This window comes from Actinomadura darangshiensis (assembly GCF_004349235.1).
Taxonomy (GTDB): Bacteria; Actinomycetota; Actinomycetes; order Streptosporangiales; family Streptosporangiaceae; genus Spirillospora; species Spirillospora darangshiensis.
Genome location: NZ_SMKY01000010.1, coordinates 1 through 57066 on the forward strand (window position 1 = coordinate 1; position 57066 = coordinate 57066).

Genomic DNA, 57066 nt, shown 5'->3' on the forward strand with positions numbered 1-57066 from the left:
GGGCGGGGACGCGGGCGCGGACGCGGGCGCGGACGGGGCGGCGTCGCGGCTCGCCATGCTCACCGGCGTGTTCAACCTGCTGTGGGCGGTCGTCGTCGTGTTGATGATCGTCCGTCCCGGCTCGACGACGGGGGCGTGAGCGCCGTGCGCGCGCTGCGGATCGCGGCCGCCGCCGAGGCGGTCTCGCTCGCCGTCCTCCTGGTCAACCTGGCCACCGCGCACGTGGAGGCGATCTCGTCCCTCGTCGGGCCGCTGCACGGCATCGCCTACCTGGAGGTCATCGTGCTCACCCTGCTGCAACCGGCCGTGCCGGGCGCCCGGTGGCGCGCGGTCGTCCCGGGGGTCGGCGGCCTGCTCGCCGCGCACCGGCTCGGCGCGCGGGAGGGTCAGCCCTCGTAGGAGTGGACGAACCGGCCGAGGAGGCGGGCGAACTCGGCGCGCTCCTCGGCCGTCCAGTCGCCCATGGCCATGGCGAAGTGCTCCTGCCGCGTGCGGCGGGTCGCCTCGACCACGGACCGGCCCGCGTCGGTGAGCTCCAGGTGGATGCGGCGGCCGTCCTCCTGGGACGCGACGCGCCGGACGTAGCCGGACTTGACCGCCTCGGCGACGATGCGGCTGCCGCGGGAGGCGTCGACGCCGAGGCGGCCGGCGACCAGGCCGACGCTCATCTCCTCGCCGGGGCGGTCGGGGCCCTCGTCGACGACGTCCACGACGTGCAGGACCTGGACGTCCACGGGCAGGTTGTGGTCCCGGATCGCGGCCTTGCCGAGCCGCTGCCGCGACATGCCCCGGCGCAGCCGCACCATGCTCCGCTCGACCGCGTCCAGCGCCTCGTCGCTCATGCCGGCCAGTCTAGCTAGATTGCGCACCTCATGTTCCTGCGCTTAGCATTTGGATGCTCAAAGCATATGAATGTGAGGTGCACATGATTGCGTCGACCGCTCCGGCGGCGCCGATGACCCATCGGCACCGGCTGCTGGTGTTCGGCGGGCTGATGCTCGCCGGGCTCATGTCCTCGCTGGACGCGACGGTGCTCGGCACCGCGCTGCCGGCGATCGTCGGGGACCTCGGCGGGCTCGACCGGCTCGCCTGGGTGTCCACCGCGTACGTGCTGGCCACCAGCGTCACCGTCCCGCTGTCGGGACGCCTCGGCGACCTGTTCGGACGCCGCCCGATCCTGCTGACCGGGCTGCTCGGGTTCCTCGCCGGGTCGGCGGCGTGCGGGGCCGCGCCCACCATGACCTGGCTGATCGTGTTCCGGGCCGGGCAGGGCGCCGCCGCCGGATGCCTGATGAGCTCGATGTTCGCGCTCACCGGCGACCTGTTCGAGCCGCGGGAGCGCGCGAAGTACCAGGGGTACTCGGCGCTGATCTTCGCGGTGTCCAGCATCGCCGGCCCCCTCGTCGGCGGGTTCCTCACCGACCACGCCTCATGGCGGTGGGTGTTCTACGTCAACCTGCCGCTCGGCCTCGCCGCGACCGCCGCGACCCTGCTGTTCCTGCGCCTGCCGAAGCCCGGGGGCAGGCCGCGGATCGACTACGCCGGCATCGTCCTGCTCGGCGCGGCGGTCACCTGCTTCACGCTGTTCACCAGCTGGGCCGGGACGCGGTACGCGTGGGGGTCGCCCGTCGTCCTCGCGCTGGCGGCGGGATCGGCGGTCCTGTTCACTGTGTGGGTGCTCGCCGAGCGGACGGCCGCCGAACCGGTCGTCCCGCCGCGGCTGTTCCACGACCGGTCGTTCGGCGTCGCCTGCGTCGTCGCGGCCGCCGGCGGCGCCACCGGGTTCGGGCTCGCCACCTACCTGCCGATGTTCTTCCAGGTCGTCGGGGGAGTGGGGGCGACCAGGTCGGGCCTGCTGCTGCTCCCCATGATGATCGCGCTGCTGGCCGCGTCGATGGGCGCCGGACGGTACATCCACCGGACCGGCCGCTACCACCGGCTGCCCGCCGCGAGCATGGCGGTCAGCGCGGCCGGCGTCGGGCTGCTGGCGACCATGGACACCGGCACCGGCGTGTTCACCGCCGGCTGCTACATGGCGGTGCTCGGGTTCGGGGCGGGGCTGTCGCAGCAGGTCGTCCTGCTCATCGCGCAGAACGCCGCGCCGCCCCGGGACCTCGGCGCCGCCAGCTCGGGGGTGTTCGCGACCCGGATGCTCGGCACCGCCACGGGGATGGCCGTGTTCGGGTCCATCGTGTCCAGCCGGTTCGCCGAGGAGGTCGCCCGGCGGGTCCCGGACGGGCGGGTGCCCGCGTTCGGCGACGCCGTCCGTCCCGAGGTGCTGGACACGTTCCCCGCACCGGTGCGGGACGGTGTCGCCGAGGCGTTCGCGGACGCGTTCTCCACCCTGTTCGCCGCGGCCCTGCCCGTCCTGGCGGTGGGGCTGGCGGCCGCGCTGCTGCTGCGGCACGTCCCGCTGGCGCCGCGCGGGCCCCGCGAACGCGAATGAACCGGCGCTAGGCCGGTTCGTCGAGGGCGGCGTCGTGGACGAGCAACGCGACCTGGACGCGGTTGTTCAGCTCCAGCTTCGTCAGCAGCCGCGACACGTAGGCCTTCACCGTGGCGACGCTGAGCGACAGCTCCTTGCCGATCTCGCTGTTGGTCCGGCCGCGTCCGACGAGGGCGGCCACGGCCCGCTCCCCGTCGCTCAGCCGGGCGAGCAGCTCGCGGGCCCTGGCCTGGCGCGGGTCGGCGCCGCTCTCGGCCACGTACGACATCATCCTGCGCAGCACGGTCGGCGACATCATCGGCTCGCCGGCCGCGACCTGCCGGATCGCCCGGACGATCTCCGGCGGCGGGGTGTGCTTCAGCAGGAAGCCGCTCGCGCCCGCCCGCATCGCCCGCAGGATGTGGTCGTCGGTGTCGAACGTCGTCAGGATGATGATCTCGGGCGGCTCGCGGCGTCCGCGCAGCAGCTCGGTCGCCGCGAGCCCGTCCAGCCGCGGCATCCGGATGTCCATCAGGACGACGTCGGGACGGTGCTGGTTGACGGCGCCGACGACCTCCGCGCCGTCGGCGACGTCCGCGACCACGTCGAGGTCGTCGGCGCTCGACAGCATCATCGACAGGCCGGCGCGGACGAGCGCGTCGTCGTCCACGATCAGCACTCGGATGGGCGGTGGCTCCATCCGGCCACCCTACGGCGCGAGCAGGCGGGCGCGATCACGGTGGGCGCGATCACGGTGGGCGCCGGTCAGGGCCGGTGCAGGCGCCGGCCGCTGACGTCCATCGCCGTCAGCCGGAACCAGGCGTCGCGGTCGCCGCCGGGCCACGGGTCGACCGGCGTGACCCGTGCCTTCTCCTCGTCGGACAGGGGATGGGCGCCGCCCCGCACCAGCACGCTCCAGCCCGCGTGGTCGGCCTCGTCGAAACGGTCGACCTCGAAGGCCGCCCGCACCTCCCCGCCGACCACGGCCGTCATCAGGCTGCGGTTCAGCCGCCCCGTCACCGACGTGCGGAAGATCACCGTGTCGCCGTCCACGGCGTAGTTCACCGGGATGACCGTGGGCCCCTCGCCGTCGTCGAACGCGACGCGGCCCACGGATCCGCCCGCGACGAGCTTCAGGCACTCGGCGCGGTCGAGTTCTTCCAGCACGGGCTGATCGGATATGGGCTGGTCAGAGGAGTTCGCTGCCATGCGTATCACCTTTCCCGCCGGTCCCGGCCCCATGCGCGGCGCCCAGCGGCAGGCGTGCGCGCAGCCGGAAGCGGCCGTCGCCGGTGCGGCCGTGCTCCAGGTCCCCGCCGAGGAGCGCCACGCGCTCGGCGAGGCCGACGAGCCCCGCACCGGAGCCGGGCAGCGGCAGCGGGGGCGGACCGGACGGCAGGGTGTTGACGACCTCGATGTCCAGGTCGGGCCCCGCGTCCAGGGACACCCGGACGTCCGAACCCGGCGCGTGCTTGCGGGCGTTGGTGAGCCCCTCCTGGACGATCCGGTACGCGTGCCGCCCGACGCGGGCCGGGACCCGGCCGGGATCGGGGACGTTCTCCTCCAGCGTGACGCGCCCGCCGGCCCGCCGCGACTCCCGCACGAGCGCCGACACGTCCGCGAGCGTCGGCTGCGGGCGCTCTGGATCCGCGCCCGGCCTGTCGTCCCGCAGGACGCCGATCACCTCGCGCAGGTCCTCCATCGCCTCGTAGGCGCTCTGCCGGATGACGCCGGCGGCCTCGCGCTGGTCGGCGGGCATGTCGGGGCGGTACTCCAGCGCGCCCGCGTGCACGGCCAGCAGCGAGATGCGGTGCGCGAGGACGTCGTGCATCTCCCGCGCGATCCGCTCGCGCTCCAGCAGCCGGCCCTCCTCGACCCGCAGCCGCTGCTCGGTCTCGGCGGCGCGGGCCCGCTCCTTCAGCGACACGATGAGCTGCCGCCGCGACCGCACGAGCATCCCCGACGACAGCAGCGCCACGTGCAGCAGCGCGAACGCGAAGATCCCCTCCTGGAACTCGCGTTCGGACAGCGGCGCGAGCCAGAACAGCCCGAGGACGGTCAGGAACGTCGTCGCGGCGACCGGGATGCTCGTCCGCCACGGCCGGAGTATCGCGATGGAGAACACCGCCGCCATGGCGGTGCCGAGGACGGTGGACGCCGTCAGCTGGGCGGCCGTCATCACCAGGGCGATGGCGACCGGGTACCGGCGCCGCCACAGCAGCATGACGATCCAGGACACCACGCCGATCGCGATGTCCCGGGGGATCGCGGTCTTGGAGTCCTCGGGGAAGTCGTTGAGCGACGCCTGGAGCATCAGCAGCCCGAGCAGCACCGCCCCCGCGGTGACCGCCACGTCCCCGAGCCAGTCGCGCCACGGGCGCCGGAAGAGGTCCACGCGCTCAACGGTAGCCACGGCGTTCCGGCGGGGAAGCATCCCCAGGTCGGCGGCGCATCGACTTTGGTATGTACGCTCTCGTAGGCACGTGCCGTCCGAACGCATGCCGGGGGGCCGCGCGGGCGCCCGCGCGGCCCTCCGGGGCAGCGGAGCTCAGCGGCGGCCCGGCAGGTACCGGACGGCGAGCAGAGCGGTGACGAGGACGACCGCCGCGGTGACCAGGACGCCGAGGTCGGCGCCGTGCACGAACGCGGCGGCGGCGGTGTCGCGCAGGGACTCGGCGGCGGGGCCCGGCAGCTGCCGCGAGATGCCGGCGGCGGCGCCGATCGACTCGCCCGCCGGGCCCTGCGGCATGGCGCCGGAGTAGGAGGTGGCGGCGATGCTGCCGACGACCGCGACGCCGAGGACGGTGCCGAGGTTGCGGGTGGTGTTGCCGACCGCCGAGCCGACCCCGGTCTTGGCGGGCGGCAGCGACGACATGACCGACTGGGTGGCCGGGGCCATGGTCAGCCCGATCCCGGCGCACAGCACCATCGAGGCGATCATGTAGTGGAGGTAGCCGGTCCCGCCGGAGGCGGTGGCGAAGAAGCCCAGCCCGGCGGCCGCGGCCAGCAGCCCGGCCGTCATCGCGGTGCGGATCCCGGACCGGGCGGCGAGCCGGGTGCCGAGCGGGGACGCGACCGTCAGGGCCAGCGCGCCGGGCAGCGACCGGACCCCGGCCTCCAGCGGCGAGTACCCGAGGACGAACTGGTAGATCTGGGTGAGCACGAACGTGCTGCCGGCGAGCCCGAAGAACAGCACCATCACCGACACGGCGGCGGCGGTGAACCGGCCGTCCCGGAACAGGCTCAGGTCGAGCATCGGGTCGGTGCCGCGGACCTGCGTCACCCCGAAGGCCGCCAGCAGGACGAGCGCGACCGCGAAGCGCAGCAGCGTCGCGGGCGACGTCCAGCCGCTCTCCCCGGCCTGGATGACCGCGTAGGTGAGCGAGCCCAGGCCCGCGGCGGCGAGGACGGCGCCGGGCACGTCGATCCGGGGCCGGCGCGGCGCGGACGAGGCGGGCACCAGGAACGCGCCGGCGATCAGCGCGGCGGCCACGACCGGCAGGTTCACCGCGAAGATCGCGCTCCACGAGTAGTGCTGGAGCAGCCAGCCGCCCGCGGTCGGGCCGATCGCGACGCCGAGGCCGCTGACCGCGGACCAGAGCCCGATCGCCTTGGCCCGCTCGCGCGGGTCGGTGAACACGGCGGTCAGCAGCGCCAGCGTGGCGGGCATGATCAGCGCGGCGCCGGCGCCCATCACCGCGCGGGCCGCGATCAGCTGGCCGGCGGTGGCCGACAGCGCGGCGCCGAGCGAGCCGGCGCCGAAGACGAGCATCCCGGCGGCGAGGGCGCGGTGCCGTCCGAACCGGTCGCCGAGGGTCCCGGCGGGCAGCAGCAGGGCGGCGAAGACGAGCGTGTAGGAGTCGACGATCCAGGCCAGCGCGCCGGCGCCGGCGCCCAGCGAGGACGCCAGGGTGGGGATCGCGACGTTGACGATCGTCGTGTCGACGACGATCACGAGCAGGGACAGGCAGAGCACGGCGAGGGTGTACCAGCGGCGCGGGTACGGGGCCTGCGCCGGTACGGCTGCGGCTGGCGATGGGCTCTTCGGCGCTGCATGGTGAATGGTGGGGGAGGACACGTGATGCTCCTTATGATTGATAGACCTATAAATAAATGGGTCAAAAGGGTCCCGCCGGTGGCGGGCGGGGGAGTGGGGTCAGAAGACCATGTCGGTGTACTCGGGCGGGAGTCCGAGCACCGCGCCCAGGTTCAGCAGGTTGCCGGCGGCCATGAAGCGGGCCACGGTCGCGTGGTCGGCGCCCGTCCGCTTCATGAGCATGTCGGACACCTCGATGAATCCGCGCCGCATGAACTCGCGGATCTCCGGGTCGGCGGAGGCGGCGTACCCCTGGAGCTGGCAGCGCCGCGCGTCGGTGTCGCCGAGCAGCTTGCGGTAGTTGTCGCCGAGCACGGCGAGCGTCTCCTCCGGAGTGCCGCCGGGCACCCAGGACGCCGCGAACGCGTCCCGGATCTGCTGGCGGGACCGCTGCAGGCAGGCCAGGAACAGGGCCTTCTTGTCGTCGAACAGGGCGTAGATGTAGGGCTGGGAGATGCCGGCCCGCTTGGCGATGTCGGCGGTCTTGGTCGCGTGGAACCCGTACTCGGCGAACACGCTGATCCCCGCTTCGAGCACCTGCTCGCGGCGCTCCTCCGCAGTGGGCCTCCGCGTTCCCCGGTTCGTCGTCATGGCCTTATTATTGATACGCCAATCAAGACCTGTCAACCCCTCGCGAGGCGGCCTTTCCATGGGGCAAAGATGAGGCTCGCGGGACTGGCCCTGGCGGCGGTGCCGGCGGCGGCCATAATTAATACATGTAGTATTAGTAAAAACGTGGAGTGAGAGCGGGCGGGAGGGCGCCGTGACCTATGTGATCGCCGAGCCGTGCGTCGACGTCAAGGACCGGGCCTGCGTCGACGAATGCCCGGTCGACTGCATCTACGAGGGCGGGCGCGCCCTCTACATCCACCCGGACGAATGCGTCGACTGCGGCGCCTGCGAGCCGGTGTGCCCGGTCGAGGCGATCTACTACGAGGACGACCTCCCGGACCGGTGGAAGGACTACACCGTGGCCAACGCGGAGTTCTTCGACGACCTCGGCTCGCCCGGCGGCGCGAGCAAGCTCGGCGTCCTCGACCAGGACCACCCGCTGGTCGCGGCACTGCCGCCCTCGGGTGAAGGATGAGCGGCATGCCATCCGAACGCCCCCGTCGCCGCGAGGTCCTGGACGCACTCCGCGCCGCCCGCGCCCCGCTCGGCGTCGCCGAGGTCGCTGAGCGGCTCGGCGTCCACGCCAACACCGCCCGCTTCCACCTGGACGCCCTGGCCGCCGAGGGCGCGGTCGACCGCACGGTCGAGCAGCCGTCCGGCCCCGGCCGTCCCCGCACCGTCTACGCCCCGCGCCCCGGCATGGACCGCGGCGGCGCCCGCGGCTACCGCCTGCTCGCCCAGATCCTGCTCAGCCGGCTCGCCTCGGACGGCCCCGCCGCCCGCGCGAACGCCACCGACGCGGGACGCGAGTGGGGCCGCTACCTCGTCGACCGGCCGCCGCCCTTCCAGCCGCTGACCGGGGACGAGGCCGCCGGCCGCCTCACCGCCCTGCTCGACGACCTCGACTTCGCGCCCCAGCCCGACGGCGAGCTCATCCGGCTGCGGCACTGCCCCTTCCTGGAACTGGCCGAGGAGTACGGGCCGCTCGTCTGCGACGTCCACCTCGGGCTCATGCAGGGTGCGCTGGCCGAACTGGACGCGCCGGTGGAGGCCGACCGGCTGGAGCCCTTCGCCGAACCCGGCGCCTGCCTCGCCCACCTGCGCCGCGGCTGACCCCGGGCGCCCCCCGATCCCGTACGAAAGGCGACGAAAGATGAACGCGACGTCGGCGGCGACCGCCGGTGCGGTGACCTTCCTCTGGCTCGGGATGGTCCTGGCGATCTCCTTCATGGAGGCCCCGCTGAAGTTCAGGGCCCCCGGCGTGACCATCCCGATCGGGCTCGGCATCGGCCGGATCGTCTTCCGCGCCCTCAATGCGGCCGAGACCGGCCTCGCGGTCGTGGTCGTCGTCGCGGTGGCGGCGGGCGGCCCGTCCGCGCCCGTCGCGGTGCTCACCGCCGTCACGGCGCTGCTGCTGGCCGCGCAGCTCGCGGTGGTCCGCCCCCGGCTGAACCGGCGGTCGGACCGGGTGCTCGCGGGCGAGGACCTGCCCCGCTCCCGCGGCCACCTGTACTACGTGGGGCTGGAGGCCGCGAAAGTGGCGCTGCTCCTCGCGCTCGGCGTCACCGTCCTCGCCGCGTAGGGACCTCGCCGTGCAGGGGTGCGGTGGGGTCAGCCGAGTTTGGCGACGGTGAGGAGGACGGCGGCGTCCTCCACTGCCTCCAGGCTGTGCCGCGCGTCCGGGACGATGAGCAGGTCGCCGGACATCCCGGCCCAGGAGTTCTCGCCGGCCAGCAGCCGCACCCGCCCGTGCAGGACCAGGACCGTCGCCTCGCCGGGGTTCTCGTGCTCGGCCAGCGTCGTGCCCGCCGTCAGCGCGATGAGCGTCTGGCGCAGGACGTGCTCGTGCCCGCCGTACACGGTCTCGGCGCTGCGCCCGGTCGAGGCCGCGGCGGCGCGCTTGAGGTGGTCCCGTACCTGTGCGTCCAGCGAGAGCTTCTGCATGGGACCAAGTGTGCCAGTGACGCCGTCAGCGCCGTGTGAGCCGGGTCACGCGAGCCGGGATCACGTCAGGGGCGTGCCCGTGACCGGCTTGCCCGTCGCGCTGCCCGCCAGCCAGCCGTCCCAGGACTTCGCCCACGGCGTCGGCCCGTTCCCGAACTGCAGCTGCCGCGTCGTGCCGGTCACCTTCACGATGTCGCCCCGGTTCGTGAAGTTGTAGAACCATTTGGCGTCCGAGGGGGCGGCGTTCACGCAGCCGTGGCTGACGTTGTCGTTGCCCTGCGCGTCGGTCGACCACGGCGCCGAATGGACGAACGTCCCGCTGTAGGTGAGGCGGACGTTCCACTTGGTCGGGATCCGGTACTCGCCCGGGTCGCCGGTCGTGGCGGAGTCCATGACGATGTGCGCCGCCTTCTCCTGGGCGATCATCGTCCCGCTGTAGCTGTCGTGGCCCGGCTTGCCGAGGCTGACCTTCATCGTCTTCACCGTCTTGCCGCCGTCGGTCACCGTCGCGCGGTGCTTCTTGGCGTCGATGGTGGTGATGTGCCGCGGGCCGACGGTGAAGTCGAGGGTGCGGTCCTTCATCCCGTACATGCCCTCGCCCGCCTTCAGCCCGGCCAGGTGCGCGATGACCTTCACCTTCTGGCCGGACGGCCAGTAGTCGCGGGGACGGAAGTCGACCTCCTTGTCGCTGATCCAGTACCAGGCGCCCTGGACCGGCTTGGACATCTTGACCTCAAGGGCCTTCTCCACCGCCACCTTGCCGGCCTTGGTGCTCACCGGCTTGGACAGCAGCAGCTGCACGGGCATGCCGACGCCGACGGTCTCGCCGTCCAGCGGCGACATTCCGGTCTCCAGCTTCTTGGCCGGCGTCAGCGTCGTGAACGTGGACGTCGTGGTGGCGGGCTTGCCGCCGTCCCCGGTGCCCTTCGCCGTGACCGTGTACGTCGTGGAGGGACGCAGCGTCCATGCCGACGTCCACGACTTGCCGTCAGCGGCGAGCTTGCCCTCGGCCTCGGTGTTCTTCTTGCCGTAGGTGAGGGTCACGCTGGTGAGCTTGCCGTTGTCCGCCGTGACGGTGACGGGCTTGTCGGGGGCGGCCTGCTTGGTGCCGGTCGCGGGCGTGATGGCCAGCTTCACGGCGTCCTCGGCCTTGCCGCCCCCGTCCCCGTCCTTGCCGCCGCCGTCTCCACCCGACGAGCAGCCCGCGGCGGCGATCGCCACCGCCGCCATGATCGCCGCACTCGCCGTCCCGGCCCGACCCTTGAGCACCAGAGCACTCCCTCACGCTCGACACGGGGTTGTCCCTCGGTCAGGGTATGCACGGTTTCGCGTGAGGCATGCGGAAGACCGGATACTGGTCAGTCTTCTCTCAGCCGTGCGGCCGTTCCGTCAGGGGCCGGCCAAGCGGACGTGATGCGCTCCATACCCGGTCAGAGCCCGGACGCGGCCGCCCGGTCCAGCAGGAACAGGGTCCGGTGCCGGCCGCGGGCGCCGGAGACGGGGGCCTGGACGCGATCCGCGTCGGGCGCGAGGCCCAGCTGGACGGCCTTCGCCTTCGACTCGCCGGCCGCCAGCACCCACACCTCGCCGGCGGCGCGCAGCGACGGGAACGTCAGCGAGAGCCGGGTCGGCGGGGGCTTCGGTGCGCCGTGCACCGCCACCACCGGACGCTCGTCATGCAGCGCCGGCATCCCCGGGAACAGTGACGCGACGTGCGCGTCCGGGCCGACGCCCAGCATGAGCACGTCGAACGACGGCACCGGGCCCTCGCCCGCGGCGGCCCGGAGCTCGGCCGCGTAGCGTTCGGCGGCGGCCTCCGGGTCGTCGCCGTCCGGGCCGTCGAGCGCCGGCATCGCGTGCACCCGCGCAGGGTCGGCGGGGAGGTGGTCGAGCAGTGCCGCGCGCGCCCCCGTCTCGTTGCGCTCCGGGTCGCCGGCCGGCAGGAACCGCTCGTCGCCCCACCACACGTCCAGGCGGCTCCAGTCGATCGCGTCGCGGGCGCCGGTGGCGGCCAGCGCGGCGAGCACCGCCGTGCCGACGCCGCCGCCGGTCAGCACGACCGACGCCGAGCCGCGCGCCGCCTGCGCGTCCGCGATCCGCGTCACGAGCCGGGCCGCGGCCGCGTCGGCGAGCAGGCCCTGGTCGCGGTGGACCAGGACCTGCGGGGACGTCACGCGTCCTCCGACTTGCCGCGCGGCTTCCTCGCCCGGGACGTTTTCGCCGGCGCATCCGGCTTGGCCGACTCTGTCTTGGCCGACTCTGTCTTGGCCGCCTCCTTCTTGGCGGGCCCGGTCTTCGCCGCGCCGGCGGTCGCCGACACCGGTTCGCTCGCCACGCCCGGCTTCTCCGTCCCGTGCGCGAGGTCCTTGGCGAACCGGGCGGCGGCGTCGCGGTAGACCTCGTCGGGGTCGAGGCGCCGCAGCTCCTCGGCCAGCAGCTCGGCCATCGGGCGGCGCATCAGCGACACCTGCCGGTCGGGCTGGGCGGGACGGCACAGCGTCGCGACCCGCCCGTCCGGGCGGTGGATCACGATGTCGCCGCCGGTCGTGCCCAGCCGGACGCCGGTGATGCCGGGGCCCTCGGAGACCGTCCGGTCCATCGGGATGCCGAGCCGGATCGACAGCCACGCCGCCAGCAGCTCCGCGCTCGGCGAGTCCGGCTCGGCCATCACCTCGCCGGCCGTGATCTCGTCGTGGTCCTGGTCGAGCGCCGCGGCCAGCAGCGACCGCCACGAGGTGAGCCGCGTCCAGGTGAAGTCGGTGTCGCCCGGACGGTAGCCCTCGGCGAGCTGCGCGAGGGTGCCGAGCCGGTCGCGGGCCGCGTAGGAGTCGGTGACCCGGCGCTGCGCCAGCCGCCCGAGCGGGTCCTTGGCGGGCACCTTCGGCACCTTGCCGCCCGGCCACCACGTCACCACCGGCGTGTCGGGCATCAGCAGCGGGACGACGACGGAGTCGGCGTGCTCGGCGAGCGGCCCGTACATGCGCAGCAGCACCGTCTCGCCGGGGCCGGTCTCGCCCATCCGGATCTCGGCGTCCAGCCGGGACGAGTTGCCGCGCGGGTCGCGGGAGATGACCGTCAGCACCCGGCAGGGGTGCTCGCGCGCCGCCTCCGTCGCGGCCCGGACCGCGTCGTACTGCGCCGACTCGTCCGTCACGATGATCAGGGTGAGCACCATGCCGACGGCCGGTCCGCCCATCAGGTGCCGCGACTGCGTCAGCGCGTCCTGGATCTTCCGGGTCGTGGTGCCCGTGAGATCGATGTTCATTTAGAGCCGCCTCCAAGTGCGCCCGTCGCGCGCCATGAGCTCGTCGGCGCTGTCGGGCCCGTAGCCGCCGGACTTGTACTGGTCGAGGCCGCCGCGGCTCGCCCAGTACTCCTCGATCGGGTCGAGGATCTTCCAGGACAGCTCGACCTCCTCCTGCCGCGGGAACAGCGGCGGGTCGCCGATCAGCACGTCCAGCAGCAGCCGCTCGTACGCCTCCGGCGACGCCTCGGTGAACGACTCGCCGTAGGCGAAGTCCATGTTGACGTCGCGGATCTCCATCGAGGTGCCCGGCACCTTCGAGCCGAACCGGACCGTGATGCCCTCGTCCGGCTGCACCCGCATCACCAGGGCGTTCTGCCCGAGCTCCTCGGTGTCGGTCTGCGAGAACGGCAGGTGCGGCGCCTGCTGGAACACCATCGCCACCTCCGTCACCCGGCGGCTGAGCCGCTTGCCGGTGCGCAGGTAGAACGGGACGCCCGCCCACCGGCGGTTGTCGATCTCCAGCTTGATCGCGGCGTAGGTCTCGGTGCGCGAGTCGGCGGGGATGCCGTCCTCGTCCAGGTACCCCTTGACGTCCACGCCGCCCTGCCACCCGGCCGCGTACTGCCCGCGCGCCGTCGACTCGGCCAGGTCGCCGGACACCCGCACCGAGGACAGGATCTTGGCCTTCTCCGCGCGGACGGCCTCCGCGCTGAACGACGTGGGCTCCTCCATCGACGTCAGCGCGAGCAGCTGCAGCAGGTGGTTCTGGATGACGTCGCGGGCGGCGCCTATGCCGTCGTAGTACCCGGCCCGGCCGCCGATCCCGATGTCCTCGGCCATCGTGATCTGCACGTGGTCGACGAACGAGCGGTTCCAGATCGGCTCGAACATCGTGTTGGCGAACCGCAGCGCCAGGATGTTCTGCACTGTCTCCTTGCCGAGGTAGTGGTCGATCCGGAAGATCGACTCCTCGGGGAAGACGCGGTGCACGGTGTCGTTCAGCTCCAGCGCCGTCCGCAGGTCGCGGCCGAACGGCTTCTCGATGACGACCCGGCGCCAGGAGCCCTCCTCGCGGTCGGCGAGGCCGCTGCGCCGCAGCTGCTCCACCACCTGCGGGAAGAACTTCGGCGGTATCGACAGGTAGAACGCGTAGTTGCCGCCGGTGCCGCGGGTGTCGTCCAGCTCCTTGACGGCCATCGACAGCGTGTCGAACGCGCCCGCGTCGTCGAACGTGCCGGGGACGAAGTGCATCCCCTCCGACAGGTGCGTCCACACGTCCTCGCGGAACGGGGTGCGGGCGTGCGCCTTGACCGACTCGTAGGCGATCTGGCGGAAGTCCTCGTGCTCCCAGTCGCGGCGCGCGAAGCCCACCAGGGAGAAGCCCGGCGGCAGCAGCCCCCGGTTCGCCAGGTCGTAGATCGCCGGGAGCAGCTTCTTGCGCGACAGGTCCCCGGTGACCCCGAACAGCACGAGCACGCACGGCCCGGCCACCCGCGGCAGGCGCTTGTCCCGCGGGTCGCGGAGCGGATTGGCGTTGTCGGTCACGTGGCCCCCTCTGATCGCGCTGCCTCTTCTTCGACTGCGGCTTCTTCGACTACAGCGCCTTCTTCGACTACTGCTGCAAGCATCCTGCCCCAACTCGTATCGCGGGCCCCGAACTCGTGAACTTCCCCGCTCATGGGTCTCCTCTGGCACAGTCGAGCAGCCGGGTGAGCCCCGCCCAGCGGTTCTGCAGATGCAGCCGCACCACCGGGCGGCCCGCCGCGCGGGCGTCGCGGGCGTCCCCGAGCGCCCGCGCCAGCTGCAGCATGCCGAGCCGGTGGTGCCGGCCAGGGACCGGCACGTCGCGGACGACGTTCCCGGTCACCAGGAGGTATACGCCTCCGTCCGGCTGATCATTCCCGAGCGCGGGCGGCCGCGCGCCCCAGCCGACCCGCACCGGCCGGCCGCAGCGGGCGGCGAGCAGCGCGGCCAGCCGCCGCACCTGCGTGCCCTGGCCGCGGGTCTCGTCCGGATCCAGGTAGGCGGCGACCACGAGGTGCTCGGCCGGCCCGATGCCGGCGGCCAGCGCGTCCAGAAGCTCGGTGAGGCCGGACGCGCCGGTCAGCCCGGGGAGCGTGGTGTGCGCCTCGACGGCCCGGCCGTGGTCGCCGTCGGCGAACAGCGGCTCGCCGGTCCCGTCGTCCAGCGTCATCGGGACGGCGCGGTCGGCGGGCGCCAGCGGGTCGGTCTCCAGCAGGTAGGACGCGACGGCGGCGGCGTACTCCCACACGACCAGCTGCGCGGCGAGCGGCCCGGAGACAGTGGCGTCGTCCTGATGTGGACGCCCGTCGAAGGTCACGAGGAACAGGTCGTCGGCGGGCTGGAGCGGCATGCCCCCTTCCTGGACGACGGGGGTGAGCCGGCCGCGGGCCGTCTCGTCCAGCAGCGCCGCAGCCCAGCGGGCGATGCCGGGCAGCGCCGCAGGGTAGCCGCCGAGCACCGCCGTCGGCCGCCCGGCGCGGACCGCGCCGCCGAGGATCGCGCCGAGGACGAGCCCCGGGTTGTTCTCCGGCCGGGTCAGCGACGGCAGCACGGCCGTCGCCTCCTCCAGCAGCGCGGCGATGTCGGCGCCGGCGAGCGCGGCGGGCACCAGCGCGTAGGGGGACAGGGCGCCGAACGCCGTCGCGGCGGGCGCCTCCACCAGCGGATGCCCGGCCTCCAGCGCGTGCTTGGCCGCCGCCCCGCGCGGCTCGGCGACGGTGACGAACCGCCGTGCGATGCCGGCGGGGGAGAGGCCCGCTTCCTGCAGCGCCTCCGCGAACACCTGCCGGAGCGTCTCGGTGCCCGGGTCGTCGCCGGTCACCACGACCATCGTCCGGTTCAGCCGCTCCGGGTCCTCGCGGATGCGCAGCGGCGGACCGGGCTCCGGACCGTCCAGCACGGTCAGGGACGTGCCGGGTTCGGCGAGGCCGTGCACCCGGGCGATCAGCTCGGCGGCCCGGGCCGGGGCGCCGCCGCCGAGCAGCACCACGTCGGTCAGCCCGTCCGCGCGGGCCTGGTCGCGCAGCTCTTCGGCACGGTCCAACGCCGCGCGCCCGGAGCCGGGCTGCCCCGGCCAGCACAGCGGGCGGCCGTCCACCCCGGCGGTCGCGGTGGACGGCCACAGCGACGCGTCCTCCGACGCCAGCCGGACCGGCACCTGGTCGATCCACAGCCGGCCCAGCACGCGTTCGGCGGCCTCCTTGAGGGGCCCGCGGGCGGTGATGGCCGTCTCCCCCGAGACGACGGCGGTGAAGCTCACGGCCTGCGCGCCCCCGCCACCGCGCGGACCGCCTCGGTGAGCCGCCCCGCGCCCTCCACCGGGTTGCGCAGGTGCAGCCGGATCACCGGCAGCCTGCGCTCGCGCAGCGCCCGCAGCTCGCCGAGGGCCCGCGCGATCTGCAGCTGCGCCAGGCTGTAGGGACGGCCGGGGACGGGATGGGCGGCGAGCGCGTCGCCCGGCGCCGGGTCACCGGTGATGATCAGGAACGCGCCGTTGCCCGGGCCGTCCTTGTGCAGGGGGCCGGTCGCGTGCGGGTAGCCGGGGCCCGGCCCGTAGGCGACGGGGCGCCCGGAGGCGCGCGCCAGCGACGGCGCCAGGTAGCGCCCGGAGAAGTCGCCCGACAGGTACGTCAGCACCGTCAGGTAGCCCTCGGACGGCACCGACGCGACCAGCCCGCCGAGGACGGTCTGCAGCTCGGCGCCCGGCGGCCACGGGAAGTCGGCGTGCACCTCGATGTCGTCCTCGACGTACACGGGCCGCTCCGCGGTGAGCGGGCCGCCGCCGGCCGTGCGCAGCAGCGTCGCCGCGTCGTCCTCGGCCTCCTGCACGACCGTGCTGCCCGCCTCGAACGGGTTCACGCCGAGCAGCCACCCGGCGACCGCCGTCGCGTACTCCCACAGCAGGAACTGCGCGCCGAGCGGCGCCCACACCGAGGTGTCGGACTCGTCCTGCGCCGCCGACCGCGGGTTGATCGAGACGCCGTGCACGTCAGGGAAGTCGCCGCGCCCGCCGGGCGGCTCGAACGCCAGCACGCCGCGGCCCCGCTTGCCGGTGCCGACGGCGAGCAGCTGGGTGATCCACGCGCTCAGCGCGCCCGGCCCGCCCGGCTCGCGCAGCAGCACCTTGTCGCGGGCGAGGCCGCCCGGCCCCTGCTGCGCGCAGCCGCCGAGGACCGCGCCGAGCAGCAGACCCGGGTTGTCCTCGTCCTTGGACAGCGACGGCACCAGCGACGCCGCCTCCTCCAGCAGCCGGTCGGCGTCCGCGCCCGCCAGCACGGCCGGGACGAGCCCGTACGCCGACAGGGCGCCGTAGTGGCCGGGCAGGTACGGGTCGGTCAGCCCGATCCGGTAGCCGCACTGCCGGGCGAAGTCGTGCAGCGGGCTGCCGTGGTCGGTGATGACCAGGAACCGGCTCGCGATCTCCCGCTCCGACAGGCCCCGCTCGCGGAACGCGGCCGCGAAGATCCGCCGGTAGGCGTCGCCCTCCAGGGACACGCCCGCCTTGCTGGCCAGCACGACGAGCGTCCGGTCGAGCCGCTCCATCGCGAACGCGAGCGCGGCGGTGTCGCCGCCGTCCAGGACGGTCAGCTCACCGGACGGCCGCTCCGGGGCCCCGCCCGCGCCGGCGAGGGCGGGCGTGTTCGCCTCCATGACGGCCTGCGCGGCGAGGCTCTCCGCGCCGACGCCGATCAGCACGATGTGGTCGAGGCCGGAGTACCGCGCCTCGGAGACCAGGCCGTTCACCTGGCCGAGCAGCCCGCGGGAGGCGAACGGCAGGTCGAGCCAGCCCAGCCGGCTGTGGTCGACCGCCCGCCGCCCCCACAGCCGGGGGTCCTTCGCGGCCAGCGCGCCGGGGACGCCGCAGCTGACGAGGTAGTCCCTCGCCTGCAGCGCCGAGTCCAGCACGTCGCCGCGCGTCAGTACGTCGAATCCGGACACCGTTCCCTCCCGGCCCCCATCGTTTCAGGAGAGAATGGGCATTCGCGACCATCTCCATCGATCTTCTTGGTCGCGTCACGGATCCGGCCGGTCGCGCTGCGTCCGATCGAGTGGTCTCGGCGTGTCCGACCGGGCGGTCGAGCCGCCCGCCCGGCGCGAGTCCAGGCGGACGGGTGCGGCGTGCGCGTGGGGCGCTCAGCCGAGCAGCGCGGCGAGCTGCGCGACGCCCTCCTCGCGGTCGCGCAGGTGCAGCCGGTACGCGGGACGCCCGATCGAACGCAGCACCCGCAGGTCGCCGAACGCCTGCGCGAGCTGCAGCTCACCCAGGCTGTACGGCCGCCCCGGCACCGGGACGTCGTCCGCGACGGCGCCGGTGATCTGCAGGAACGCGCCGTTCTCCGGGCCGCCCTTGTGGTACTGGCCGGTGGTGTGCAGGTAGCGCGGCCCCCAGCCGAACGTGACCGGCGCGGGACTCCTGCGCACCTTGGCGCCGCGTGCGGCCAGCAGCGGCCGCAGACCGGCCACCGCCGCATCCCCGGACCGGTCCAGGCAGGCGAGGATCGCGAGGTAGCCGCCTTCCGGGACCTCCTCCAGGATCGTCTCCATCGCCTCGGCCAGTGTCTGCGCGCCGCCGAGCCCGTCCTCCGGCGCGTGCAGCTCGACCGCGCCCTCGACGAGTTCGGGCGGCCGCAGCACGACCGTCGGCGCGGTGCCCTCCTCCGACCGCAGCAGCGCCGCCGTGCTCTCCCGCGACTGGCGGACGTCCGGCTCGGCGAACGGGTCCACGCCGATCACCCGGCACGCCACCGCGACCGCGTACTCCCACAGCAGGAACTGCGCGCCGAGCGGCCCGGCGACGCTCACGCCCGCCTCACGTCCGGGACCCGGCTCGTCCGGGCGGCGGCCCAGGATGACGCGCCGCAGGTCGGGGGCCAGCTCGAAGCCCGGGGAGCCGACGTCCTCCACCACGACCGGCAGCATGCCCTTGCCGTCCTTGCCCATCGCCCCGGCGACCAGCTGCTCCGCCCACGCGGCGAAGCCGGCCAAGCCGGAGCCGTGGTCGGCGATCACCAGCTTGTCGCGGGTCCCGAGCGCGGACGAGCCGAGCGCCGCGCCCAGCGCCAGCGCCGGGTTGTCGTAGGGCTGCCGCAGCGCCGCCGCGAGCGCGGACGCCTCGTCGAGCAGCGTGCCGACGTCCACGCCAGCGAGCGCGGCCGGAACCAGCGCCCGCGCCCCGAGCGCGCCGAACCGGGCGTCGACATCGGGTTCGGCCAGGACGAGATGGTGGCCCACCTCGCGTGCCGTGCGTTCGAGGGCGGTGCCCTCCTCCGCCACGACGACGAACCGGCGCGCCGCCTCCTTGCCGCTCAGCCCGGCCTCGGAGAACGCGCGCCCGAAGACGCGCCGCAGCGACTCGGCCTCGACGCCGTCGTCCGCGACGACCACGAGCGTCCGGTCCAGGCCCCCGGCCAGGACGGCGGACACCTCGTGCGGGTCGGTCGTGTCGAGGACGGTCAGCTCGGCCCCGGCCGTCCGGCAGATCGCGTCGGCGGCCAGTGCCGTCCCCCCGGACGCGGCCAGCACGATCCGGTCGAGACCGGCGCCGCGGGCCTCGCCCACCGGCCCGGCCAGCCGGTCCGGCAGGGACCGCGAGGTCTCCGGCAGGGCCAGCCAGCCGAGCCGGCGGGCGGCGAGCGGGGCCGCGTCGGGCCCCCACAGCTTGGCGTTCCGGGACGTCAGCGAGCCCGGCACGCCGTCGGAGACGAGACGGTCCAGGACCGTCTCGCTCTCGTCGACGACGACGCCGCGGATGGTGACCGAGATCCCCCCGGCGGTCACCACCGAGGTCACGCGCCGGCCCTCTTGGAGTCCAGCTCGCCGGTGATGGAGTCGAGCATCTGCTTCCACGAGGCGGCGAACTTCTCCACGCCCTCGTCCTCCAGCACCTTCACCACGTCGTCGTAGTCGACCCCGGCCGACTTCAGCGCCGCCATGTGCGCGCGGGCCTCGTCGTAGGCGACCCGGACGGTGTCGCCCTGCACCTGGCCGTGGTCGGCCTCCGCGACCAGCGTCGCCTCCGGCATCGTGTTGACCGTGTCCGGCGCGACCAGCCCGTCCACGTAGAGGGTGTCGCTGAGGTCGGGGTCCTTCACGCCGGTCGACGCCCACAGCGGACGCTGGACCCGGGCGCCCGCGTCCTTCAGCGCCTTCCACTGGTCCGTGCCGAACTTCTCCTCGTACAGCGCGTACGCGAGCCGCGCGTTGGCGAGGCCGGCCTTGGACTCCAGCCCCTTGGCGTCGTCCGTGCCGATCTTCTTGAGCCGCTTGTCGATCTCGGTGTCCACCCGGCTGACGAAGAACGACGCCACCGACGCGATCTTCGACAGGTCGTGGCCGTTGTCCCGCGCCTGCTCCAGGCCGGCGAAGAACGCGTCGATGACCTTGCCGTAGCGCTCCAGCGAGAAGATCAGCGTCACGTTCACGCTGATGCCCTCCGCGAGCGCCGCCGTGATCGCCGGCAGGCCCTCCTCGGTCGCCGGGATCTTGATGTACAGGTTGGGCCGGTCCACCAGCCACCACAGCGCCCGCGCCTCCGCGACCGTCCGGCGGGTGTCGCGGGCCAGCCGCGGGTCGACCTCGATCGACACGCGGCCGTCCAGGCCCCCCGTCCGGTCGTACACCGGGCGCAGGACGTCGCAGCCCCAGCGGATGTCGTAGGTGGTGATCGCGCGGGACGCCTCCTCGACGTCCACGCCGCGCACCGCGAGGTCGCGGACCTGGTCGTCGTAGGCGTCGCCCTTGCTCAGCGCCTTGGCGAAGATCGTCGGGTTGGACGTGACGCCGACGACGTGCCGCTCCTTGACCAGCTGCTCCAGGTTGCCGGTCCGCAGCCGCTCCCGGCTGATGTCGTCCAGCCAGATCGAGACGCCCTCGTCCGAGAGCTCCTTCAGGATGTCGCTCATCGTTCCTCTCCTCGTCATCACTCGTGCGCGTCCTCGTGCAGGGGGGCGGGCGGCCGGGGCCCGGGATGGCGGGCCCCGGCCGCCTCACGAACGCGTTGTCAGTTGCCCGTGGTGGTGCCGCGTCCGGCCTCGTTCACCCCGGCCTTGATCAGGCTCGCCTTGGCCGCCGCCACGACCCGCTCGGCGGTGATGCCGAACTGCAGGAACAGCGTCTTGTAGTCGGCCGACGCGCCGAAGTGCTCCAGGCTCACCGACTCGCCGGCGTCGCCCACGTAGCCGCGCCAGCCGAGCGCGATCCCCGCCTCCACCGACACGCGGGCGCGCACGCCGGGGGGCAGGACCTCCTGCCGGTAGGCGTCGGTCTGCTCCTCGAACCACTCCACGCACGGCATCGACACGACGCGCGTCGGGGTGCCCTCGGACTGCAGCGTCTCGCGGGCGGCCAGGGCCGGTTCCACCTCGCTGCCGGTCGCGATGATGATCACTTCGGGCCGGCCGCCGTCGGCGTCCGCCAGCACGTAGCCGCCGTTGGCGGCGCCCTCCGCGGACGCGATCTCGCCGCCGCGCTCCAGCGTCGGCAGCTTCTGCCGGGTCAGCGCGAGGCCCGCCGGGCGGTCGGTGTGCCGCAGGACGGTCCGCCACGCGACCGCCGTCTCGTTGGCGTCGGCCGGCCGGACGACGTCCAGGCCCGGGATCGCGCGCAGCGCCCACAGGTGCTCGACGGGCTGGTGCGTCGGGCCGTCCTCGCCGAGGCCGATCGAGTCGTGCGTCCACACGAACGTGACCGGCAGCTTCATCAGCGCCGCCAGCCGGACCGCCGGCCGCATGTAGTCACTGAAGATCAGGAACGTGCCGCCGTACGGGCGGGTGCCGCCGTGCAGCGCGATCCCGTTGCAGATCGAGGCCATCGCGTGCTCGCGGACCCCGAAGTGCAGCGTCCGGCCGTAGCGGTGGCCGGGGAACTCCTTGGTCTGGAACTCCTCCGGGATGAAGGACGGCTCGCCCTTCATCGTCGTGTTGTTGCTCTCGGCCAGGTCCGCCGAGCCGCCCCACAGCTCCGGCAGCACCGGCGCCAGCGCCGCCAGCACCTCACCGGACGCGGCGCGGGTCGCGAGGGCCTTGCCCGCCTCGAACTGCGGCAGCGCGCCGTCCCAGCCGGCCGGGAGCGTGCGGGAGGAGATGCGGTCGAACTCGGCGGCCCGGTCGGGGTTCGCCGACCGCCACGCGTCGAACGCCGCGGTCCACTCGGCGTGCTCGGCGCGGCCCCGGCCGGCGACCTCCCGGGCGTGCGCGAGGACGTCCTCGGGGACCTGGAAGGTCTCGGCCGGATCCATGCCGAGGATCCGCTTGGTCGCGGCGACCTCGTCGGCGCCGAGCGCCGAACCGTGGATCTTGCCGGTGTTCTTCTTGTTCGGCGCCGGCCAGCCGATGATCGTCCGCAGCGCGATGAAGGACGGGCGGGACGTCTCCGCCTTCGCCGCGGCGAACGCCTCCGCCAGGCGGCCGACGTTCTCCTCGTAGTCGCCGTCCTCGGTCCAGTCGACGCGGTGGACGTCCCAGCCGTACGCGGCGTACCGCGCCCGCACGTCCTCCGACAGCGCGATCGCGGTGTCGTCCTCGATCGAGATGTGGTTGTCGTCGTAGAGCAGGACCAGGTTCCCGAGCCGCTGGTGGGCCGCCAGCGCGCTCGCCTCGTGGCTGATGCCCTCCTCGATGTCGCCGTCGGACGCGAACGCCCAGACGGTGTGGTCGAAGGGGGACTCGCCCTGCGCCGCGTCGGGGTCGAAGAGGCCGCGCTCGCGGCGGGCCGCCATCGCCATGCCCACGGCGTTCGCGACGCCCTGCCCGAGCGGGCCCGTGGTCGTCTCCACGCCCGCGGTGTGCCCGTGCTCCGGGTGCCCGGGGGTGAGGCTGCCCCACTTGCGCAGCGCCTTCAGGTCGTCCAGCGTCATCGGGTAGCCCGACAGGTACAGCTGGATGTAAAGGGTCAGGCTGGAGTGGCCGCAGGACAACACGAACCTGTCGCGCCCGGCCCAGGTCGGGTCGGTCGGGTCGTGCCGCAGGAACCGCTGGAAGAGAAGGTAGGCGGCGGGGGCGAGGCTCATCGCCGTGCCGGGGTGCCCCGAGCCGGCCTCCTCGACGGCGTCCATGGCGAGGGCGCGGATGACGTCCACCGCCCGCCGGTCCTGGTCGGACCATTCAAACGTGCTGTTGTCCCTGCTCACGGAACGCCAGGCTCCTCTCGAACCGGTGTAACGGACCACTCTGTAATGTTGTGCGCCGCGCCGTCGTGCACCGCGGCCGGGGGCGCCGGCGGGCCCCTACGTGACAACGCCCGGCGGCCGGGCGCCTCTTCCCCGTGCCCCGCCGCCCGTCCGTCCGCGGCCCGCGAAGATCATGCCGCGCTCTTCGCGAGCCTATCGCGCGGGAGGGCCGCCGCAGGCGGTCGCGGGGAGGGCGGGCGCCGCGCGCCGCGGCCACCGGCCGCGCCGCTTCAAGCACCCTTGCCCGAAGGGCCCGCGCGCTAACCCCCCGCACGGGTGATCCGGCGGGTGATCCGGGGCGTGCGGGACGGCCCGGCGCGGCCCGCCGCGGCGCGTCCGGCGACCCGGTGCGCGGCCTCCGGAGGGGGCGGACTACAGTGATTGCGCGGCTGACGGCAGCGGCCGCGGCAAGACGACCAAGCCGAAGTCGCACCCAGCCGAGGCCGGCCCGGAGCACGGGGGGCACCGCCGAGGTGGTACCGACTTTCTCATCCCTAGTCAGACGTGGATCCGATTGTGACGGTGCTGAGTAACAAGCGCGGGATCGACCTCGAAGAGCCGGGGGCGCCGTTGGCTCCGCTCGCGCCGGTCCCCGCCGCCGAGCGCGCCGGCCGCCGGAGGCTCGGCGCGAGCGTCCGCGCCTACGTGGCGCTGACGAAGCCGCGCGTGATCGAGCTGCTCCTGATCACCACCATCCCGGTGATGTTCCTCGCGGAGCGGGGCCTCCCGCCGCTGTCCACCGTGCTGCTGACACTGGCGTTCGGCACGATGTCCGCGGGCGCCGCCAACGCGATCAACTGCTACATCGACCGCGACATCGACGCCAAGATGCGCCGCACCCGGCGCCGCCCGCTGGCCCGCCACCAGGTCACCCCGGCCCGCGCCCTGATCTTCGGCGTGACGCTCGCGGTGCTGTCCACGGCGGGGTTCCTGCTGGCGGTGAACCCGGTCGCCGCGGCCGGCTCGCTGTTCGCGATCCTGTTCTACGTCTTCGTGTACTCGCTGCTGCTGAAGCGGCGCACCTCGCAGAACGTCGTGTGGGGCGGCATCGCCGGCTGCATGCCGGTCCTCATCGGCTGGGCCGCCATCACCGGCGGCATCGCCTGGACGCCGTTCGTCCTGTTCGGCGTCGTGTTCCTCTGGACGCCGCCGCACACGTGGACGCTCGCGATGCGCTACCGCGAGGACTACGCCGTCGCCAAGGTCCCGATGCTGCCGGTCGTCGCGACCGAGCGGCGCGTCGTCACCGAGAGCCTCGTCTACACCTACGCGACCGTCGCCTGCTCGCTGCTGCTGTGGCCGGTCGCCGGGATGGGCCCGGTGTACGGGGCGGTCGCCGTCGTGCTCGGCCTGGTGTTCCTCGCCGAGGGGCACCGGCTCCTGAAGGCGGTGCGCGCCGGGGTGACCGGCGTCCACCTGCGGCCGATGCGGTTCTTCCACCTGTCGAACGTCTACCTGGCGCTGCTGTTCACCGCCGTGGCCGTCGACCCGCTCCTGTACTGACCCTTTCCGCCGCCGTTCTCCCGGACCGGCGCGGCAGCGCTTAGCGATCGGCCCCACCTGCCGTTACGCTTCGCGGTATGGCGCGCATGGACCCCAAGGCGGTGCTCGAGGGCAGGGTTCCCGGCAGGCCCCCGGTCGGCCTCATCATCGGCATGACCGTGTGCGGGCTGTGCGCCGTCGTCGCGCTCGGCGCGGACGCCGCGCTCGGCGGCGCCGGCTTCTGGGTCGGGGTGGTCCTCGCCATCCTGCCGATCCCGGTGCTGATCGCGCTCGCCCTCACCCTGGACCGGCTGGAGCCCGAACCGCCGCGCGCCCTCGCCTTCGCGTTCATGTGGGGCGCGGGCGTCGCCGTGCTCGGCGCCCTCGTCCTCAACACCGCCGGCCTGCTGTACGTGACCGTGCCGGTGTTCGGCGAGACCGAGGGCCACTTCGTCAGCGCCACCTTCGGCGCGCCCCTCATCGAGGAGACGCTGAAGGGCGCCGTCCTGTTCGGCATGCTGTGGTTCCGCCGCAACGAGATCGACGGCTTCGCCGACGGGATCATGTACGCCGCCATGGTCGGGCTCGGCTTCGCCATGATGGAGAACATCACCTACTACATGCGGGCGTTCGAGGCGGGCGGCGCCGACCAGCTGCAGGCGGTGTTCATCCTGCGCGGCCTCATCGCGCCGCTCAGCCATCCGCTGTTCACCTCGATGACCGGCCTCGGCGTCGCCTACGCCGCCACCCACCGGCGCGGCCAGGTCATCGCGCCGGTCGCGGGGCTGCTCGGCGCGATGGTCCTGCACGGGCTGTGGAACGGCGCCGCCGCGTTCGGGCTCGGCGGCCTCGCCATCGTCTACGTGCTCGACTTCTGCGTCCTCGTCGCGCTGATCGTCATCGTGTCCGTCGAGCGCCGGCACACCGTCCGCCGCATCGAGGCGTACCTGCCCATGTACGCGGGGACGGGCCTGGTGACGCCCCAGGACGTGCGGATGCTGCGCTCCATCCCGTCCCGGCGGGCCGCCCGCCGCTGGGCCCGGTCCGTCGGCGGCGCCCCCGCCGGCCGGGCCATGACCGACTACCAGCTCGCCGCGACCGAACTGGCGCTGCTGCACAAGCGCGCCGACCGGGGAGTCGCCGAACAGCGCTGGTTCACCACCCGCCGCGACTCGCTCCTCGAACTGATGTCGCTGGCCAGGCAGGCGTTCCTGCGCACCCCGCCGCGCCCTGGCATGAACCCGATGGGCGGGCCGCCGTGGGCGGGCCAGGGCCCGTCGGGGTTCCTGCCGCCGCAGGCGCCCGGCCCCTACGGGTGATCTGAGGGCGTGACCCGCCGGACGTGACCCGGCCGGACGTAACCGGGGGGCGGGTCGAGGCCCCGGGGACCCGGCCATACGATTGTTGCCGTGGCAGAGCGACGGTCGACCAACCTCCTGATCCGGACCTGGAACGCCGTGTGGCATCCGACTCCCGGATCGCTGCGGCTGCTCGCGCTCCTCGGGGTCATCGGGAACGTGCTCATCGTCGTCAGCGGCGGCGCCGTCCGGGTCACCGACTCCGGGCTCGGCTGCCCCGACTGGCCGCGCTGCACCGGCGACAGCCTCGTCCCCACCCAAAATCCCGAGCACCACGTGCTCAACATGTCGATCGAGTTCGGCAACCGGCTCATCACGTTCGTGGTGCTGGGCATCGGCGTCCTGGTGTTCGTCGCGGCGCTGCGGCTGCGGCCGCGCCGCCGGAGCCTGGTCCGGTGGGCGCTGGCCCAGCCGATGAGCGTGGTCGCGCAGGCCGTCATCGGCGGCATCGTCGTGCTGACCGAGCTGCACCCGGTCTCGGTCTCGCTGCACTTCCTCGTCTCGCCGGCCCTGCTGGTGTTCTGCGTGGCCCTGTGGGTCCGCGCGGGGGAGGGCGACGCGCCGCCCCGGCCGCTCGCCGGGCCCTGGACGCGCCGCCTCGCCGCCGCGCTCCTGGTCTCCTGCGCCGCCGTGCTCGTCGCGGGCACCGTCGTCACCGGCACCGGCCCGCACGCGGGCGACGCCGAGTCACGCCGGTACGGGTTCAACATCACCGACGTCGCCCGGATCCACGGCGAGCTGGCGTGGCTCACCATCGCGCTGACGGTCGTCGCCATCGTCGTCCTGCACCGCACCGGCGCCCCCGCCGCCGCGCGGCGCCGTTCGTACGAGCTGGCCGGGCTCATCGTCGTCCAGGGCGCCATCGGCTACACCCAGTACTTCCTCGGCGTCCCCGCCGGGCTGGTGCTGCTGCACATGCTCGGCGCGGTGCTGATGTGGATCGCGGCGTTCCGCCTCTTCTTCGCGCTCCGCGACCGCGGGCCCGTCCCCGCCGCGGAACCGGCCGCGGCCCCTGCGCACGCCGCCGGGGCGCCGCAGCCGGTCTAGCCGGGCTCAGCTCTTGGCCAGGAACTCCCGGAGCCGGTCGAGCGGCCAGGTGTTGATGACGTCGTCGGGGGTCAGCCAGCCGCGCTGGGCGGTGCCGACGCCGTAGCGGATGTTGCGGTGGTGCCCGATCGAGTGGGCGTCGGTGTCGACGGAGAACTTCACCCCGAGGCGCTTCGCGCGCCGGACCAGGTCGGCGGGCAGGTCGAGGCGGTCGGGGAACGAGTCGATCTCCATCGCGGTGCCGGTGCGGGCGGCGGCGCGGAAGACCTCGTCCCAGTCGGCGTCCACGGGCGGGCGGCGGCCGATGCTGCGCGCGGTGGGATGCCCGATGACGTGGACGTGCGGGTTCTCGCACGCGCGGACGAGGCGGCGCGTCATGGCCGCCTCGTCCTGCGTGAAGTGGGAGTGGACGGACGCGACGCAGACGTCGAAGCCGGACAGGAAGCCGGCGTCCCAGTCGACGTTCCCGTCGGGGTCGATGTTGAGTTCGGTGCCGTGCAGGAGCGTCAGGCCCGGGTGGCTCTTCTGCAGTTCGGCGACCTGGGCGCGCTGGGCGAGCATCTTCTCGTCCGTCATGCGCTGCATGACCAGGTTCGGCGCGTGGTCGGTGATCGCGTAGTACTCCAGGCCGCGGGCCTGGGCGGTGGCGACCATGTCCTCCAGGGAGGCGACGCCGTCGGTCAGGTCGGTGTGGCTGTGCAGGTCGCCGCGCAGGTCCTCGACGGTGACGAGCCGGGGAAGCGCGTCCTTGAGGGCGGCCTCGATCTCGCCGGTGTCCTCGCGGAGGGCCGGATGGACCCACGGGAGGCCGAGCCGCTCGTAGACCTCCTCCTCGGTCTCCGACACGATCAGCTCGTCCGTCTCGGCGTCGAACAGGCCGTACTCGGAGAGCTTGAGGCCGGCCTTCACCGCGATCTCGCGGGTGCGGATGTTGTGGGCCTGCGAGCCCGTGAAGTACTGCAGCGCGGCGCCCCACGACTCGGGCGGCACGACGCGCAGGTCGACCTGCAGTCCCTTGGTGGTGCGGATCGAGGTCTTCTTGTCGCCGCCCGCGATGACCTCCGCGACGAACGGGAGTGCGGTGAACGCCTCCATGATCGGGTGCGGGTCGCGGGAGGCGGCCAGGACGTCCACGTCGCCGATCGTCTCGCGCATCCGGCGCAGCGAGCCGGCGTGGGCGCAGCGCTCCACCTGGGGGAGCCCGGACAGGGTCGCGACGATCTCGTCGGCGACGCCCGCGGCGGCGTCGACCAGGACGCGCTCGCCGGCACTCCGCATCAGCTCGATGCCGCGGAGGATGTTCTCCTCGGTCTTGGCGCCGAAGCCCTTGACGCCGCGCAGCCGCCCCTCCTTGATCGCGGCCCCCAGGTCGTCGACCGAGGAGATGCCGAGCTCCTCGTAGACGGCGAGGGCCTTCTTCGGGCCGAGCGTCGGGATGGCGGTGAGGGCGCGCACCCCGGCGGGGATCTGCGTGCGCAGCTCCTCCACCTGCCGGATCGTGCCGGTCGCGGTGTAGTCGAGGACCTTCTTGGCGATCGCCTCGCCCACCGTGGGGATCGTGCGCAGCCCGGCCAGGTCGAGGCCGGAGATGTCGTCCGGATGGCCCGCGATCGCCCGCGCGGCCTTCTCGTACGCCCTGATCTTGAAGCCGTCCCCGCCCGTGATGGAGAGCAGGTCGGCCAGTTCCTGGATGAGGGCCGCAGCCTCGTCGTTCGCCCGTGCCATACGGCCGAGTCTAGAAGCCGGGTACGACGTTCTCGGTGATCGGCCGGAGGGCTCAGCGCAGGGGCGCGACGGGGCCGCCCGGATTGTCCATGCGGCCGCGCACGACCTCGCCGGCGATCGCGGCCACCTCGTCCTCGGGCAGGCGGCGGTAGCCGTCCGCGGTGACGACCGCGACCGTCGGGTAGATGCGCCGCGCGGGGTCGGGGCCGCCGGTGGCGGAGTCGTCGTCGGCCGCGTCGTAGAGGGCTTGGACGCACACCGTGGCGGCGTCCTCCACCGACAGGTCGCGCCGGTAGAGCTTCTTCAGCGCGCCCGTCGCGTACGGGGATCCGGAGCCGTCGGCGTGGAAGTCGCGGGCCTCCTGCGGGGCGCCCGTGATGTCGTAGGTGTAGATGCGTCCCTCGCCCGCGTCCGGGTCGTAGCCGGTGAACAGCGGGACGACCGCGAGGCCCTGCAGCGCCTGCGCCAGGTTCGCCTGGATCACGGCGCCGAGCCGGCGGGCCTTGCCCGGCAGCGACAGCGGGACGGTCTCCATCTTCTCGTAGTGCTCCAGCTCGACCTGGAACAGCCGGACCATCTCCAGCGCCAGCCCGACCGTCCCCGCGAACGCGACGGCGGAGTACTCGTCGGCGCGCTGGACCTTGTCCAGCTCGCGGTAGGCGATGCGGTTGCCCTGGGTGGCGCGGCGGTCGCCGGCCAGCATGACCCCGCCCGGGAACGTCAGCGCCAGGACGGTCGTGCCGTGCGGCAGTTCCGGCGCGTCCCCCTCGGGCACCCGGTTGACGGGCAGCAGCTCGGGGGAGTGCAGGCGCAGGAAGTCGACGAACGACGCCGACCCCGCCTCGAAGAACTCGGGCGGTATCCCCTGGTCCTCGCTCCGGCCGATCACGGCGGCTCCTCTCCGGCTCGCTGGTCCGACGTCCTGATCCTTCCACGCTGCCACACGCGGCCGCCACCGATCACGCTTCGGGCGCCTCCGGCGGTTCCTTCTGACTGCGGGTGGCGCCCGCGCAGGCGACGATGACGCAGCAGATCGCGGCCCACTGCCGGCCGGTGAGGATCTCGCCGAGCAGCGCCACGCCGACGAGCGCCGCCACGGCGGGCTCCAGGCTCATCAGGACGCCGAAGATCCGGGCGGGCATCCGCCGCAGCGCCTCCAGCTCCAGCGAGTAGGGGATCACCGACGACAGCAGCCCGACGCCGAGGCCGATCAGCAGCAGCCGCGGGTCCAGCAGCGCGGTGCCGGCGGACGCGACGCCGAGCGGCAGGATCGCGACCGTCCCGACGATGCTGGCGAGCGCGAGGCCGGTGGAGCCGGAGAACCGCTTGCCGGTCGCGGCGGTGAGCACGATGTACCCGGCCCAGCACATCCCCGCCAGCAGCGCGAACGCGATCCCGACCGGGTCGAGGTCGCCGCTCCCGCCCCTGGCCAGCATGACCACGCCCGCGCCCGCGAGGACGACCCACAGCGCGTCCCGGGGGCGCCTGGACGCGACGATCGACACCGTCAGCGGCCCGAGGAACTCGATGGTGACGGCGACGCCGAGCGGGATCCGCGCGAACGACTGGTAGATCGAGAAGTTCATCAGCGCCAGCGCCAGCCCGAAGCCGGCGGCGATGGCGATGCTGGACCGGGAGTGGTCGCGCAGCACCGTCCGCAGCGCCCTGCGCGCCAGGAACCCCAGCACGATCGCCGACGTCAGCAGCCGCATCGTCACGACGGCGCTCGGCGGGAGCCGGTCGAACAGGTGCTTGGCGAGGCCCGCCCCGACCTGCAGCGAGATGATGCCGAGCAGGATCAGCGCGGGCGGCGGCACCGACCCGAGCGACAGCGTCCGCAGGCGGCCCGGCGCCCGCGACGCGCCGAAGGACGACCCGGGCGCGTCAGCGAGCGCCATGCATGCCTCCCACGTGCATCATTCCCATTTGAAGAAGCGGGCGGCGAGGGCGAGGCCGGCCGCGGCCCAGACGGCGAGGACGAGCAGGGGCTTGCCGGGGAGCGCGGCGCCGTGCTGCAGGACGTCCCGCAGGCCCTCGGCCAGCGCCGAGATGGGCAGCAGTTCGAGGACGTCCCGGACCGGGCCGGGGAACTTGTCCAGCGGGAACACGACACCGCCGACGGCCAGCAGCAGGATGTAGACGAGGTTGGCGGCGGCGAGGGTGGCCTCGGCGCGCAGCGTCCCGGCCATGAGCAGCCCGAACCCGCTGAACGCGGCCGTGCCGAGCAGCAGCAGGACGACCACCGAGCCGGGGTCGCCGTGCGGATGCCAGCCCAGCGCCAGCGCGACCGCGCAGACCACCGCGGCCTGCACCGCCTCGACCGCGACCACGCTGAGCGTCTTGGCGCCGATGAGGCCGCCGCGCGGCAGCGGGGTGGCGCCGAGCCGCTTGAGGACGCCGTAGCGCCGCTCGAAGCCGGTCCCGATCGCCTGGCCGGTGAACGCGGTCGACATCACCGCGAGCGCGAGGATGCCGGGCGCGAGGAAGTCGACCCGGCGGCCAGCGCCGAGGTCGAGCAGGGACGTGGCGCTGAACAGGGCGAGCAGCACCACCGGGATGATCAGCGTGAGCAGCAGCTGCTCGCCGTTGCGCAGCACGGCGCGGAACTCGTAGCCGGCCTGGGACGCGATCATCCGCGGCAGCGGCGCCGCCCCCGGCGCGGGCGACAGGTCCAGCGGGACGGTCTTCGATGGGGCGGTCACGCGCGCAGCTCCCGTCCGGTCAGCTCCAGGAAGACGTCCTCCAGGGTGCGGCGCTCGATCCGCAGGTCCTCGGTCATGACGCCGTGCGAGGCGCACCAGGCGGTGACGGTGGCCAGCAGCTCGGGCCGGACGTCCGCCTCGATCAGGTAGTGCCCGGCGGGCGACTCCTTGGCGGCGCTCCCGGCGGGCAGCGCCGACAGCAGCTCCTCCAGCCCGAGGCCGGGGCGGGCGCGGAACCGCAGCTGCCGCTCGGCGCCCGTCAGCTCCTCGGGGGCGCCCTCGGCGACGACCCGGCCGTGGTCGACGATCACGACGTGGTCGGAGAGGCGCTCGGCCTCGTCCATGTTGTGGGTGGTGAGGACGACCGACACCCCGGCGGCGCGCAGCTCCTGGATCAGCTCCCAGGTGGCGTGCCTGGCCTGCGGGTCGAGGCCGGTGGTGGGCTCGTCCAGGAAGAGGAGTTCGGGCCGTCCGACGACGGCGACGGCCAGGGAGAGCCGCTGCTGCTGCCCGCCCGACATGCGCCGGAACGGGGTGCGGGCGTGCTCGGTCAGGCCGAGCCGATCCAGCAGGGCGGACGTGCCGAGCGGCGCGGCGTGGAACGAGGCGACGAGCCCGAGGAACTCGCCGGCCCGGGCCGTGCCGGGCACGCCGCCGGACTGCGGCATCACCCCGACCCGCGGCTTCAGCGCCCGGCCGTCGGCGGCGGGGTCGAGGCCGAGGACGCGGACGGTGCCGGAGTCGGCCCGCCGGAACCCCTCGCAGATCTCGATCGTGGTGGTCTTGCCGGCGCCGTTCGGGCCGAGCAGCGCGGTGACGGCGCCCCGGGCGGCGCTGAGCGTCAGGCCGTCCACGGCCCGTGCCGCGCCGTAGCGCTTGACGAGCGAGTCCAGCTCGACCGCGCCGTCTCCGGGGGGTGTCATGGTGTCGAGTTTAGATCCGGGGGCGGAGCGCTCCGCGCCCGGTCCCGCCGGTGGGCCGCGTGAAGGTGCGGTAAAGCCTCCGAGTCGGAGTCGATCTAGTTTCGCCGCCCTGAGCCGGGGGAATTCGCGACCTGGGGGATTCGCGGCGCCGTGGCCGGGCCCCGGGGGGAGGTGGGGGATGCCGTTCCACGTCGATTCGGAGGCCGGCCGGCTCCGGGAGGTGCTGCTGCACCGGCCCGAGCTGTCGCTGAAGCGGCTCACCCCGTCCAACGCCGCGGGGCTGCTGTTCGACGACGTCCTGTGGGTGCGGCGGGCGGTGGAGGAGCACGAGGAGTTCGAGGACGTGCTGCGCGCGCGGGGCGTCCGGACCCATCTGCTGACGGACCTGCTGACCGAGACGGTCGGGATCCCCGAGGCGCGCAAGCACATCATGGACACCGTGGTCGACCCGCACTGGTTCGGCCCGCTCGCCACCGACGCGATCCGCAACTGCTTCGACTCCATGGACGTGGCGGAGCTGGCCGCGTACCTGATCGGCGGCATCACCAAGCGGGAGATGCTGGAGCGGATGCCCGAGCCGGCGTCCATCGCGTTCCACTCCATCGGCATGGACGGGTTCATCCTGCCTCCGCTGCCGAACCACCTGTTCACCCGCGACACGTCCTGCTGGATCTACGACGGCGTGTCGATCAACACGATGCGCAAGAAGGCGCGCATGCGCGAGACGGTGAACATGGAGGCGGTCTACCGCTGGCACCCGCTGTTCGCGACCGGCTACGGCCGTCCGGCGGAGGGCGGCTTCCACGTGTGGAGCAGCGGGACGGCGATGGCCCCGGCGACGCTGGAGGGCGGCGACGTCCTGGTCATCGGGAACGGCAGCGTCCTGGTCGGGATGAGCGAGCGGACGCAGCCCCAGGCGGTCGAGATGCTCGCCCAGTCGCTGTTCGCCGCCGGGTCCTGCTCGCGGATCGTCGCGCTGCGGATGCCGCGGGCGCGGGCGTTCATGCACCTGGACACGGTCATGACGATGGTCGACCACGGCGTGTTCACCACGTACGCCGGGATGGGCATGCTGCCGTCCCACACGGTGGAGCCGGGCGACAACGAGAAGGAACTCAAGATCACCGATCATCCGGCGGAGGACATGCACCGGGCGATCGCCGCCGCGCTCGGGGTGGACGCCATCAAGGTCCTCACCCCGACGCAGGACGTGTTCGCCGCCGAGCGCGAGCAGTGGGACGACGGCTCCAACGTCCTCGCCGTCTCGCCCGGCGTGGTCGTCGCCTACGAGCGCAACGCGACCAGCAACAACCATCTGAGCCGGAACGGGATCGAGGTCGTCACGATCCGCGGCAGCGAGCTGGGCCGGGGACGCGGCGGGCCGCGCTGCATGAGCTGCCCGCTCGTCCGGGACGCCTGACCGCCCGGCCCTGACCTTTCTTCCCTGCTCGGCACCGACGACCGTCTGGAGACCGCATGGCGTTCGACCTTCGCGGGCGGAGCCTGCTCAGGGAACTCGACTTCACTCCGGGAGAGTTCGGGCACCTCATCGACCTGGCGGCGGAGCTGAAGGCGGCCAAGTACGGCGGGACGGAGACGCAGGCGCTGGCGGGCAGGAACATCGCGCTCATCTTCGAGAAGACGTCCACCCGGACGCGGTGCGCCTTCGAGGTCGCCGCGCACGACCAGGGCGCCCACGTCAGCTACCTCGCCCCCAGCGGGACGCAGATCGGCCACAAGGAGTCGATGAAGGACACCGCTCGCGTCCTGGGACGCATGTACGACGGCATCGAGTACCGGGGGTCGAGCCAGAGGCTCGTCGAAGAACTGGCCGAGTACGCAGGCGTCCCGGTGTGGAACGGCCTGACCGACGAATGGCACCCGACGCAGATGCTCGCCGACATGCTCACCATGCGCGAGCACAGCGGCAAGCCCTTGCAGGACGTCACATACGCGTATCTGGGCGACGCACGCAACAACATGGGCCATTCCTATGTGGCGGCCGGGGCACTGCTCGGCATGCGCGTCCGGATCGTCGCGCCGCGCGCGCTCTGGCCGGACGAGGAGACGGTCGTCAAGCCGTCCAACGCGGTCGCGGCCAAGACCGGCGCGGACATCATCATCACCGACGACGTCGCGGACGGTGTGCGGGGCGCCGACTTCGTCATCACCGACGTGTGGGTGTCGATGGGCGAGCCGGCCGGCGTGTGGGACGAGCGCATCGCACTGCTGAAGCCGTACCAGGTCAACGCGGAGGTCATGCGGGCGACCGGCAACCCGGACGCCAAGTTCATGCACTGCCTGCCCGCCTTCCACGACCGGGGGACGGCCGTGGGGGAGGAGATCTTCCAGAAGACGGGCCTGGACGCCCTAGAGGTCACCGACGAGGTGTTCGAGTCGCCCGCCTCGATCGTCTTCGACGAAGCCGAGAACCGGATGCACACGATCAAAGCGGTCATGGTCAGCGCGCTGGCCCGATGAGCAAGGTCAGCGCGCTGGCCGGATGAGCACGGTCGCCGCGGGCCGGCCGGACGAGCCCGGCCGCCACGCCGGCCGGATGAGGGGGACATATGCGCGTGGTCGTCGCGCTCGGGGGGAACGCGCTGGTCAAGCGGGGCGAGACGCCCGACGCCGCCTTGCAGCGCGCGAACGTCGACCGGGCGGTGCGGTCGCTGGCGCCGCTCGCCGAGAAGCACGAGCTGATCGTCACGCACGGGAACGGGCCGCAGGTCGGGGTGCTGTCGCTGGAGAGCGTCAACGACCCGAACCTGACCCGGCCCTACCCCCTGGACACGATCGGCGCCGAGACCCAGGGCATGATCGGCTACTGGATGCTGCAGGCGCTGCAGAACGCGCTGCCCGGCCGCCAGGTCATGGCCATGATCAACCAGACGCTGGTGTCGGCGGTCGACCCGGCGTTCGAGAACCCCACCAAGTTCGTCGGGCAGGTCTACGACCGGGACGAGGCCGAGAAGCTCGCCGCCGAGTACGGCTGGACGGTCCGCCAGGACGGGGACCGCTGGCGCCGCGTCGTCCCGTCCCCGCGCCCGCAGCGGGTCATCGAGACCCGGCTGATCCGTGAGCTGGTCCGGCTCGGCACGGTGGTGGTCTGCGCGGGCGGCGGCGGCATCCCGGTCTTCCGCAACGACGTGGGGCAACTGGAGGGCGTCGAGGCGGTGATCGACAAGGACCGCACCGCGTCCGTCCTCGCCGAGAGCATGGACGCGGACGCGCTGCTCGTCCTCACCGACGTGCCCCGCGTGATGCGGCACTTCGGCACCCCGCGGCAGGAGGAGATCACCCACACGACCCCGCACGAGCTGCGCGCCGAGGACTTCCCCGCCGGGTCGATGGGCCCCAAGGTCGAGGCGGTGGCGAGCTTCGTCGAGCGGACGGGCGACATGGCCGCGATCGGCCTGCTCGACCAGTGCGAGCGGATCCTGGAGGGGACCGCCGGCACGATCGTCACCCCCAACGCCACCTGGCCGCTGGCGAGCACCCTGTGACCGCCGGGACGGCGCGGCCGTCGTTCGTCCGCAGCCTGCTGCGGACGAAGCCGGTCGACCGCATCGTCGCCGAGGGCGGGCAGGGCGAGGGCGGCGAGCTGAAGCGCACGATGAGCCTGCTGCAGCTCACCCTCTTCAGCGTCGGCGCGACCCTCGGCACCGGCATCTTCGTCGTCCTCGGCGAGGCGGTGCCGCTTGCCGGGCCCGCGGTCGTGCTGTCGTTCGTCCTCGCCGCCGTCACCGCCCTGTTCTCGGCGCTGTCGTACGCGGAGCTGGCCGGGACGATCCCGGTGTCCGGCTCGTCCTACTCCTACGCCTACGCCACGCTCGGCGAACTGGTCGCATGGGTCTGCGGCTGGTGCCTGCTGCTGGAGTACGCGGTATCGGTGTCGGCGGTGTCGGTCGGCTGGGGCTCCTACCTCAACGAGTTCTTCGACGCGGCGTTCGGCTTCACGATCCCGGCCGAGATCAGCAACCCGCCGGGGGACGGCGGGCTCGTCAACGTGCCCGCCGTGATCGTGGTGCTGTTCGCCACGTTCCTGCTGCTGCGCGGCACGTCCGAGAGCGCCACCGCGAACACGGTCATGGTGTTCCTGAAGATCGGCGTGCTGCTGTTCTTCTGCGCGGTCGCCTTCACCGCGATGCACTCGGGCAACCTCACCCCGTTCGCGCCGATGGGCTGGGCGGGGATCAGCGCCGCCGGGTCCAAGGTGTTCTTCTCCTACATCGGCTTCGACGCCGCCTCCACCGCCGGTGAGGAGGCCAAGAACCCGCGGCGCGACCTGCCCATGGCGATCATGCTCTCGCTGGCCATCGTGACCGCCGTCTACGTGCTCGTCGGGCTCGCCGCGGTCGGCGCGATGCACTGGCAGGAGTTCGATCTGAGCGGCTCGGAGGCGTCGCTCGCGCGGGTGCTGGACGAGGCGACCGGGCGGACCTGGCCGTCGATGATCCTGTCCCTGGGCGCGGTGATCGCCATCGCCAGCGTCGTCCTCACCGTCATGTACGGGCAGACCCGCATCCTGTTCGCGATGTCGCGGGACGGGCTCGTCCCGCAGGTCTTCCAGAAGGTGAGCCCGGGACGCCGCGTCCCGGTCGCCAACACCGTCATCGTGGCGGCGTTCATCTCGGTCCTCGCCGCCGTCATCCCGCTCGGCCGGCTCGTGGACGCCACCAGCATCGGGACGCTGTTCGCGTTCGCGCTGGTCAGTGTCGGAGTCATCGTCCTGCGCCGCACCCGTCCCGACCTGCCGCGCAGCTTCCGCACGCCGCTCTACCCGCTGACGCCGCTGCTCGGCGTCGCGCTGTGCCTGTACCTGATGGTCGGCCTCGGCGGCGTGACCTGGATCGTGTTCGCGCTCTGGAGCGCCGCCGGCCTGGTCGCCTACTTCCTGTACGGCCGCCGCCATTCACGGCTGGCCGGCGGATCCGCGGGAAAGGGGGCACCGTGAACGCCGTGAGGGGGAGCGATCCGAGCGGTATGCGGGTGCTCGTCGGGTACTCGCCGGACGAGCGCGGCGACGACGCGCTCGCGCTTGCCGCGCTGGCCGCCCGGACGATGGCGGCGCCGCTGACGGTGCTGCACGTCCATCCGCCGCCGTGGCCGGCCCGGGGCCCCGGCTCGGTCGACGCCGAATGGGTGGCCTACCTCAAGGCCCAGGCCGAGGAGGCGCTCGCCGCGGCCGCCGGGAGGCTGGCGGAGCTGGACGTCCCGGAGGCGGACGTGACCCTGCGCGTCCACGCCCACCGGGGCAGCGGGCGCGGCCTCATCGAGGTCGCCAGGGACATGGGCGCCGGCCTGATCGTGGCCGGATCGGCGCCGCGCGGGCGGCGCGGCCGGGTCGCGATCGGCAGCACCGCCGACCAGCTGCTGCACGGCTCGCCCGTCCCGGTCATGCTGGCCCCGCGCGGCTACGCGGCGGACCCGCCGGGCCGGCTCGCACGGATGACGCTCGCGTACTGGCGGCGCCGCGACACCGAGGGCCCGCTGTCGGCCGCCGCCGAGCTCGCCGGCCGGCTGGACGTGGAGCTGCGGCTGCTCACCCTGGTGCTGCGGCCGCCCGGGCTCTCGGCCAGGTTCCACGTTCCGGGCGGTGTGCTGGACCGCCAGCTCGCCCAGGCGGAGGAGGACCTCCGCCACGCCGCCGGGCTGTTCGGCGGCCGGACGCCGGTGGAGCGGCTCACGGCCGTCGGGCCGGACGTCGCCAAGACCCTCGGCACGGTCGATATGCTGCACGGCGAGGTGCTCGCCTGCCTGTCCGGCCAGGACGGGCCGCTGCGCAAGGTCTTCCTCGGCGAGACCGCCGGCAAGATCGTCCGCGCCGCCGCGTGCCCGGTGCTGCTGCTGCCGCGCGGGTCCGCCGCGCGGGCCGGCGGCGAAAGCCCAGGTTAGGTAAGGCTTACCTGCGTGAGCTACGACATCGGGAATCCGGTGTTTCAAGGGAAGTAATTACGGCACACTGATGTTGTGAAATACGTGAGCGAGGATCAGACGAGCACCGAGGCCGCCGCCGCGCGGCCCTTCGGCGTCCCGTCCGCGCCTGGCCACACCGAGCGTGACACACGCGCGCGGGTGGCCCGGCTGATCCTTGAGCACGGCCCGGTCACGGCGTCCACGCTGGGCGAACGCGTCGGCCTCACGCCGGCCGCGATCCGCCGGCACCTGGACGCGCTACTGGCCGAGGGCATGATCGAGGTCCGCAAGGCGCGGATCCCGCAGACCCGGCGCGGCCGGGGCCGTCCCGCCAAGTGGTTCGCCATCACCGACGCCGGGCGCAGCGCCTTCGTGCACGCCTACGACGACCTGGCGACCAGCGCGCTGCGGTTCCTCGCCGAGACGGCCGGCGGCCACGCGGTCGCCGAGTTCGCCCGGCGGCAGATCGCCGACCTGGAGCGCCGGTACCGGCCTGTCGTGCAGGACGCCCCGCCCCACCAGCGGGTCCGCACGCTCGCCGAGGCGCTGTCGGGCGACGGCTACGCGGCCGCCGCCGCGAAGGCGCCCCAGCCGGGCGGCGGCGAGCAGCTGTGCCAGCACCACTGCCCGGTCGCGCACGTCGCCGCGGAGTTCCCGCAGCTGTGCGAGGCCGAGACCGAGGCGTTCAGCCGGCTGCTGGGCACACCCGTCCAGCGGCTGGCCACGATCGCGCACGGCGACGGCATCTGCACCACCCACATCAGCCCCCGCTCCCTGTGCGGGAGCGCCCAGAAGGACGAGAGCGGCGACCCGGCCGCGAGCGTCACCCCTGGCGGGGACGCGGGGGAGCCATCCCCCGAAAACACAAGGATCAGTGACGAGGCGTCCGGAGGGACTCTCCTATGACTACGGCAGCCCACCCAGAGCTGGAAGGGCTCGACAGGTACAAGTTCGGCTGGGCCGACTCCGACGAGGCCGGAGCCTCGGCGAAGCGCGGCCTGAACGAGGACGTCGTCCGCGACATCTCGACCAAGAAGAACGAGCCTGAGTGGATGCTCGACCTGCGCCTCAAGGGGCTGCGGCTGTTCAGCAAGAAGCCGATGCCCAGCTGGGGCTCCGACCTGTCGGGCATCGACTTCGAGAACATCAAGTACTTCGTGCGCTCCACCGAGCAGCAGGCCGCCTCCTGGGAGGAGCTCCCGGAGGACATCAAGAACACCTACGACAAGCTCGGCATCCCCGAGGCCGAGAAGCAGCGCCTCATCGCCGGCGTCGCCGCCCAGTACGAGTCGGAGGTCGTCTACCACAAGATCCGCGAGGACCTTGAGGAGAAGGGCGTCATCTTCGTCGACACCGACACCGGCCTGCGCGAGCACCCGGAGATCTTCCAGGAGTACTTCGGCTCGGTGATCCCGGTCGGTGACAACAAGTTCGCCGCGCTGAACACCTCCGTGTGGTCGGGCGGCTCGTTCATCTACGTCCCGCCGGGCGTGCACGTGGAGATCCCGCTCCAGGCCTACTTCCGGATCAACACCGAGAACATGGGCCAGTTCGAGCGGACGCTGATCATCGCCGACGAGGGCTCCTACGTCCACTACGTCGAGGGCTGCACCGCCCCGATCTACAAGTCGGACTCGCTGCACTCCGCCGTCGTGGAGATCGTCGTGAAGAAGGACGCCCGCGTCCGGTACACGACGATCCAGAACTGGTCCAACAACGTCTACAACCTGGTGACCAAGCGCGCCGTCGCCTACGAGGGCGCCACCATGGAGTGGGTCGACGGCAACATCGGCTCCAAGGTCACCATGAAGTACCCGGCGATCTACCTGCTCGGCGAGCACGCCAAGGGCGAGACCCTGTCGATCGCGTTCGCGGGCGAGGACCAGCACCAGGACGCCGGCGCCAAGATGGTGCACGCCGCGCCCAACACCTCCTCCAGCATCATCTCCAAGTCGGTGGCGCGCGGCGGCGGCCGCACGTCCTACCGGGGCCTGGTGCAGATCCAGGAGGGCGCCGAGCACAGCAAGTCCACGGTGAAGTGCGACGCGCTGCTCGTCGACCAGATCAGCCGGTCCGACACCTACCCCTACGTCGACGTCCGCGAGGACGACGTGGAGATGGGCCACGAGGCGACCGTCTCCAAGGTCTCGGAGCAGCAGCTGTTCTACCTCATGAGCCGCGGCATGACCGAGGACGAGGCCATGGCGATGATCGTGCGCGGGTTCGTCGAGCCCATCGCACGCGAGCTGCCGATGGAGTACGCCCTGGAGCTGAACCGGCTGATCGAGCTGCAGATGGAAGGAGCCGTCGGCTGATGGGGCTGGAGCAGAAGCCTCTCTCGACGCTGCACGAGAAGGCGTCGTACGAGGTCGGCGACTTCGACGTGCCGACGGGCCGCGAGGAGGAGTGGCGGTTCACCCCGCTGCGCCGCCTGCGCGGCCTGCACAACGGCACCGCCGAGGACGGCGGCAAGGTCCTGGTGGAGGCCGAGGCGCCGCCGGAGGTGACGGTCGAGACCGTCGGCCGCGACGACGCCCGCCTCGGCAGGTCCTACGTCCCGGCCGACCGGGTCAGCGCGCAGGCGTGGAACTCCTTCACGCACGCGACCGTCGTGACCGTCCCGAAGGAGACCGCCGCCTCGGCGCCGACCGTGCTGCGGCTGCGCGGCGACAGTGCTGAGCTCGCGGGGCCGCCGGCCGCCGCCTACGGGCACACCACGGTCGTCCTGGAGCCGTTCGCCGAGGCCACCGTCGTGCTCACGCACCACGGGTCGGCGACCTACGCCGACAACGTCGAGTTCGTCGTCGGCGACGGCGCCCGCCTGTCGGTGATCAGCCTGCAGGACTGGGCGGACGGCGCCGTGCACGTCTCCCACCAGCACGCCCGGCTCGGCCGCGACGCCCGGTTCGTCTCGCACAACATCTCCCTCGGCGGCGACGTCGTGCGGATCTCGCCGTCGGTCTCCTACGACGGGCCCGGCGGCGACGCCGAGCTGTACGGGGTGTACTTCGTGGACGGCGGCCAGCACATGGAGCACCGCCTCCTCGTCGACCACACCGTCCCGCACTGCCGCAGCCGCGTCGACTACCGCGGCGCCCTGCAGGACCAGGACGCGCACGCCGTCTGGATCGGCGACGTGATCATCCGCGCGGAGGCCGAGGGCACCGACACCTACGAGCTGAACCGCAACCTCGTCCTCACCGACGGGACGCGGGTCGACTCGGTGCCGAACCTGGAGATCCTCACCGGCGAGGTCGCCGGCGCGGGGCACGCCTCGGCGTCCGGGCGGCTGGACGACGAGCACCTGTTCTACCTGCGGGCGCGCGGCATCACCTTCGACGCGGCGCGCCGCATGGTGGTCCGGGGCTTCCTCGGCCAGCTGATCGAGCGCATCGAGGTCGCCGAGGTGCGCGAGAAGGTGCACGACGCGATCGAGGCCGAACTCGACCGGGGAGCGGCCAAGTGACGTACGTGAAGGTGTGCGCGCTGGACGACGTCCCGGCCGACGGCGCGCTCGCCGTCGAGGTCGACGACACGCCCGTCGCCGTCGCGCGCAGCGGCGCCGACGTGTACGCCCTGAGCGACATCTGCTCGCACGCCGAGGTCTCGCTGTCCGAGGGCGAGGTCTACGACGGCACCATCGAGTGCTGGCTGCACGGGTCCTGCTTCGACCTGCGCAGCGGCAAGCCCACCAATCCGCCGGCCACGCAGCCGGTCGCCACCTACAAGGTCAAGGTCGAGGACGGCGACGTCTACGTCTCGCTCGCCGCCGACGACTGACCGCACGACGAAGGACTACACGCACTATGGCCACGCTAGAGATCCGCGACCTCCACGTCTCCGTCGGCGACGGCTCCGACGGGGCGAAGGAGATCCTGCGCGGGGTCGACCTGACCGTGAAGGCCGGCGAGACCCACGCGATCATGGGGCCGAACGGCTCCGGCAAGTCCACCCTGGCCTACGCGGTCGCCGGCCACCCGAAGTACGAGGTGACCTCCGGCGCCGTCACGCTGGACGGCGAGGACGTCCTGGCCATGTCGGTCGACGAGCGCGCCCGCGCCGGGCTGTTCCTGGCGATGCAGTACCCGGTCGAGGTGCCCGGCGTCTCGGTCTCCAACTTCCTGCGCTCGGCCGTCACCGCCGTCCGCGGCGAGGCCCCGAAGCTCCGCGACTTCTCCAAGGAGATGAAGAAGGCGATGGACGACCTGTCCATCGACCCGGCGTTCGCGCAGCGCAGCCTGAACGAGGGCTTCTCCGGCGGCGAGAAGAAGCGGCACGAGATCCTGCAGCTGGAGATGCTGAAGCCGAAGGTCGCCGTCCTGGACGAGACCGACTCCGGCCTCGACGTCGACGCGCTCAAGGTCGTCTCCGAGGGCGTCAACCGGTTCGCCGGCGGCGACACCGGCGTCCTGCTCATCACGCACTACACCCGCATCCTGCGGTACGTGAAGCCCGACTTCGTGCACGTCTTCTCCGGCGGCCGCGTCGTCGCCGAGGGCGGCCCCGAGCTGGCCGACGAGCTGGAGAACGAGGGGTACGAGAAGTACGCGAAGGCGGGCGCGTCCGCATGAGCGAAGCGAACCGGGGGGCGGGGGGGGTCGTCCCCCCACAGGGGCAGGGCATGAACCTGCTGCCCGAGGAGCTGAAGAAGGACTTTCCGCTGCTGCGGCGCACGGTCCGGGGCGGGCGTCCTCTGGTGTACCTCGACTCGGGGGCGACGTCGCAGAAGCCCGTCCGGGTGCTGGACGCGGAGCGGGAGTTCTACGAGCGGCACAACGCGGCGCCGCACCGCGGCGCGCACCTGCTCGCCGAGGAGGCGACGGAGGCCTACGAGAACGCCCGCGTGTCGATCGCCCGGTTCATCGGCGCGACGCCCGGCGAGATCGTGTTCACCAAGAACGCCACCGAGGGCATCAACCTGGTCGCGTACGCGATGAGCAACGCGGCCACCGCCGGGCCGGAGGCGGAGCGCTTCGCCGTCGGCCCGGGCGACGAGGTCGTGGTGTCGGAGATGGAGCACCACGCCAACCTCGTCCCGTGGCAGCAGCTCTGCCTGCGGACGGGCGCGACGCTGCGCTGGTTCGGGATCACCGACGAGGGCCGCCTGGACCTGGCGGACCTCGACGAGCTCGTCAACGAGCGCACCAAGATCGTCGCGCTGACGCACCAGTCGAACGTGCTGGGGACCGTCCCGCCGGTCGAGCGGATCGTGGACCGTGCCCACGCGGTCGGCGCGCTCGTCCTGCTGGACGCCGCCCAGTCGGTTCCGCACCAGCCGGTCGACGTGACCGCGCTCGGCGCCGACTTCCTGGCGTTCTCCGGGCACAAGATGCTCGGCCCGACCGGCATCGGCGTGCTGTGGGGGCGCAGCGAGCTGCTGGAGGCCATGCCGCCGTTCATCACCGGCGGCTCCATGATCGAGGTCGTCCGCATGGAGGAGACCACGTTCATGCCGCCGCCGCAGCGGTTCGAGGCCGGCGTCCCGATGACCGCCCAGGCCATCGGGCTCGGCGTCGCCTGCGACTACCTCGCCGAGATCGGCATGGACCGCGTGCACGCCCACGAGGAGGCCCTCGTCGGCTACACGCTGGAGCGGCTCGGCGAGATCCCCGGCGTCCGCGTCATCGGCCCCGGCACCACCGAGGCCCGCGGCGGCGCCGTGTCGTTCACCGTCGAGGACATCCACCCGCACGACGTCGGGCAGGTGCTGGACGAGCTGGGCGTCGAGGTCCGCGTCGGCCACCACTGCGCGTGGCCGATCTGCCGCCGCTTCGGCATCCCGGCCACCACCCGCGCGACGTTCTACCTCTACAACACCCTCGGCGACATCGACGCGCTCGCCGACGCGGTGCGGCAGGCCCAGAAATTCTTCGGCACCTCATAACCGGGGGGTTCAGGGGGGTCGGCCCCCCTGAAAGGAACAGCCTGAGGACCTGCCGGGTTGTAGCGAGAGAGCCTTTGGAAAGGACGACATGCAGCTGGAGGCGATGTACCAGGAGGTCATCCTGGACCATTACCGCAACCCTCTGCACAAGGGGCTGCGGGAGCCCTTCGAGGGTGAGGCGCACCACGTCAACCCGACCTGCGGCGACGAGGTGACGCTGCGCGTCCACCTGGACGGCGAGGGCCAGGACGCCACGGTCGCCGACGTCTCCTACGACGCCATGGGCTGCTCGATCAGCCAGGCCAGCGCCTCCGTGATGTCCGACCTGATCATCGGCAAGTCCGTCAAGGAGGCGATGGCGGTCGGCGAGGAGTTCCTGGCGCTGATGCAGTCCCGCGGCCAGGACGTCGAGCCCGACGAGGACGTCCTGGAGGACGCCATCGCCTTCGCCGGGGTCTCCAAGTACCCCGCCAGGATCAAATGCGCCCTGCTCGCCTGGATGGCGTGGAAGGACGCGACCGCACGCGCACTCGGAGAGGCATCATGACCGACACGCCCGAGACCGACACCACGACCGCCCCGTCCGCGGACCAGGCCCTGTCTCCCGAGCAGGAGGAGGTCATGGAGGCGCTCAAGGACGTCGTCGACCCGGAGCTCGGCATCAACGTCGTCGACCTCGGCCTGGTCTACGGCGTCGGCCTCGCCGACGAGGTCGCCACCCTGGACATGACGCTCACCAGCGCCGCCTGCCCGCTCACCGACGTGATCGAGGACCAGGCCCACAGCGCCCTGGAGGGCCTCGTCAAGGACGTCAAGATCAACTGGGTCTGGCTCCCGCCGTGGGGCCCCGACAAGATCACCGACGACGGCCGCGACCAGCTCCGCGCCCTGGGCTTCAACGTCTGACGCTCCTGCAGCCGCGAGGCCGCGCTCCCACCCGGGACCGCGGCCTCACCCGCGCCCGGCGGGTCGTGGAACACCGATGACGACCGGGTGCCCTGGGTCGCCGCCGATCGTCACCTTGGGGGCGCGTGCTCTGCGGGGTCCTGGCTGACGTCCTTGGGCTTCGCGGGCCAGAGGGTGTGGGTGATCGGCCACAGGGACCAGATCGCCAGGACGGTGCCGAGGCGGCCCAGCCAGGCGGTGAGGGCCTCGGTGCGGTCGGCGTCGCCCACCAGGGCGACCATCGCCAGGAGGAGGCCGCAGGCGAGGGCGGTCGCCAGGGCGGCCTTGCCGAACTCGCGCCATTCGTAGCGGACGCGCGCCGAGCCGTACCCGGGCTTGCCCCGCGGCGGGGGACCGCCGGCGAAGCGGTGCGCGAAGCGCTCGTCCGCCCAGCGGACCATGCTGTGCCCGAACGCGACCGAGTAGCCGAGGTAGGCGGCGGCCAGGCCGTGGCCGGTGCCGGCGGTCGCGCCGCCGCGCAGGTCGATCACCGTGGTGGCCAGCAGCACCACGTCGACCAGCGGGACGCACAGGAGCAGCGCCGTGCCGGTGCGGCGGAGCCGCAGCGGGTAGCGGGCGGCGAGACCGGCCGCCAGGACGACCCAGAACCCGATCTCGCAGGCGGCGATGACCGCTATCAGCACGGTGGAGTCCCTTCTCTGCGGCCGGGTTCCATCGTGTGCCCGCGCGGGGCGGCGGATCGTCGTCTGGGGTGAGGTTTCGCGGGTCGTCCGAAGGATGTACGCGGCATCCTCACCCGGGTGGAGGAGGCGCGCCGGCGGGGATGCTGTGATGGACCCGTGCACCGGATCCGACGTCTCACCACGCGCCAGGACGCGCTGATCGTCGTGGCGGCGCTGGCCGGGGGGCTGCTGATGCTGGCGGCGCACGGCTACTCGACGTGGTCGAAGGACTGGAACCCGTCGCTCTGGCTGCGGCTCGTCCCGCTCCTCGGGCTGTGCTCGGCGATGCTGCTGCGGCGGACCGCGCCGCTCACCGGGCTGGCGCTGTCGACCCCGTTCAACTTCGCCGACGTCGCCCTCGGGCCCAGCATCGCCACCGCGATGATCTACGGGGACGCGCTGTACGCGGCGTGCCTGTACGGGCGGCGCCGCACGGCGGAGTGGCTCCTCGGGGTGACCGTCTTCGCGTCGCTGGCGGTCGCCGTCGGGGCCGGCGTCGCACTGCGCGGGGTCGCCGTCGCGGTGGTCGGGGGCGCGGTGGCCGGGCTGGTGTGGGTGGCGCCGGTGCTGACCGCGATGGCCGTCCGGGAGCACCGGTTCCGGGCGGAGGCGGAGCGGCAGCGCGCCGAGCAGGTCGCGCGCCTCGCCGAGCTGGACCGGCGCGCCGCGGTGACCGCCGAGCGCGCCCGGATGGCGCGGGAGCTGCACGACGTGATCGCCAACCATCTGAGCGCGGTGGCGCTGCACTCCTCGGCGGTGCTGAAGGTGCGCGACCTCGACCGGGACGGGGTGAACAGGGCCATGGAGGTCATCCGGGAGAACAGCGTGGCGGGGCTGGCCGAGATGCGCCGGATGATCGGGCTGCTGCGCGAGGGCGACGGCGACGATCCGGCGGCGCAGCCGCGGCTGGCCGAGCTGGACCGGCTCGTCCGGGGCACCGCGCGGTCGGACCTGTCGGCGCGGCTGGAGGTGACCGGGGAGCCGCCGGAGCTGCCGGCGGCGGTGGAGCTGGCCGCGTACCGGATCGTCCAGGAGTCGCTGACGAACGCGCTGAAGCACGGCGGGCCGGGCCGCGCCGACGTGCGGGTCGCCTACGCCGGGCGGCGCGTGGTGATCGACGTGCTGAGCCCGCTCGGCCGGGACGGCTCCCGGCTGCCCGGCACCGGCAGCGGCCTGGTCGGGATGCGGGAGCGCGCCGTGATGCTCGCCGGGGAGTTCGACGCGGGACCGGACGGCGGGCGGTGGCGGGTGCACGCCGAACTGCCCGTCGACCACCTGGGCGGAGCGGCATGATCGAGGTGCTGGTCGCCGACGACCAGGCGGCGGTGCGGGCGGGCCTGGTGCTGATCCTCGGCGCGGCGCCGGACGTCCGGGTGGTCGGCGAGGCCGCCGACGGGGCGCGGGCGGTGGAGCTGGCGCGCGAGCTGCGCCCGGACGTGGTCCTCATGGACGTCCGCATGCCCCGCCTGGACGGCATCGCCGCGACCCGGGAGATCGCGGGCTTCACCGACGTCCTGGTGCTGACGACGTTCGACCTGGACGAGTACGTGTTCGGGGCGCTGCGGGCGGGCGCCGCCGGGTTCCTGCTGAAGGACGTGGACGCCGACCGGCTGGTGGAGGCGGTGCGGACGGTCGCGGCGGGGGAGGGGATCATCGCCCCGAAGGTCACCCGGCGGCTCATCGGCGCCTTCGCGTCCAGGCCCGCCGCCCCGGCGGAGACGCCCGGTCTGGACGAGCTGACGCCGCGCGAGCGTGAGGTCTTCGCCTGCCTGGGCGAGGGCCTGTCGAACGGGCGGATCGCGGTCCGCCTCGACATGGCCGAGACGACCACCAAGACGCATGTCAGCCGCATCCTCGCCAAGCTCGGCCTCGTGAGCCGCGTCCAGGCGGCCATCCTGGCCCAGGAAACGGCCGCAGGCGGCCTCTCGCCCCAAGATCCCCATAAGGGATCATCCGGGACGGTCTAGGCCCGCAGGAACGATCTCAGCGCCGCCCCTCAGCGGGACATGGCCCGGATCAGGTCGGCCACCCGGACGATGCCCAGGCAGCGGCCCACCTCGTCCACCACCACCAGGTCGTCGTAGACGCGCTCGTCGTCGGCCCCGGCGGCGCGCAGCGCGGCGATCGCCGGGACGGTCCGCGGCACCGGGCGCGGCGGGTCGGCCAGCCGCGCGGCCGGGCGCCGCGCGTGCAGGGCGTGGCCATAGGCGCCCGACAGCTGGAGCAGGAAGCGGGTCCGGTCCACGCTGTGGATCGGCCGCTGCCGTCCGTCCACCAGGACGACGCTGGTGGCGCCGGTCTCCGCGTTCAGCGCGGTGAGCACCTCGCCGGCGGTCGCCGTGTGCGGCAGCGTCACCGCCGGCAGCGTGAACTCCGAGACGCGGGGCCCGAGGCCGGCGCCGGGCCGGGGCGGCGCCGCGTGCTCGCCCGTGACGGGAATGCTGACCGGCATTCCGGGACGCCACTCCGGCGGCGCCAGCGCCGGCCCCTGGACGAGCCTGACCCCGGCCTCCCGCATGTGCACCACCTGGTCGCGCGTCGCCATGCCGGGTGCCAGGACGTGCGTCTCCAGCCGGTGGGCCAGCTCGACCAAGCTCGCCACGAGCGCCGACCGGCGGGGCTCGGTGACCGCGCCGCGGGCCAGTTCGGCGTCGAGCTTGAGCAGGTAGGACGCGCCGTCCGCCAGCAGGTCCAGCGGCGCGTGCGCGGAGCCGAGCCCGGCGGACCCGACGAGGTATCCGGCGCGGCGCAGCGCCGCCAGGGCGGCGGCGACGGCCGGGCGCCGGGCGGGCGGGAACCCGCCGGCGACGCAGAGGATGATCTCCTGCGGGCGCCGGCCGGTCTCGCCGAGGCCGTGGTGCAGCTCGCCCAGCAGGTCCTCGCCGGACGCGAGGGTCTCGGCGTGCAGCCCGATCTGCAGCGGCAGCGGGGTGCCGAGGTCCGCGGCGGCGCGGGCGGCCTCGACGGCGCGGCGCACGTCCTCGGACGCCGGGTCGAACCGGACCGGGACGCGGGACGGCGCCGTCTGCGCCTCCACGGCGACGACGGCGCCCGTGCCGAGGTCGACCACGGGGTGGAACACGGCCCGGGCCGGGAGGAGGGCATCGAGGGTCTCGATGGCGGACACACGCGCATCATGCCGTCCGCACGACCGCGAAACCACACTTGTCAGGCGAAGTTAACCCACAATTCGCACCGGCGCACGGGCCGGAAGCGGCAGGTCACAGGCCGCGGCCGCCCGCCAGCGCCGACAGCAGGTAGGTCGCGCCGGCGACGGCGGCGAGCCAGGCGTAGGCGGTGATGTCGGCGCCGCGCAGCGACTGGACGACGAGCGCGCCGACGACCGCGACGGTCAGCACGTCACCGGTCATCGCGGCGGCCCGCAGGTGGGCGCGGGCCCGGGTGCCGGAGCCGAAGCCCTCGCTGAGCGGCAGCGCCGGCTCGTTGCGCCGGTAGGCGAGGTAGGCCGCGTACCCGGCGAGGGCGGCGAGCGCGATCAGGGCCGTCCCGGACCGCCCGTCGGCGGCCAGCACGGCCCCGACCACCACACCGGCGCCGAGGACGAGCCCTGGCACGGCCCACCGGCTGACACTGCGGCGTTCGGGAGCGATCCACATGGGGTTCATCCTTCCCGATCCGCGCTTGCGGCGGACCCGCAACGCGCCGGGCTGTATCTTCTCGCTTCGTGGCGCAATTTCGGTTGAACGGCTCGAAGATGCTCGCCGTCGACCTCGGCGGCGAGACCATCAGGGCGCTGAACGGCTCCATGGTCGCCTACGAGGGGCAGATGGCGTTCAAGCGGCAGGGGGTGACGGGCGGCGAGGGCCTGCGCGGCGCCCTCAAACGCAAAATCGCCGGCGAGGGCATGACGCTCATGGAGATCAACGGGCAGGGGACGGTCTACCTGGCGAGCGAGGCGACGGAGGTCACCCTCGTCCAGCTCACCGGCGACACGCTGTTCGTGGAGTCGGAGAGCCTCCTCGCCCTCGACGGCAGCCTGCAGACGGGCGTCCACTTCGTCGGGCTGCGGGGGATGGGCACCGGCCAGGGCCTCGCCACCACGAAGGTGGACGGGCACGGCACGGTCGCGGTCCTGTCCGACGGGCCGGCGATCGCGCTGGAGGTCACACCGCAGACGCCGCTGTGCGTCGACCCGCACGCCTACGTCTGCCACCACGGGCAGCTCCAGCAGGACGTGGTCACCGACGTCAACTGGCGGACGGTGATCGGCCAGGGATCGGGGGAGAGCGTGCAGTTCCGGTACCACGGGCACGGGCTGGTCTACGTCCAGCCGGCCGAGCGCGGCGGGATTCTGGAGATCTGATGCCCGGCTACCAGTCGATCAACTCCAAGATGCTCCAGGTGCCGGTCGGCCCGGGGCAGGAGGTCTACAGCAAGCGCGGCGCGATGCTCGCCTACACCGGCCCGGTGTCGTTCGCGCCGACCACCACCGCCGGGCACGGCGTCGGCGGCGCCCTCGGGCGCGCCGTCGCCGGCGAGCACAGCGCGATGATGCACGTCACGGGGCAGGGCAGCGTGATGTTCGGGCACGGCGGGCTGCACGTCACCGTCGTCGACCTGAACGGCGCCGACACCCTGTACGCCGAGGCCGACCGGCTGCTGGTGCACGACGCCTCCCTCCAGGTCGGGACGATGTTCATGGGCGAGCAGGGCGGCGTCCGCGGCATCGTGCGCGGCGCGGTCAGCGGGCAGGGCCTGTTCACCACGACGCTCATGGGGCGCGGCTCGTGCGCGCTGCTGTCGCACGGCGGCGTGATGGAGCTGCCGATCAGCCCGCAGCGTCCCGTCCACGTCGACCCGCAGGCGTACGTGGCGCACCGCGGCCAGGTGGAGAACAAGCTCACCACGGCGGTGGGGCTGCGCGAGATGATCGGACGCGGCTCCGGCGAGGGCTTCCAGCTGCAGCTGAGCGGCTCCGGCGTCGTCTACGTCCAGGCCAGCGAGAGGAAGATCTGACCCGTGAGCACGTTCGGCACGCAGACCTGGAACCCGCACTCGCTCCCGGCCAACGACAACGTCAACCCCTACGCCTTCAGCGTCGACCTCAACGGGCAGTGGTTCGCGCAGAAGGGCAAGATGATCGCCTACTACGGGCAGATCAGGTTCGAGGCGCTGTCGGCGGGCCCGCTGGACTCCCTCGTCGCGCACACCTTCAACTCGCCGCTGTACGCGCAGGACTGGATCGTCGCGCAGGGGCAGGGCAAGCTGCTCCTCGCCGACCGCGGGTTCGACGTCAACTCCTTCGACCTGGAGAACGGGAACCTCACCGTCCGGGCGGGGAACCTGCTGGCGTTCGAGCCTGGCCTGGAGCTGAAGCAGTCGATCATCCCCGGGTTCCTGACGCTGATCGGCACCGGGCGGTTCGTGGCCGCCTCCAACGGGCCCGTCCACTTCGTGGAGCCGCCGATCAGGATCGACCCGCAGGCGCTGCTCGGCTGGGCCGACTGCCCGTCGCCCTGCCACCACTACGACCACTCCTACATGCGCGGGGCGTTCGGCGCCGCCCGGATGGTCTTCGGGATCGGCGGCTCGTCCGGCGAGGAGCACCAGTTCGACTTCACCGGGACGGGCACCGTGCTGATGCAGTCGTCGGAGGCCGTGATGAACGAGGACGTCCTGCTGCGCGACCTGGAGGGCCAGATCGGGCTGGTCGGCACCTCCGGTCTCCAGCGCCTCCAGCGGACGATCACGCAGCGGCTCTCGTCCAGCGGCTGACCCGGGGGCCCGGACAGCCGGGCCCCCGGGGCACGCGTCACGCCTCCGGTTCGGGCGCCGGCCTCATCACGTGGAACGGGACGCCGAACGGGTCCCGGACGGCCGCCGACCGCCCGTACGGGCTGTCCTGCGGCTCGGAGTCGACCGTGCCGCCGCCGGCGCGGACCCTGCGGACCGCGTCGTCGGCGTCATCGACGGCGAAGTAGGTCAGCCAGGACGCGACCGGGTCGCCGCCGCCGCCGAGGACGGTCTCGGAGCCGCCGAGGATGCCGCCGATGTAGCGGCCGTCGCCCGCCCGGCGCAGGACCTTGTAGTCCATGCCGCCCGGGACCGGCTCCAGCTCGTAGCCGAACACCGTCCGGTAGAACTCGCCCGCCGCCTCCGCGTCGGGCGCGGCCAGCTCGTTCCACACGAACGAGCCCGCGTCGTTGACGATCCTGGAGCCCACGTGGGCGCGGCCCTGCCAGAGGCCGAACTGGGCGCCCTGCGTGTCCGCGACGATCGCCATGCGGCCGAGGTCCATCACGTCCATGGCCGGGACGACGACCTCCCCGCCCGCGTCCGTGACGCGCTTGACGAGCCCGTCGCAGTCGTCGGCGGCGAAGTAGACGTTCCACCAGTACACGTCCGGCTGGTCCTCGGGGTTCGCCATCATCCCGGCGACGGGCTCTCCGCGCAGCGTGCAGAGGTTGTAGTGCCCCGCCTCCTCGCCGGTGTCCTGGAACTGCCAGCCGAGCAGCGTCCCGTAGAACGTCTTGGCCCGGTCCAGGTCCGGGACGCCGATGTCGAGCCAGTTCGGCGTACCGTCCGGCGCGTTGCTCGTGACGTCGGTCATCGGACTCACACTCCTTCGTGCCGGGGCCGCAGGCCCCGTTCGCTGTCCGTCGCACGCCCGCCACTTCCCATCCTGGCCCCCGGTGCGGCGTTCACACATCGCGCGCGCCGCAATCGGCATGGCCGGGAGCGGCCTGGCGGTCGCGTACACTGGACGGATGGTTCCGCTCCCGAACTGACAGGCCCCGCCCAGCGCGCCACGTGACCGTGTGGCGCGCTGTTTCGTGCGCCTGTCCCTCGAGCCGTCCGTCAGGGGAGCCCTGTCACTGTGATCATCGCGAAAGACATCGAGCTGCGCGCCGGGTCCCGGCTGCTGATCGAGGCCGCCACGTTCCGGGTCAACCCCGGCGACCGGGTGGGCTTCATCGGCCGCAACGGCGCCGGCAAGACCACCCTCACCAAGGTGCTGGCGGGGGAGGCGCTGCCCGCGCAGGGCGCCGTGACGTCCTCCGGCACGATCGGCTACCTGCCGCAGGACCCGCGCGACGTCGACCTGGCGGAGCTGGCCCGCGACCGGATCCTGTCGGCCCGCGGCCTGGACGAGGTGATCCGCAAGCTGCGCGCGGCCGAGGACGCGATGGCGACCGCGACGGGCGCCGACCGCGACAAGGCCGTCCGCCGGTACGGGCGCCTGGAGGAGCGGCTGCACGTCCTCGGCGGCTACAGCGCGGAGGCGGAGGCGGCCTCCATCGCCTCCAGCCTCGGCCTGCCGGACCGGGTGATGACCCAGCCGCTCGGGACGCTGTCGGGCGGGCAGCGGCGCCGCGTCGAGCTGTCCCGCATCCTGTTCTCCGGCGCCGACACGCTGCTGCTGGACGAGCCCACCAACCACCTCGACGCCGACTCCATCGTCTGGCTCCGCGACTTCCTGAAGGGCCACCAGGGCGGCCTCGTCGTGATCAGCCACGACGTGGAGCTGCTCGATGCGGTGGTCAACCGGGTGCTCCACCTGGACGCCAACCGCAGCGTGATCGACATCTACAACGTCGGCTGGAAGAAGTACCTCGACCAGCGCGAGACCGACGAGCGGCGCCGCAAGCGCGAGTCGGCCAACGCGCACCGGCAGGCGTCGACGCTGCTGTCGCAGGCCGACAAGATGCGCGCCAAGGCCACCAAGGCGAAGGCCGCGCAGCAGATGGACCGGCGCGCCCGGCAGCTCCTCGCCGGCGTCGAGGGCGAGCGGCAGGCCGACAAGGTGGCCAAAATTCGCTTCCCGGACCCGGCTCCGTGCGGCAAGACCCCCCTCACCGCGGAGGGTTTGTCGAAATCGTACGGATCTTTGGAGATTTTCACCGACGTGGACCTGGCCATCGACCGGGGCAGCCGCGTCGTCATCCTCGGCCTGAACGGGGCCGGGAAGACGACCCTGCTGCGCCTGCTGGCGGGCGTCGACAAGCCCGACACGGGCGGGGTCGTGGCCGGGCACGGCCTGCGGATCGGCTACTACGCGCAGGAGCACGAGACCCTGGACGTGGAGCGGTCCGTGCTGGAGAACATGCAGGCGGCCGCGCCCGGGATGATGCCGGTCGAGGTCCGCAAGATCCTCGGCTCGTTCCTGTTCTCCGGCGACGACGTCGACAAGCCCGCGGGCGTGCTGTCCGGCGGCGAGAAGACCCGGCTGGCGCTGGCGATGCTCGTGGTGTCGAGCGCGAACGTGCTGCTGCTGGACGAGCCCACCAACAACCTCGACCCGGCCAGCCGCGAGGAGATCCTCGGCGCGCTCCGGACGTTCGCCGGAGCCATCGTCCTGGTGACCCACGACGAGGGCGCGGTCGACGCGCTCACGCCGGAAAGAGTGATTTTGCTCCCGGATGGGGTGGAAGACATCTGGAGTGACGAGTTTGCCGATCTGGTGGCGCTCGCGTGACCTGCGCGGTGACTTCCGCAGATCTTTTCTGGCCGAGTGGGTAGCCGAACCGGCGGGAATGACTGATCATGGCGGGGGATAACGCAGCGGTCACCACATCACTACGGGAGGTACTCGTGGCCGAGACCCTTAAGAAGGGCACCCGCGTGACCGGTGCCGAGCGCGACAAGCTGGCGTCGGACCTCAAGAAGAGGTACGACTCCGGTGAGAGCATCCGCGCCCTGGCAGCCGCCACCGGCCGCTCGTACGGTTTCATCCACCGGATTCTGACCGAGTCCGGCGTCAACCTGCGCGGTCGCGGCGGCGCGACCCGGGGCAAGAAGTCCTGAACGGACAACGGCCCCCGGATGAGCGCACCGCCTGACCCGGCGCCGCGACCGGCCGAGTAAGGTTCGGTCGCGGCGGCGGACAGGTTCCGGGTCCCGCCCCGTGGACGGCGGGGCGGGCCCGGTTTGCTCATCGGAAGGAACCACCCATGGGGGACGCGACCACGACCACCGGGCCGGCGGAGGCGGAACTCGCCGAGGCCGGTCTGCGGCTGGAGCTGGACGGGGCGGTCGCGACCGTCACCCTGAACCGGCCGGAGCGGCGCAACGCCATGACGTTCGCCACCTGGCGCGGCCTCGCCGCGATCGGGCGCTCCCTCCCCGCCGGGGTACGGGTCGTCGTCCTGCGGGGCGAGGGCCCGAGCTTCTCGGCGGGCATCGACCTCGGCATGTTCTCCGGCGGCGGCGAGGGCTTCGCCGACGGCGCCGACGCCGAGGCCACCGACCGCTTCATCGCGGAGCTGCAGGAGGGCTACACCTGGCTCCGGCGCCCCGACATCGTCACCGTCGCGGCCGTGCAGGGCCACGCCATCGGCGCCGGCTTCCAGCTGGCACTGGCCTGCGACATCCGCGTGATCGCCGACGACACCGGGTTCTGCATGAAGGAGCCCGCGCTCGGGCTCGTCCCCGACCTGACCGGCACCAAGCCGCTCGTCGAGGTCGTGGGCATCGGACGGGCGCTGGAGCTGTGCCTGACCGCCCGGACGGTCCGCGCCGACGAGGCGGCCAGGATCGGCCTCGCCGAGACCGTCGTCCCGCGCGACGCCCTGGACGGCGCCGTCCGCGACCTGGTGGAGGCCCTGCTCGCGGTCAACCCCGGCGCGACCGTGGCGACCAAGCGGCTGCTGTGGCAGGCCGCCGAGAACACCCTGGACGAGCAGAGCGCCGCCGAGCGCCGCGAGCAGATCGGCCGCCTCCGCGAGATGTTCGGCAAGTGACCGGCCGGGCCGGGGACGAGAACCGCCCCCGGCCCGGCACGGCGCTACTTCAGTGCCTCCCGTTCAGTGCCTCCCGTTCAGTGCCTCCCGGCCGCCTCGTGCGAGCGGCAGCAGGACCCTGCTGACGCCCGGCTGGACGGTGACCTCGGTCCCGGCCGGGTAGCGGAGCGTGTAGTCGTAGTCGGTGGACAGCACGATCACGCCGAGCCGGTGGCCGGCCTTGACGACGTAGTCGGTGGGTTCGAAGTCCCACCGGAACGCGTAGGTCCTCCCGGGCTTGATCGGCTCGGTGCGGCTGAAGCCGTGCCGGTTCCGCGCGTCCAGCCACCCCCTGGTGATGATCTTGTAGGGGGCGGTCTCGGTCGCGAGCTCCTGCCGGGTCGTGCAGCCGGAGTCGCCCGGCACGCTCTCCCCGTAGCAGACCTCCTGGCCGGTGTTCACCCGGGCGCCCGTCGGGCGCGCGTCCGTGCCGTAGTCGACCAGCAGCGCCGTCAGGTACGGCGACCGGCCGTCCAGCGAGGCCCGCACGGACATCGACGGGACGCCGTCCACCCGGACCGCCTCGGGCAGCGGCCCGGTCAGGTAGGCGAGCCGGTTCGGGTCGGCCTGGTCCTCGTTGGCGAGCAGCTGCTCGGCCGTGCGGGTCTTGCCCGCGTCCGCGAACGACTGCGCCGCGCCGTGCCGGGGCCGGAGGCCGAGGGTGCCCGGCTGTCCGGACGCCCCGGCGTTCAGGCTCAGCGGCACCGTGCGGGTACCGGGGACGGGCCAGTCCTTCGCCGTCTCCCACGACCCGTCCGCGTGCTGGACGTCGACCTTCGGCTCCTTCTCGATCCCGTTGCGGATGCCGTACAGGTACCGGTCGAACCAGTGCAGCGTCTGCCGCAGCCACTCCTCGACCCGCCAGCGGAACGGCGTCGAGTGGTTGCCCTGGTGCAGCCACAGCTTGCGCGGCACGCCCGCCTTTTTGAGGGCGTTCCACCACTGCACCGAGTTCTTGATCTTCACGTTCCAGTCGTTGAGCCCGTGCACGACCATGACGGCGGCGCGCACGTCGCGCGCCTGCCCGACGTAGTCGCGTTCGGCCCACACCTTGGAGTAGTCGCCGGTCTCGCGGTCCTGCGCCGCCTCGATGCCGTCGATGACCTTCGCGCAGACCTCGGGGTTCCGCCGGGTCAGCACCGCCTTGGCGAGGACGTCCAGGTCCTCGCCCTGGAAGCCGCCGGGCGCGACCACGCCGCCGCCCGCGCGGTAGTAGTCGTACCAGCTGGAGATCCCCGCGATCGGGACGATCGCCTTCAGCCCGTCGACGCCGGTCGCCGCGGCCATGTTCGGCAGCGTCCCGTCGTAGGACTGGCCGATCATCCCGACGTTGCCGGTCGACCAGGTCGCCCGGACCGGCGTCCCGTCCGGCGCCCAGCCGCGGGCGCGGCCGTTCAGCCAGTCCACCGCGGCCTTGGCGCCCGCCTGCTCGCTGCGGTCCCCGGACGTCGGGCAGCCGGTCGAGCCGCCCGTCCCGATGCTGTCGAGGTCGGCGACGGCGTAGCCGCGCGGCAGGAAGTAGTTGTCGTAGTAGCCGGGGAAGATCTCGGCGAGGTTCCGCTTCGTACTGGTCAGCGAGCGGGCCTGGGCGTCCCCGATGTCGACCGGGTGGTTGGGGACGTCGTTGATCCCGGCCCAGTACGGGCTGGGCTCCAGGATCGTCGGCACCTTGAGGCCGGCGGTGCCGGTCTCCTTCGGGCGCATGATCCGCAGCTGCACGCGGTCGCGCACGCCGTCGCGGTCGCTGTCGGCCGTCGTCTCGATGTTCACGGTCTGGGTGACGGCGTCGGCGCGGGAGAACACGGGCTGCGTCTCGCCGCCCCGTACCGTGACATGGGGGGTGCCGGGTCTCGCGGGGCCGGCCGCCGCGGCGGCCGGTGCGGTCGCGGCGGTGAGCGCGGCGGCGAGCGCTGCGGTGAGGGTGATCACTCCGGCGCCGCCGGTGAGGCGTCTTCTCATGGGGGCTCCTGGGGGGTGTGAGCCTGGGGTGGTGATCACGGTTACACCGGCGGGGCGGGTTGTCCAGAGCCATTACGCCGTGAGCGGAGCCGGGAAGCGCGGCGGGCGCGGAGGCGTTGTGCCCGCCGGATACTGAGATGCTTACTTGATTACGTCGAAACTCATTCGGAGGCGCTCGTGGGAATG

At 73.0% G+C, this 57066-nt stretch carries 55 protein-coding genes and 1 pseudogene (1 of these 56 only partly in view); 30 read left to right on the forward strand and 26 right to left on the reverse strand.

The window, feature by feature from the left end; translation table 11 throughout:
- Positions 1-135: 135 nt before the first annotated feature.
- Positions 136-399, forward strand: coding sequence for a DUF3817 domain-containing protein (locus E1293_RS03940; RefSeq protein ID WP_207938659.1), 264 nt, complete (start codon positions 136-138; stop codon positions 397-399).
- Here E1293_RS03940 and E1293_RS03945 read toward each other — a convergent pair.
- Positions 387-842, reverse strand: a complete 456-nt coding sequence (locus E1293_RS03945; RefSeq protein WP_132193887.1) for a MarR family winged helix-turn-helix transcriptional regulator — start codon at positions 840-842, stop codon at positions 387-389. The genes E1293_RS03940 and E1293_RS03945 overlap by 13 nt on opposite strands.
- 113 nt (positions 843-955) lie before the next feature.
- Here E1293_RS03945 and E1293_RS03950 point away from each other — a divergent pair, with 113 nt between their 5' ends.
- Positions 956-2446 carry an MDR family MFS transporter gene (locus E1293_RS03950; protein WP_165978066.1) on the forward strand — a complete coding sequence of 497 codons (1491 nt, stop codon included), beginning with the start codon at positions 956-958 and terminating at the stop codon, positions 2444-2446.
- A 7-nt stretch (positions 2447-2453) separates the two neighbouring features.
- Here the strand turns inward: E1293_RS03950 and E1293_RS03955 are convergent, their stop codons facing one another.
- From E1293_RS03955 to E1293_RS03975, 5 genes are all read right to left on the reverse strand, one after another.
- Positions 2454-3125 (reverse strand): response regulator transcription factor, encoded by a 672-nt coding sequence (locus tag E1293_RS03955; protein ID WP_132193891.1) that lies wholly within the window; start codon positions 3123-3125, stop codon positions 2454-2456.
- 65 nt (positions 3126-3190) lie between these two features.
- Positions 3191-3634, reverse strand: coding sequence for a pyridoxamine 5'-phosphate oxidase family protein (locus tag E1293_RS03960; protein WP_132193893.1), 444 nt, complete (start codon positions 3632-3634; stop codon positions 3191-3193).
- On the reverse strand, positions 3615-4820 hold the full coding sequence (locus tag E1293_RS03965; RefSeq protein WP_243716000.1) for a sensor histidine kinase: 1206 nt from the start codon (positions 4818-4820) through the stop codon (positions 3615-3617). The genes E1293_RS03960 and E1293_RS03965 overlap by 20 nt, the downstream gene beginning before the upstream one ends.
- A 153-nt stretch (positions 4821-4973) precedes the next feature.
- On the reverse strand, positions 4974-6503 hold the full coding sequence (locus tag E1293_RS03970) for a DHA2 family efflux MFS transporter permease subunit (protein WP_132193897.1): 1530 nt from the start codon (positions 6501-6503) through the stop codon (positions 4974-4976).
- A gap of 78 nt (positions 6504-6581) precedes the next feature.
- The gene (locus E1293_RS03975) at positions 6582-7112 is read right to left on the reverse strand and encodes a TetR/AcrR family transcriptional regulator (RefSeq protein WP_165978067.1); all 531 of its coding nucleotides are present in this window, start codon (positions 7110-7112) and stop codon (positions 6582-6584) included.
- A 172-nt stretch (positions 7113-7284) separates the two neighbouring features.
- On the opposite strand from E1293_RS03975, the gene fdxA reads away from it, so the two are divergent.
- Genes fdxA through E1293_RS03990 form a run of 3 tightly spaced genes read left to right on the forward strand, consistent with a single transcriptional unit; the run spans position 7285 to position 8715 of the window.
- Entirely contained in the window at positions 7285-7608 is a 324-nt protein-coding gene (gene fdxA, locus E1293_RS03980; protein ID WP_132193901.1) for a ferredoxin, read from the forward strand.
- A 5-nt stretch (positions 7609-7613) separates the two neighbouring features.
- Positions 7614-8246, forward strand: coding sequence for a helix-turn-helix transcriptional regulator (locus tag E1293_RS03985; protein WP_207938660.1), 633 nt, complete (start codon positions 7614-7616; stop codon positions 8244-8246).
- Positions 8247-8286: 40 nt separating this feature from the next.
- Entirely contained in the window at positions 8287-8715 is a 429-nt protein-coding gene (locus E1293_RS03990) for a hypothetical protein (protein ID WP_132193905.1), read from the forward strand.
- Between the two features lie 29 nt (positions 8716-8744).
- Here the strand turns inward: E1293_RS03990 and E1293_RS03995 are convergent, their stop codons facing one another.
- The 10 genes and pseudogenes from E1293_RS03995 to tkt form a co-directional block, all read right to left on the reverse strand.
- Complete coding sequence (locus E1293_RS03995; RefSeq protein ID WP_132193907.1) at positions 8745-9077, reverse strand: cupin domain-containing protein; 333 nt, start codon at positions 9075-9077, stop codon at positions 8745-8747.
- A gap of 60 nt (positions 9078-9137) precedes the next feature.
- Positions 9138-10346 (reverse strand): L,D-transpeptidase, encoded by a 1209-nt coding sequence (locus E1293_RS04000; protein ID WP_243716001.1) that lies wholly within the window; start codon positions 10344-10346, stop codon positions 9138-9140.
- Positions 10347-10507: 161 nt separating this feature from the next.
- Complete coding sequence (gene pgl, locus E1293_RS04005; protein WP_132193909.1) at positions 10508-11251, reverse strand: 6-phosphogluconolactonase; 744 nt, start codon at positions 11249-11251, stop codon at positions 10508-10510.
- 173 nt (positions 11252-11424) lie between these two features.
- Positions 11425-12342: pseudogene (locus tag E1293_RS04010) on the reverse strand (glucose-6-phosphate dehydrogenase assembly protein OpcA); the annotation flags it as partial.
- Entirely contained in the window at positions 12343-13869 is a 1527-nt protein-coding gene (gene zwf / locus E1293_RS04015) for a glucose-6-phosphate dehydrogenase (RefSeq protein WP_132193913.1), read from the reverse strand.
- Positions 13870-13999: 130 nt separating this feature from the next.
- Positions 14000-15607: a hypothetical protein gene (locus E1293_RS04020; protein ID WP_132193915.1), complete on the reverse strand. Its 1608-nt coding sequence runs from the start codon at positions 15605-15607 to the stop codon at positions 14000-14002.
- Positions 15604-17286 carry a phosphoheptose isomerase gene (locus E1293_RS04025; RefSeq protein ID WP_132193917.1) on the reverse strand — a complete coding sequence of 561 codons (1683 nt, stop codon included), beginning with the start codon at positions 17284-17286 and terminating at the stop codon, positions 15604-15606. The genes E1293_RS04020 and E1293_RS04025 overlap by 4 nt, the downstream gene beginning before the upstream one ends.
- Before the next feature lie 195 nt (positions 17287-17481).
- The gene (locus E1293_RS04030; RefSeq protein WP_132193919.1) at positions 17482-19137 is read right to left on the reverse strand and encodes a glucose-6-phosphate isomerase; all 1656 of its coding nucleotides are present in this window, start codon (positions 19135-19137) and stop codon (positions 17482-17484) included.
- Positions 19134-20249 carry a transaldolase gene (gene tal, locus E1293_RS04035; protein ID WP_132193921.1) on the reverse strand — a complete coding sequence of 372 codons (1116 nt, stop codon included), beginning with the start codon at positions 20247-20249 and terminating at the stop codon, positions 19134-19136. Before tal ends, E1293_RS04030 begins: the two co-directional genes overlap by 4 nt.
- Before the next feature lie 98 nt (positions 20250-20347).
- On the reverse strand, positions 20348-22474 hold the full coding sequence (gene tkt, locus E1293_RS04040) for a transketolase (RefSeq protein WP_132193923.1): 2127 nt from the start codon (positions 22472-22474) through the stop codon (positions 20348-20350).
- Positions 22475-23029: 555 nt separating this feature from the next.
- Between tkt and E1293_RS04045 the strand changes: the two genes are divergently transcribed.
- The 3 genes from E1293_RS04045 to E1293_RS04055 all read left to right on the forward strand — a co-directional run bounded on the left by E1293_RS04045 (position 23030) and on the right by E1293_RS04055 (position 26400).
- Positions 23030-24016, forward strand: coding sequence for a heme o synthase (locus tag E1293_RS04045; RefSeq protein ID WP_424923592.1), 987 nt, complete (start codon positions 23030-23032; stop codon positions 24014-24016).
- A 77-nt stretch (positions 24017-24093) separates the two neighbouring features.
- Positions 24094-25314 (forward strand): PrsW family intramembrane metalloprotease, encoded by a 1221-nt coding sequence (locus E1293_RS04050; protein ID WP_132193925.1) that lies wholly within the window; start codon positions 24094-24096, stop codon positions 25312-25314.
- Between the two features lie 90 nt (positions 25315-25404).
- Positions 25405-26400, forward strand: a complete 996-nt coding sequence (locus E1293_RS04055; RefSeq protein ID WP_132193927.1) for a COX15/CtaA family protein — start codon at positions 25405-25407, stop codon at positions 26398-26400.
- A gap of 6 nt (positions 26401-26406) precedes the next feature.
- Here the strand turns inward: E1293_RS04055 and polX are convergent, their stop codons facing one another.
- The 5 genes from polX to E1293_RS04080 form a co-directional block, all read right to left on the reverse strand.
- Entirely contained in the window at positions 26407-28125 is a 1719-nt protein-coding gene (gene polX / locus E1293_RS04060) for a DNA polymerase/3'-5' exonuclease PolX (RefSeq protein WP_132193929.1), read from the reverse strand.
- A gap of 52 nt (positions 28126-28177) precedes the next feature.
- Complete coding sequence (gene prcB / locus E1293_RS04065; protein ID WP_132193931.1) at positions 28178-29014, reverse strand: proteasome subunit beta; 837 nt, start codon at positions 29012-29014, stop codon at positions 28178-28180.
- Positions 29015-29084: 70 nt separating this feature from the next.
- A complete protein-coding gene (locus E1293_RS04070; protein WP_132193933.1) occupies positions 29085-30023 on the reverse strand; it encodes an EamA family transporter in 939 nt (312 codons plus the stop codon).
- Between the two features lie 18 nt (positions 30024-30041).
- On the reverse strand, positions 30042-30758 hold the full coding sequence (locus E1293_RS04075) for an ABC transporter permease (RefSeq protein WP_132194004.1): 717 nt from the start codon (positions 30756-30758) through the stop codon (positions 30042-30044).
- A gap of 65 nt (positions 30759-30823) precedes the next feature.
- Positions 30824-31750, reverse strand: a complete 927-nt coding sequence (locus E1293_RS04080) for an ABC transporter ATP-binding protein (RefSeq protein WP_132193935.1) — start codon at positions 31748-31750, stop codon at positions 30824-30826.
- 178 nt (positions 31751-31928) lie between these two features.
- On the opposite strand from E1293_RS04080, the gene E1293_RS04085 reads away from it, so the two are divergent.
- From E1293_RS04085 to E1293_RS04145, 13 genes are all read left to right on the forward strand, one after another.
- On the forward strand, positions 31929-33170 hold the full coding sequence (locus tag E1293_RS04085) for an arginine deiminase (RefSeq protein ID WP_132193937.1): 1242 nt from the start codon (positions 31929-31931) through the stop codon (positions 33168-33170).
- 56 nt (positions 33171-33226) lie between these two features.
- Positions 33227-34231, forward strand: a complete 1005-nt coding sequence (gene argF, locus E1293_RS04090; RefSeq protein ID WP_132193939.1) for an ornithine carbamoyltransferase — start codon at positions 33227-33229, stop codon at positions 34229-34231.
- Positions 34232-34320: 89 nt separating this feature from the next.
- The gene (gene arcC, locus E1293_RS04095; RefSeq protein WP_132193941.1) at positions 34321-35256 is read left to right on the forward strand and encodes a carbamate kinase; all 936 of its coding nucleotides are present in this window, start codon (positions 34321-34323) and stop codon (positions 35254-35256) included.
- On the forward strand, positions 35253-36707 hold the full coding sequence (locus E1293_RS04100; RefSeq protein ID WP_207938661.1) for an amino acid permease: 1455 nt from the start codon (positions 35253-35255) through the stop codon (positions 36705-36707). Before arcC ends, E1293_RS04100 begins: the two co-directional genes overlap by 4 nt.
- Positions 36704-37648: a universal stress protein gene (locus E1293_RS04105; protein WP_243716003.1), complete on the forward strand. Its 945-nt coding sequence runs from the start codon at positions 36704-36706 to the stop codon at positions 37646-37648. Before E1293_RS04100 ends, E1293_RS04105 begins: the two co-directional genes overlap by 4 nt.
- An 84-nt stretch (positions 37649-37732) precedes the next feature.
- Complete coding sequence (locus tag E1293_RS04110) at positions 37733-38575, forward strand: helix-turn-helix transcriptional regulator (protein WP_132193942.1); 843 nt, start codon at positions 37733-37735, stop codon at positions 38573-38575.
- Positions 38572-39984: a Fe-S cluster assembly protein SufB gene (sufB, locus tag E1293_RS04115; protein WP_132193944.1), complete on the forward strand. Its 1413-nt coding sequence runs from the start codon at positions 38572-38574 to the stop codon at positions 39982-39984. Before E1293_RS04110 ends, sufB begins: the two co-directional genes overlap by 4 nt.
- Positions 39984-41135 carry a Fe-S cluster assembly protein SufD gene (gene sufD / locus E1293_RS04120; protein ID WP_132193946.1) on the forward strand — a complete coding sequence of 384 codons (1152 nt, stop codon included), beginning with the start codon at positions 39984-39986 and terminating at the stop codon, positions 41133-41135. The genes sufB and sufD overlap by 1 nt, the downstream gene beginning before the upstream one ends.
- The gene (locus E1293_RS04125) at positions 41132-41449 is read left to right on the forward strand and encodes a non-heme iron oxygenase ferredoxin subunit (protein WP_132193948.1); all 318 of its coding nucleotides are present in this window, start codon (positions 41132-41134) and stop codon (positions 41447-41449) included. Before sufD ends, E1293_RS04125 begins: the two co-directional genes overlap by 4 nt.
- Before the next feature lie 26 nt (positions 41450-41475).
- Positions 41476-42240, forward strand: coding sequence for a Fe-S cluster assembly ATPase SufC (gene sufC / locus E1293_RS04130; protein ID WP_132193950.1), 765 nt, complete (start codon positions 41476-41478; stop codon positions 42238-42240).
- Positions 42241-42290: 50 nt separating this feature from the next.
- Positions 42291-43553: a cysteine desulfurase gene (locus E1293_RS04135; protein WP_132193952.1), complete on the forward strand. Its 1263-nt coding sequence runs from the start codon at positions 42291-42293 to the stop codon at positions 43551-43553.
- A gap of 88 nt (positions 43554-43641) precedes the next feature.
- Positions 43642-44100 carry a Fe-S cluster assembly sulfur transfer protein SufU gene (gene sufU / locus E1293_RS04140; protein WP_132193954.1) on the forward strand — a complete coding sequence of 153 codons (459 nt, stop codon included), beginning with the start codon at positions 43642-43644 and terminating at the stop codon, positions 44098-44100.
- Complete coding sequence (locus tag E1293_RS04145; RefSeq protein ID WP_132193956.1) at positions 44097-44459, forward strand: metal-sulfur cluster assembly factor; 363 nt, start codon at positions 44097-44099, stop codon at positions 44457-44459. Before sufU ends, E1293_RS04145 begins: the two co-directional genes overlap by 4 nt.
- A 110-nt stretch (positions 44460-44569) precedes the next feature.
- Here E1293_RS04145 and E1293_RS04150 read toward each other — a convergent pair whose 3' ends face one another.
- Positions 44570-45142 (reverse strand): hypothetical protein, encoded by a 573-nt coding sequence (locus tag E1293_RS04150; RefSeq protein WP_132193958.1) that lies wholly within the window; start codon positions 45140-45142, stop codon positions 44570-44572.
- Positions 45143-45298: 156 nt separating this feature from the next.
- Between E1293_RS04150 and E1293_RS04155 the strand changes: the two genes are divergently transcribed.
- Together E1293_RS04155 and E1293_RS04160 are read left to right on the forward strand one after the other, a co-directional pair.
- On the forward strand, positions 45299-46474 hold the full coding sequence (locus tag E1293_RS04155; RefSeq protein ID WP_243716004.1) for a sensor histidine kinase: 1176 nt from the start codon (positions 45299-45301) through the stop codon (positions 46472-46474).
- Positions 46471-47148 (forward strand): response regulator, encoded by a 678-nt coding sequence (locus E1293_RS04160; RefSeq protein ID WP_132193960.1) that lies wholly within the window; start codon positions 46471-46473, stop codon positions 47146-47148. The genes E1293_RS04155 and E1293_RS04160 overlap by 4 nt, the downstream gene beginning before the upstream one ends.
- 29 nt (positions 47149-47177) lie before the next feature.
- Here the strand turns inward: E1293_RS04160 and E1293_RS04165 are convergent, their stop codons facing one another.
- Both E1293_RS04165 and E1293_RS04170 read right to left on the reverse strand, forming a co-directional pair.
- The gene (locus tag E1293_RS04165) at positions 47178-48308 is read right to left on the reverse strand and encodes an EAL domain-containing protein (protein WP_243716005.1); all 1131 of its coding nucleotides are present in this window, start codon (positions 48306-48308) and stop codon (positions 47178-47180) included.
- Between the two features lie 94 nt (positions 48309-48402).
- Positions 48403-48798 carry an ABC transporter permease gene (locus tag E1293_RS04170; RefSeq protein WP_132193962.1) on the reverse strand — a complete coding sequence of 132 codons (396 nt, stop codon included), beginning with the start codon at positions 48796-48798 and terminating at the stop codon, positions 48403-48405.
- A gap of 68 nt (positions 48799-48866) precedes the next feature.
- On the opposite strand from E1293_RS04170, the gene E1293_RS04175 reads away from it, so the two are divergent.
- Genes E1293_RS04175 through E1293_RS04185 form a run of 3 tightly spaced genes read left to right on the forward strand, consistent with a single transcriptional unit; the run spans position 48867 to position 50917 of the window.
- On the forward strand, positions 48867-49505 hold the full coding sequence (locus E1293_RS04175) for an AIM24 family protein (RefSeq protein WP_243716006.1): 639 nt from the start codon (positions 48867-48869) through the stop codon (positions 49503-49505).
- The gene (locus E1293_RS04180) at positions 49505-50158 is read left to right on the forward strand and encodes an AIM24 family protein (RefSeq protein ID WP_132193964.1); all 654 of its coding nucleotides are present in this window, start codon (positions 49505-49507) and stop codon (positions 50156-50158) included. The genes E1293_RS04175 and E1293_RS04180 overlap by 1 nt, the downstream gene beginning before the upstream one ends.
- 3 nt (positions 50159-50161) lie before the next feature.
- A complete protein-coding gene (locus E1293_RS04185; protein ID WP_132193966.1) occupies positions 50162-50917 on the forward strand; it encodes an AIM24 family protein in 756 nt (251 codons plus the stop codon).
- A 37-nt stretch (positions 50918-50954) separates the two neighbouring features.
- Here the strand turns inward: E1293_RS04185 and E1293_RS04190 are convergent, their stop codons facing one another.
- Positions 50955-51752 carry a VOC family protein gene (locus E1293_RS04190; protein ID WP_132193968.1) on the reverse strand — a complete coding sequence of 266 codons (798 nt, stop codon included), beginning with the start codon at positions 51750-51752 and terminating at the stop codon, positions 50955-50957.
- A gap of 267 nt (positions 51753-52019) precedes the next feature.
- Here E1293_RS04190 and E1293_RS04195 point away from each other — a divergent pair, with 267 nt between their 5' ends.
- The 3 genes from E1293_RS04195 (at position 52020) to E1293_RS04205 (ending at position 54882) form a co-directional block, all read left to right on the forward strand.
- Positions 52020-53618 (forward strand): ABC-F family ATP-binding cassette domain-containing protein, encoded by a 1599-nt coding sequence (locus tag E1293_RS04195; RefSeq protein ID WP_132193970.1) that lies wholly within the window; start codon positions 52020-52022, stop codon positions 53616-53618.
- Between the two features lie 116 nt (positions 53619-53734).
- Positions 53735-53947, forward strand: coding sequence for a helix-turn-helix domain-containing protein (locus E1293_RS04200; protein WP_067886945.1), 213 nt, complete (start codon positions 53735-53737; stop codon positions 53945-53947).
- A gap of 146 nt (positions 53948-54093) precedes the next feature.
- Positions 54094-54882 carry an enoyl-CoA hydratase/isomerase family protein gene (locus tag E1293_RS04205; RefSeq protein WP_132193972.1) on the forward strand — a complete coding sequence of 263 codons (789 nt, stop codon included), beginning with the start codon at positions 54094-54096 and terminating at the stop codon, positions 54880-54882.
- A 63-nt stretch (positions 54883-54945) separates the two neighbouring features.
- On the opposite strand, the gene E1293_RS04210 is transcribed toward E1293_RS04205, so the two are convergent.
- Positions 54946-56880, reverse strand: a complete 1935-nt coding sequence (locus E1293_RS04210; RefSeq protein WP_132193974.1) for a Xaa-Pro dipeptidyl-peptidase — start codon at positions 56878-56880, stop codon at positions 54946-54948.
- Positions 56881-57063: 183 nt separating this feature from the next.
- Between E1293_RS04210 and E1293_RS04215 the strand changes: the two genes are divergently transcribed.
- Positions 57064-57066, forward strand: the 5' end (the start) of a protein-coding gene (locus tag E1293_RS04215) for an ABC transporter ATP-binding protein (protein ID WP_243716011.1). Its footprint extends 1950 nt past the window's final position; 3 of the gene's 1953 nt are visible here — the first part of the coding sequence; it begins with the start codon at positions 57064-57066; the stop codon falls past the right edge of the window.

Excerpts from the sequence above, each read along its gene's own strand:
- E1293_RS04170 (WP_132193962.1), bottom strand. The coding sequence starts at position 48,798 with ATGTGGATCGCTCCCGAACGCCGCAGTGTCAGCCGGTGGGCCGTGCCA.
- argF (WP_132193939.1), top strand. The coding sequence starts at position 33,227 with ATGGCGTTCGACCTTCGCGGGCGGAGCCTGCTCAGGGAACTCGACTTC.
- E1293_RS03960 (WP_132193893.1), bottom strand. The coding sequence starts at position 3,634 with ATGGCAGCGAACTCCTCTGACCAGCCCATATCCGATCAGCCCGTGCTG.
- polX (WP_132193929.1), bottom strand. The coding sequence starts at position 28,125 with ATGGCACGGGCGAACGACGAGGCTGCGGCCCTCATCCAGGAACTGGCC.
- tal (WP_132193921.1), bottom strand. The coding sequence starts at position 20,249 with ATGAGCGACATCCTGAAGGAGCTCTCGGACGAGGGCGTCTCGATCTGG.
- E1293_RS04190 (WP_132193968.1), bottom strand. The coding sequence starts at position 51,752 with ATGACCGACGTCACGAGCAACGCGCCGGACGGTACGCCGAACTGGCTC.
- E1293_RS04180 (WP_132193964.1), top strand. The coding sequence starts at position 49,505 with ATGCCCGGCTACCAGTCGATCAACTCCAAGATGCTCCAGGTGCCGGTC.
- E1293_RS03990 (WP_132193905.1), top strand. The coding sequence starts at position 8,287 with ATGAACGCGACGTCGGCGGCGACCGCCGGTGCGGTGACCTTCCTCTGG.
- E1293_RS04145 (WP_132193956.1), top strand. The coding sequence starts at position 44,097 with ATGACCGACACGCCCGAGACCGACACCACGACCGCCCCGTCCGCGGAC.
- E1293_RS03945 (WP_132193887.1), bottom strand. The coding sequence starts at position 842 with ATGAGCGACGAGGCGCTGGACGCGGTCGAGCGGAGCATGGTGCGGCTG.
- E1293_RS04205 (WP_132193972.1), top strand. The coding sequence starts at position 54,094 with ATGGGGGACGCGACCACGACCACCGGGCCGGCGGAGGCGGAACTCGCC.
- E1293_RS03975 (WP_165978067.1), bottom strand. The coding sequence starts at position 7,112 with ATGACGACGAACCGGGGAACGCGGAGGCCCACTGCGGAGGAGCGCCGC.
- E1293_RS03995 (WP_132193907.1), bottom strand. The coding sequence starts at position 9,077 with ATGCAGAAGCTCTCGCTGGACGCACAGGTACGGGACCACCTCAAGCGC.
- E1293_RS03955 (WP_132193891.1), bottom strand. The coding sequence starts at position 3,125 with ATGGAGCCACCGCCCATCCGAGTGCTGATCGTGGACGACGACGCGCTC.
- E1293_RS03985 (WP_207938660.1), top strand. The coding sequence starts at position 7,614 with ATGCCATCCGAACGCCCCCGTCGCCGCGAGGTCCTGGACGCACTCCGC.
- sufU (WP_132193954.1), top strand. The coding sequence starts at position 43,642 with ATGCAGCTGGAGGCGATGTACCAGGAGGTCATCCTGGACCATTACCGC.
- sufB (WP_132193944.1), top strand. The coding sequence starts at position 38,572 with ATGACTACGGCAGCCCACCCAGAGCTGGAAGGGCTCGACAGGTACAAG.
- E1293_RS04070 (WP_132193933.1), bottom strand. The coding sequence starts at position 30,023 with ATGGCGCTCGCTGACGCGCCCGGGTCGTCCTTCGGCGCGTCGCGGGCG.
- sufD (WP_132193946.1), top strand. The coding sequence starts at position 39,984 with ATGGGGCTGGAGCAGAAGCCTCTCTCGACGCTGCACGAGAAGGCGTCG.
- E1293_RS04085 (WP_132193937.1), top strand. The coding sequence starts at position 31,929 with ATGCCGTTCCACGTCGATTCGGAGGCCGGCCGGCTCCGGGAGGTGCTG.
- E1293_RS04210 (WP_132193974.1), bottom strand. The coding sequence starts at position 56,880 with ATGAGAAGACGCCTCACCGGCGGCGCCGGAGTGATCACCCTCACCGCA.
- E1293_RS03950 (WP_165978066.1), top strand. The coding sequence starts at position 956 with ATGACCCATCGGCACCGGCTGCTGGTGTTCGGCGGGCTGATGCTCGCC.
- E1293_RS04160 (WP_132193960.1), top strand. The coding sequence starts at position 46,471 with ATGATCGAGGTGCTGGTCGCCGACGACCAGGCGGCGGTGCGGGCGGGC.
- arcC (WP_132193941.1), top strand. The coding sequence starts at position 34,321 with ATGCGCGTGGTCGTCGCGCTCGGGGGGAACGCGCTGGTCAAGCGGGGC.
- sufC (WP_132193950.1), top strand. The coding sequence starts at position 41,476 with ATGGCCACGCTAGAGATCCGCGACCTCCACGTCTCCGTCGGCGACGGC.
- E1293_RS04075 (WP_132194004.1), bottom strand. The coding sequence starts at position 30,758 with ATGATCGCGTCCCAGGCCGGCTACGAGTTCCGCGCCGTGCTGCGCAAC.
- E1293_RS04135 (WP_132193952.1), top strand. The coding sequence starts at position 42,291 with ATGAACCTGCTGCCCGAGGAGCTGAAGAAGGACTTTCCGCTGCTGCGG.
- E1293_RS04080 (WP_132193935.1), bottom strand. The coding sequence starts at position 31,750 with ATGACACCCCCCGGAGACGGCGCGGTCGAGCTGGACTCGCTCGTCAAG.
- E1293_RS04050 (WP_132193925.1), top strand. The coding sequence starts at position 24,094 with ATGGCGCGCATGGACCCCAAGGCGGTGCTCGAGGGCAGGGTTCCCGGC.